This is a genomic window from Veillonella sp. ZSJB6, from assembly GCF_051549505.1.
GTDB lineage: Bacteria > Bacillota > Negativicutes > Veillonellales > Veillonellaceae > Veillonella.
In genome coordinates this window covers 1-57,671 of record NZ_JBPUGE010000006.1, presented here as the reverse complement: position 1 = coordinate 57,671, position 57,671 = coordinate 1, and the positions used below count along the sequence as shown (strand labels likewise).

Below are 57,671 nucleotides of genomic sequence, written 5' to 3'. Positions count from 1 at the left end.
TATTAGCTCTCCTTAAGCTGTGCTTTCAAAGCGTCAATTTCTTTTTGTAATTGTTTTACAGTTTTCACCATATCTGGCAAACGATTTTCATAAGCAGCCAATTTTAACCATTCTTTATGAGGTCTCATTGGATAGCCTGCCATAATAGAGTTGGATGGTACATTACCTGTAATACCAGTTTTACCAGCAAATTGTACATTATCACCAATCGTAATATGACCAGTACAACCAGTTTGTCCAGCAAAGATAACATGATTACCACATTTAGTACTTCCGGCAATACCAACCTGAGCGATTAGGAAGCAATCTTCACCAATCTCAACATTGTGACCAAGATGAACAAGATTGTCAATCTTCGTACCACGACGTACTAAAGTAGAGCCCATTGTAGCATTGTCGATAGTTGTACAAGAACCAACTTCAACATCATCTTCAAGAATAACATTACCAACTTGTGGTATATGTGTATGTACACCATTTTCTGTAGCAAAACCGAAGCCTTCGCCACCAATTACTGCTTTAGCACGTAATACAACGCGTTTGCCTAAAATACAATTTTCATGAACAATAGCACCAGCGTAAATATCAGAACCTTCACCAATACGCACATTATGTCCAATATAAACATATGGACGTATTGTTACATCATCACCAATGACTGCATTATCATTAATTACACAATAGGCACCAATAGCTACATTTTTGCCTATTGTTACATTTTTACCAATAATAGCTGTGCTATGCACTTCTCTAGGAACAACAACAGGTGGATGGAAGAGTTCTAACACTTGTGCAAATGCTGCTTTTGCATTATCGACTACGATTTGTGCCATCGGTGCATCTTTCACTTCAGATTCAACGATCACAGCACCCGCTTGGCATAACGCAATATGTTCAACATATTCACCTACTGCAAAAGTTATGGATTGTTTTACTGCTTGTTCAAAGCTACGTGTTTCAGTAATAACAATAGAGCCATCACCTACAACACGACCGCCTACTAATGTTGCGAGTTCCTGTAAAGTTTTTTCCAAGGTAAACTCCTCCCCCTGTGATAATTCTTAATTATTGTGCACTTTCTTCAGTATTAACTGCTGTAGCTTGACCAGATTGTTGAGCATTTTGTTGCGCATCTTGTTGTTCTTGCGCTTTAGCTGCATTTTCAGCTTCCTTGATTTGGTCATCAGAAGCTTTACCCATTTTAGCGATCAAGTCGTCAGTTACATCAGAACCGCCACCTACAACAGCACCTTTTTCAATAACTACATCAAGTTTTTTCTCTTTTACAAGTTCACCAACTTTTTGTTCTTGATATTGACGATATTCTTGAGCTTTTGCATTTGCAAAGGCATTTAATTCTTGATTAGCTTGGTTAAATACATTTTGTTTAGATGCTTCATCAGCAGCAGCAATTTTAGCATCTAGTTCAGCTTTTTTAGCGTTAATTTCTTTAGTAATTTCAATACCTTTTTCAGTACTATTTGCTACTTTCACGCTATCAACGTAACCAACATTATTAGAACCACAACCACCTAAAATAGCCATGGAAGCTACTAAAGATGCACCTAATACTAAAGATTTAATACGTTTATTCATAATATAACTCCTTATTGAACTCGATAGGACGCCTTCACTGCATCAGTAATATCAAGCCCCTTAATATTACCACCATCATCGATGATGACTAAATCCAAATGTTGTTCCTCTGCAATAATTGCTACACGCATACGAACATCTTCTAAAATGGCTTCATGAAGTGCACTCACTTCAGCTTCCTTATCTGAAAGCTTTTTAGCCCAAGAATCATTCCAATCCTGTGCTACAGGTAAGTTATTATTAGCAATGATCGATTGTGCTTGTTGTTGAACCATAGTATCTCGTTTAGCCGCCAATTCCTTTTGTAAGGATGCAGCATATTGGTTAAGTTCTTCTTGACCTTTTTGTTGCATAGGCGCAAGTTCTGCCTGTACTTTAGCCTTAATAGAGTCTACATCAAGATTCGATGGTTTTCTCTTAGCTAATAATTCCTTTAATCGCTCCTCTTTCTTAGCCTTCTCTGCCATAACTGCTTGCTTTTGTGCATCATCAATATACACACGAGCATCATAAGCATATAAATCTAATTGGAGATTAACGATTTCAAGATCATATTCATTGGAACTAACCTTTAATTCCGACAAATATTTTTGAGTAAGTTCGTTTCGTTTTGCATTCAATTGCTGATTCAATTCATTTTCTTTTGTTGCAATACGAGTTTGCAATTCCACCGTAAGAGCATCTGACAAGGTTGAATCTAATGCAAGAGATTTCAACTGTTCCTCTTGTGTCTCTGACTTGGCATTTAAAGCTTGTTGTTCTAATTCATATTGACGTTGCAAAAGATCCAATTCATTTTTAGCTTGTTTATAATCCTCATAAGAAGGATTAAATTCTAATACATCATCAATACGTACAACACCTATTGATACCCCATCAGGACTCTGCTGACGATTTGTCACAAATCCATAGGCCCAAACCATAGCACATAATGCAACAACGAGAAATATGGCAAATCCGATATATCGTTTTTTCCCGTTCATTGTCGTTCTCCCTTACATAGAACTACAGTTTATTTTTTTGCATCAGTAGCTAGTTTTTTTAATACTTGATCTGTAATATCAACGCCACCGTATAGTACTGTGTCTTTAGTCATAACAACGCTAAGACCTTTAGCGTCGCCCACTGCTTTTGCAGCTTCCATAGCTTTATCTTGAACAGATTTAGCAATTTCTTGATCTTTTTTTGCTAAGTTTTGACGTGCTTCTTCAGCGAGCTTTTGTTTAGTCGCATCATCTTGTGCTGCATCAATTTTAGCTTGTGTTTCTTGTTGTAATTGGCTTTGATAGCTCATGTATTCCTGAGCTGCAGAGATATAAATTGGATTATCTTGAGACATCATACGAGATGTATCGATAACACCAATTGTACTATTACCACTATTACCGCTTGGTGTAGCCATTTGTGTATACGCTAATGCGCCAATACCAATAATAAAAATAGCAGCAATGACGATGGAAAAGATTTTCACATTCGCCTTGTTGTTCATCATTCGCATCATAATAGAGTGCCCTCATTTCTTTAAATTACTGCATCAAAGGATGCCATATAGAGATATTGGTGAAAGCCTCTTTAGAAAAGAGGCCTCCACCATATACATTTACTATATTAGAATTGTGTGCCGAAGCTGAAGTGGAATTTATTTTTATGTTTACCCACGCCATAATCAAGTTTAACTGGGCCAATTGGTGTAGTAATACGAACACCAGCACCAACGCCATAGTTAAATGTTTTCTTGCTGTTGTACCAAGATACATTTGGTGCATCCCATGCATCACCGATATCAGTGAACAATACACCACTAACCTTTTTAACGATTGGGAAGCGGAATTCCAATGTAGCATTGTACATATACTTGCCACGGAATTGATCATCTTCGTAACCACGTAAGGAGTCTGCACCACCCAATGTGAACAATTGGCTATAAGGAGCATCACCTTGGATAAAACCACCACGCGCGCGGAATGCCAATACATTCTTAGCACCTAGTTTTTTATACATACGTGCTTCAGCTGTGAATTTGTAGAAGTCGAAGTCACCGCCTAAGCCATGACCAGCCCATTGTGCTGTATAAGAAATACGACGACCACGTGTAGGTTCATAAATATTATCACGGGAATCGTATACCTTTTGCCATGTAATGGAATTGATACGGCCAAAGTTTTTATCTACATATTTATCATTTGCAAAGTTGTAGGAACCATTATTCCAATTTTTACCTTTGCCCGCATTTTTATCATAACGGAAGCCGGAGCTGTCATCATCATCCCATTTATAAGAATCTTTACGGGATTCAAGAGTTAAGTAATCACGAGTATATTCCCCTGTTTGACGACCGAAGGAAATATTGAAACCACGAGATTTCTTGTTATATTCAGCTACTTCATTACCATCTTCGTTGTAATCAGTGTATTCATCTTCACGGTTGAAGAAGGAGAAGCCCAAGGATGTACCTTTGCTATCAATCCAAGGTTTCAAGTAAGAGATTTGGTAGTTTTTGTATTTTTTCTTACCACCGATTTCCCAGTGAACTTTGAATTTATCACCAGTACCGCGGAAGTTATCTTCACCAAATTCAATGATACCCATCAAACCATCAGATTTAGAGTAACCAGCACCTAATGTAATAGTACCTGTTTTATGTTCCAAAACATCGATTTCAATGATTACATTGTTAGGGTCTTGATCACCTGGCAACATGCGAACATTTACATCATCAAAGAAGCCTAGGTTGTATACGCGTTCTACAGAACGGCGTACCAAGAATTTATTGAAAGGTTTACCTTTCTTTTGAACGAATTCGCGAGTAATAACTTTATCGCGAGTTTTCTTGTTACCAGCAGGAACGATATCTTCAACAATACCTTCTACGATATGAACATGAAGCACGCCTTGGTCATCTACGCGAATACCATCAACGTGTGCCAACATGTAGCCATCACGAGCGTATGCTGCGTTGATACCTTGAACCTTTTGGCCTACGTATACAGAGTTAAGAACTTGACCTGGTTGAAGATCCATGAATTTAGTCAATACTTCAGAAGTATAAACTGTATTACCTTCGAATGCCACGCCAGTAGTAATCGGATTTACTGTAACAGCAAAGTCCAATTTAACGCCTTCAGGTACTGTTGTAAATACAGGGTTTACTTCAGAGAAGTAACCAGTATTACCAAGGTTAGTTACGTCTTTAAATACGCCATCAACAGATACAGCATCGCCGATTTTTTCTGTCAAGATAGGCAATAATTGTGCTTGTTGTTCAGCTGTTACACCAGAGATAGATAAACCAGTAATCAATTTACCTACATATGGATTAATAGACTCAGCATTAGCAGATGTAACATATTGAGCTTCTACAGTTGTAACAGCTTGAGTTTGGCCATTTTCAGCAGCCTTATCAAGGTCAGTACCACCAGTAGTTTTAGACACCATTTTTACTTGTTTGTCATCTGTTTTCAAAGCAGCATTATTGACTGTAACCGTTCCGTCAGAACCTCTAACTACAGTACCATCGCTAGATACAGTTGTATCACCACGAGCTGCTAAGATAGCTGCATCAGTTTCATCTTGTGTTGTTGCAGGTGTAGCTGCATCAGCATTGTAAACAGCTTGTGTAGTAGTAGCATCATTAGTAGTTGCTGCACTAGTTGTTGTTGTGTTATTTAAATCTGGAGTATAGCCAGCTTGTACCTCTGCAGCAAATACACTGCCTGTCCCCATGACAGCAGTCAACACAGATGCTGCAAGCATACTTTTATAGGCTTTTGGTTTAAACATAAATTCCTCCTAGAACTCATCCCCATAAAAAGTTTACATCTTGTTTTATAAAGACTAATAAATCTTTATTATTATAGCATAAAATACTGGGAATGAGTACTATATTAAACAAATTTTATGAAATTAATATGACTAGAATGTGCATACCCATGGGATTTGCACACTCTAGCCATAAACTTAGAAGCTTCTTGTCCAACGACCACCTAAATAATTGTTTCCTTGCGATGTACGCCATGCAGTAAACTTGAGGTTTCGTTTTACAGAATACTCAACACCATATTTATTTTGTTTATTATTGATACCTTGTGAATAAGTAAGCATTACCTTTGGCACAATATACTTGCCAATTTCAATATTATAATTACCTGCCGTTTCCCTATTAGTTGGTTCATCAGGGTCAATGGAACCTGTCGTAATATTAATCCGATCTAAACCTAATGTATTTTGTAATGCATCTTGCACATAGCCAAAGGCAAACATTTGTAAGCCTGCTGTAGCAACAGCATTCACATCATCATTTGTCAATGTACTACTATTAGAATCGGCACCACGACCAAAGGTTAACATGGAAATAATTTGCTTTCTAGACAAACTAGGATTAGACGACAAAGTAAGATCCATATGGTCTACAGTCCCTTTTACACCAAGCATAATATTGTAGTTGCTTACATTCGTTTCAGCCTCTAATTGTAAGTTTGGTAAATAAGAGCCACCTACAAAGTGTGCATTCCCCTTCGTAATATTAAATACATGACTTAAGTATTTGAACGTACCAGATTTAACATCGAACTGGCCACTAGCAGTTGGGTTTTGTAATGTGCCACCGAAATGAACATCACCACCGATAAACATGTTATATAGAGTTCGATCATATAAGCGTACGCCCTTGCCAGCATGAATATTAACATCTACGCCCATGTTGGTGCTACTTTCACTAGACTGCAAGGAAAGAGGAATCTTAAATTGGATGTTTTCTAGGTCCAAATTCCCTATCAAGGTAGGTAATCCATCACGTTCCGCAATGTAAAGTTCACCATTTAATGGACCTCTCACATATTCACTACGAACATCGAGTCCATCAAGTTGAACGGCAGCCTTATAGTTGGTAAGCTCATGACCAGACCAATTTACCTTAGCAGCTAAACCAGCACTACCTTTCCCCATATTGATACGAGATTGGAAATCCCCTTGTTGTCCAGAGAAGATTAAGTCTCCGTCAATGCCTGTAATTTCATTATCTACATTGGCCAATTTCATAGTACCATTACGTACAGATACTGTGCCGTATGCCTCAGGTTGGTCTATAGTCCCCGTAAGCCTAATTGCACCCTTTAACGGCCCCGTTGCATCTTTAACCCTAGTAGTAACAAGAGGAATAACAGCCATATCAGCTTCGTTAAAGTCAATTGTTACATCCATAGATTTAGCATCACTAGCTTCTAAATAACCAGATGTATAAAGAGCCGCCAATGGAATTTTGCCATAAATACTGAGTTTATAACCACTCTTAGCACCTTGAATACGCTGAATTTGAATGACATGATCTTGCATTGTAGCTAACGCAAAGCCTTCATCAATGCCAATTCCATTAAACGAACCGGACTCTACGGCACCGGATAATTCAACCTTAGGATTTTTCGTTTCTCCAGTAACATTCACAACACCTGTTACCCAGCCTGTTGCTTGAATATCCTTACCTACGAGTGGTAGGAATGGCACTATGTCGACATCCTTTAAAGCTACTTGTAAATCAGCTTGCCCATCAAGATCCAAAGTACCACCCATTGCAATGAGTCCTTCACCAACAGGTAGTTTTAAGGTAGTAATTTTAAATTTACGATTTGCAAGACTCGCATCAATTGTTGCATCCCCTACTACCTTATCATCAATGCTAACATCGTTAATTTTACCATTTACAATAACACTTGGATTGTCCTTCGTACCTCCAAGTTCAACGGAACCATTCAATTGACCATCGAGGTGCTCATCGGCTCGATCTAGTAATGCCAACAAATTCTTTACACTACCATTGGTAACATCTAAAACGCCAAATAATTGTTTGCTATCGTCAAGCTTCATGCCACCTTTAGCAACATAACGACCACCATTCGATTCAGCAAACGAAAAATCTTGTACATTTACAACAGACTTATCGGCATAAACATGGCCATGAATATCCGTCAATAGCTGTCCATTAATGGATAAAGCATCTGATAAAATATAGCCATTAAACTGAGGGTTATCCATGGAACCCGTTATAGTACCACGGCCTGCTAGTAAACCATCCACCTTATAATCGGTATTGATGAGCAATCTACCCATATCGATTTTCTTACCTTCAAAATCAATATTAATAGCTTCTTTTGATACAGTACCGCCACCAGTAATGGTCGCACCATAACCTTCAATATCAAAGCGATAAAATTCTAATCTTTCATTTTTATAGTTATACTTTGCAAAAGCGTTAGTTATAAGTTTGCCATATGCAGACCCATCCCATAAATGAGCTCGGCCTTCTACAATAGGATTGGCTACAGTCCCAGTTATATGGTTATCAGTTTCAAACCATCCTGTAATAGGAATATCGGTTACAGGACGAATTAGATTTTCAATACGTACAGCACGAGCTTTAGCATTTAAATCTAGGGCGTCAGTATTGATATTATACCAACCGGTAATATCATAGCCACCACTACCGTCACCAATATGACCATTTGTAATTGTTAGAACATGATTGTCTAAAGTAATATCACTATGAATATCATTAAAATGAGCACCCTTATAGAGAACCTCTTGCCCCCATACAGTACCAGTCACATTAGGATTATCTAAGGCGCCTTTTACATTAATAGATGTGCTAACAGTACCAGCAACATCGTCACCTATGATTGAACTAAGTGATGTTAACGGTAACGCATTACCAGAAATTGTGGCATCCACTTGACCATTTTGAATAGAGCCATATCCACTAAAGGATCCAGTTCCCATATTTCCAACCATAGTTATATTGGTAAGATTGTCACTATGGGTTAGATCCGCTTTTACAGAATCCAACACTATACCACGGACCCCAATCTGATGGCCCTGAACAGCGCCTACAAGATCTGTAACTTGATTATTCTTACCCAAAACGTGGATTTCTCCATCAATAGTTCCCGTAATAGGCATCGTCAAATCTTGTGTGAAAGTATCCAACGATAAGGTATGAACATTAGCAACAGCGTCAAAATCACCTGTATCTACGACGTATTGACCTTTAACTTTAGCATTACCAGAGCCAATAGATAATTGAGCATCATCGATGCGAACCAATCCATTATCGTATACTACATTTCCCTGCACGCGGTCCACATGGTACCCTTTATAAGAAATACCATCACTACCTATGGTGGCATCCACCCGCGGCGCTACAGTAGTGCCTCCAATATGAGCACGACCACCGACAATACCAGTAACCCCCACATCGGTAATGGCTTCTAGATTCACCTTATCCGCTACAACATTAAGGTTGAGATATTCTTCGTCTTTCCCCAGTGTAATAAGACCATTAAGCTTCGCCGCTTGATCATTGATTCGCCAAGAGCTATGGCTAATAACAATTTGGTCATGATTGAGCATAATACGACCTTCACCATCAGTAATGGTATACATCGTATTGCCTCGCTTAAAAGTGCCTGTTAAACCTTTAAAGCCTACATTGCCACTCATAACATATTGTCCATCTTCACTTTTAATATTGAGATGTAAATCTTGTAATTTCCCCTTCGTTACAACAAGATCTTTGCGCAACGGAACAAAGCTCATAATACCAGCAGTATCAATTTCATCAGCTTGTACAAACACATCAAAATTAGACACATCATCCATATCTATTTTGCCATTTACAAGGACAGATGAACCATCTACATCAGCAGTAAAAGCCCCTTTGGACATACCACTCATATTAAGAGCAACGGTACCATCAAGGTTTTCAACATTGCGTTTAATGCCATCTTTAGTACGTAGCGCTACATGGCCATTATTAATGGTAATATCACCATCAAAACCACCCGATTTATTCGGATCAGATGGTTTTACTAATTTTTCTATACTCCAAGATCCATCGTTCAATTGCCATATATGAAGATCAGGTGCCTCTACAGTAACAGTCGATATAGCTGTTGCCCCTGATATATTACCCCCAATTATACTTGGTAATGCAGATAGTTTAACCCCAACGGCTACATCTTGTGCCGTCCCTACTAAGTGACCATCCCGATCTTTAATCACCACATCTGATAAAACTACATCACCATTCCAATTGATACGAAGAGAATCATAGTCCACAGATCCGTTTATGGCATTATTTACTTGTTCTTTAACCATAGGTGCTACATAGGTCTGAGCTATAGGGTTTATACTAGCACCAACTGCAGATAAGCCTAAAATTGCAGCCCCTATGAGACACCACTTTTTACGGGTCATAATGATCTCCCATACACATTATGAATAATATAAATATATATACTAATCTTACCACACACAAAGTAATAACTATAGTATTTTAAGGGTAAATTTTATAAAACTAATATATTTTTTTACTAATCATTTTCTGCAATAACTACAGATAAAATTATTTTAAACATTACCATAACATAAAAATGAAAATATACAATGAATTTACGCTTTATAAATCTATAACAAAAAAAAGACGACCGAAGTCGTCTTTTTTAGTATTCTATTATTGATTGCCACCAAGTTGTGCTAATTGTTCAGCTGCACCACTGTTTGCAATAATTTCTGCACCTTGTCCAACTGGAGTATTCAATGGAACACCTGTCAATTGTTCAAGAGCTGCAATGCTAATATTGTAATTATAAAGAGCTTGTACATAGTTATTACGAGCATCTGTTAATTTAGTTTCCGCATCGAGTACATCAAGGTTTGTACCAACACCAGCACGATAGCGAAGTGTAGCAATACGGAAGCTTTCTTGACCTTGAGCAACTGCAGTTTGAGTGCTTTGGATTGTTTGCTCTGCAGAACGCAAATTCAAGTATGCTTTTTGTACTGCTAATAATACAGCATCAACAGTAGCTAAATTAGCCTCTTTCGCTTGTTCAAGTTGTGCATTTGCTTTTTTAATAGCATTTTGTGTTGCACCGCCATCCCATAAGCTCCAAGATGCAGTAGCACCTACACTCCAGGATTTTGTACTTGTTCCAAAGTAACCATCTGGATCGGCATAACCACGACCAGCTTTTACAGCTATAGTTGGCAAGTAGCCAGATTTAGCAGATTTTACAGCCTCTTCTGCAGATTTTACATCGAGAGCAGATTTTACAAGGGCAGAACGGTGAAGCAAAGCATATGCTTTAGCTTGTTCCAACGTAATATTGTAAGGTTTATATTGTAAGTCATGTTCTGCTGTATTAATAGCTGTTTGTGCAGGATATGCAATGACTTGATTCAAGCTAGCCTCTGCTAAATTTGCAGAATTTTGCGCTTTTACAAGATTTGTTTCAGAATCAGCAAGATTTGTTTTAGCAGCCAATACATCAGAACTTGCTACCAAACCAACATTATATTGAGCTTGCACATTTGTTACATGACCTTGGTAATCTTTAACAGCTTGTTGAGCCACATCAACAAGATTACGGTTCATGATCAATGTATAGTAGCCACTAATAGCATCATATTTTGCTTGTTGCAATGCTTCTTCATAGCTAGCGCCAGTGCCTTCACGAGTATAACGTGCAGAATCAATACTTGCATCGAGTTGAGGATTAAATACAGGAGCACTAATGGAGAAGTTATGACTACCAGATTTACCACGGCCAGTGTCACCGCCTGTTTTTTGAGCAGACCAACCATAGCTTACACTAGGGTTCTTGCCTGCTGCTACTTGACTCACTGCAGATTTAGCAGCTTCATAGCCCCATTTAGTTTGTTTTGCTGTACGGTTATTCGCCAACGCCAACTCTATGGTACGAGTCTCATCGAGGTCCAATTTGCTCTCATATGTTTTACTATCTTGAACAGATTTTTCGGCTAATTGCTTTTGTGTTAATTGAATCGCTTCTTTTTGATATTTGCTTAATTGGTCTCCATTATTAACGGAAGTTGTAACTACATCAGCAGCCATTGCACCTGTAGTAGCTAAGGAGAGCATTACACCTAAGGATAAAACCTTTTTATTCATAATATGTACCTCCATACTCACCTAAAGTGAATGTATTAGTCTTTAAAATACTTGTTTGATACCAAAGTAGGTACCACCATTCGTGGAACCGAACGGTCTGGTCATTTGAATAACCCCATAAGTATCTTTATGTAAACGTATATCACTACGAATACGATATTTGCGATTGTTAAGGTCATATACCGCTGCGGATAATGAAACTGGACCACGTAAATTATAGTCAACGCCAAGTCCTAATTCACTTTCAAAAATACCGCCCCGTACTAGCCATTTAGAGCTAATGAATCGACCTGCATTTAAATCGAATTTAGTGCCATCGCCGATATTGGAAAGGCCAAGCTCAGCCATACCTTTATCATTATAAGCACGAACGCGACCATTGATGCGGAATTCATCATCTGTAGTGTTATATAACAAATCTACAGAAGGCTCAACTTTAGTAGATGACTTTTTTTCAACATTATTTCCATCTACTACATTTCCACTTGCATCAGTTTGATAGGCTTTACCCCCCATCAATTTGTTGATGCGAGCTGAAATTTGTGCCGTATTATGTAATGTTTCCTTAATATTTTCCTGTGCTTTAGGATCTGTTACAGTAGACTCCATAGAACGAGCCATATTATCTACACGATCCGTAGTTTGTTTTAAGTTAGTCAAAATAGCACGCATATCATTGCCTGCGTTACCATCTGCATTAAATTGTTGAGCAGCTTGATTTAGCTGTGCCGTTACATCAGCCATATTTTGTGTAATCGCTACAGCATTATCAGCCATCGTTGCCGTAGATTGCAAGGAATACTTAAGTGCATTTTGCGTTGCTGGATCACCAATAATATTATTAATAGATTGCAACATTTTTTCGGTGCCATCCATTAGTTTTTGAGCGCTTTGCATCGCTTTATCCATAGCGTCTGCACCTTCGCCCTTAACAGTGTCACCATCTTGTAAAAATACCTTAGATTGGCCTGGTGAAATTTGAATAAACTTATCACCTAAAAAACCATCTGATCCCAATGTGAACGTAGAGTCACTTGGAATTTGTGTTTTTTCATCAAGCTTCATTTTTACTACTACACCATGTGGTGTAATCTCTATATCAGAGACATTACCGATGGCCACACCTGAGTATTTAACTTGATTGCCATTTTTTAGGCCATTAACTTGAGCAAAATCACCGGTAATCGTCATTTGCGGTTTAGCCCATATATCAATGCGGCCTACAAACAGTATGCCCGCAATAAATAATGCTATACCTATTATCGTGAAAGCCCCTACCTTGGCCTCCGTTGTCCACTTCATTATACATCTCCCATCGCAGATACATTAATTGGTTCTGCTTCACCATGAATAAACTGTTGTACCTTTTTATTTGTAGAATTCTTAAAGTCTATTGTATCAGAAATTTCCACAAATTTCCCCTTATCAAGTAAGGCTATGCGATCAGCTACATAAAATGCAGATTGCATATCATGCGTTACTACAATAGAGGTACAACCAAGCCGTTGTTGCATTCCCTTAATGAGCATACTAATCGTACCGGATGTAATAGGATCCAAACCGGATGAAGGTTCATCATAGAGAATTAAGCTTGGATCTAGCGCTATGGCGCGAGCTAAACTAACGCGCTTTTTCATACCGCCAGACAATTCGTTAGGCATATAGGATTCATACCCTTTCAAACCGACCCAATCTAGTCGCTCTGCTACAATGCGTCGTATCTCATCATCCCCCAAGTCCGTATGCTGACGCAAACCAAAGGCCACGTTTTCGCCTACCGACATAGAATCAAACAGAGCAGAGTATTGGAATACCATCCCCATTTTTCTTCGTACTGTATTAAATTCATCTTCAGATAATGTTGTAATATCTGTGCCATCTACAATAATCTGTCCCGATGTAGGGCGCTGTAAGCCAATTAATAATCGAAGCAAGGTACTTTTACCACTGCCACTACCACCTAATATGACTAACGTCTCCCCATCATCAATGGTGAGATTAATGGAGTCTAAAATCACACGTGACTCATAGGCAACTACAACATCGCGTAGTTCTATCATAAATCCCTCTAGTGTATCTACTAATATAACAAGGTAGATAAAAAGTAATTTAATACAAATACTAAAATAATACTAGTCACAACAGAACTAGTTGTGGAGAAGCCTACAGCTTCTGCGCCCATTTTAGTTTCCATTCCTTTATAGGCCCCTACCAATGCAATAACAGCACCAAATACACTGGACTTAATTAGTCCAAGTGTAAAGTCTGAAATGGTGGAGAACATTTGAATAGAATCTAAATAGGTACTTGGTGCTAACCCTTTGATAGCGGTAGCTACAAAGTAACCGCCCGCAATCCCAATCACAACACCATAAAATGCCAAAATTGGCACCATAATCATACATGCCACTACACGAGGTACCACAAGATAACCTATAGGGTCGACAGCCATAACACGAAGCGCATCGATTTGTTCGGTTACCTTCATTGTACCAATCTCAGCCGTGATAGCAGCGCCAACACGGCCAGCTAATACTACCCCTACCAAGATGGGACCTAATTCACGTCCCATAGCAACAGCCATAAGACCACCTACAGTGCTTTGTGCACCATATGTAATCAATACATCTGTAATCTGTAAGGTCATAACCGCACCAGCAAATAGTAATGTTAAACTAATAATCGGCAATGAATCTACACCTAGGTGAGCCATCTGCTGAAATACATGCCACAGGTTAATCATTTTCAGTTGTCTTATTGTTTGCCACACTAATAATGTAGCACTACCCATCTGTGATAGGCCGTTCATTACAGCACGTCCTATCGATTCTAGCCAATTCAACAGTTTAGCCCTTTCCCCTTACATTTTCAGCTTATTCAGCTGCATTAGTATCATTTACTTTAGATTCATCCTTTTTATCAGGTGTTTTTTGGTCTTGTTTATCAGACTTTTTCACATCTTGTTTATCAGACTTTTTCACATCTTTTTTACTGGATTTATCCTTTTTGGATTGGTCTTCCAATTCTAATTTATGTTCCATCTTGCTTTGATTTTTAACTTCTTTTACGCGTTTAGCTAATGCTTTATCGCGATCGGCTGGTTTCATAACATGAATTGTAAATTGACCATCACCTTGAACGATGTATTCCGTATCAATAGCAGTTTTTTCTATTTGATTATCATCGTCCTTACTAGAACTCAAATCTTCTTGACCTGTTTTTTTCTTTACATCCCCTGGCATAGGTTTTGATTCCACATCTTTAAGTTTAGCTTTTTTAACAGATTGGGAACCATCTTCATCAACAAGACTAATGCCATCTTCTAAAAACTCTACAACGATTTGATTATTTGTATCAGTCTTTTGAATTTCATCATAAAGTTCATTAAAATCTTTATGAACTTTTAAGCGACGTAAAATTTCATCAGTTAAATTATATTTTTGCTTTTCTAATACATAAGGTAATGGGATTTCACCGCCCCCACGCACCTCTAAGGTATACTTGCCAACAGCTTGATCCTCAGGAACCTTAAAGAAGATTTGTTTAACGACCTTCTCACCGCGGAACGGCTCCAACGTTACATCTACAACGATTGTATCACCAGGGGAAACAATGGTTGAAGATGCAGAGGCATCAACAAGCTTAGCTGTTTTCTTATCTTGTGTCACCTCAGTTTCTACAGAGATGTCAGAAATTTCATAATTAATGAATCGGTTATTCATAAGAACGTCGATAACATTATAGAACTCATCAACAGCCTTCTCAGAGATAGAGTCAGAGCTATAGAACATATTAGTTCGCGTCAACGGTTTATGCTCTTTACCTCTTGGTGTAATCGTATAAGAAATGGTAGCCGTACCGGCGCCACTACGATCCAACGTTTTATTCAACATGTTATATAGAGATGTAGCCGCTAAAGTCGGTGTCATCTCACTATCTTCAATAACCTTAACAGAGCTAGTTTTATCACGCCCCATATCAAGGTCTTTCAAATGGAATCGCATAGGGATCCCTGGAGAAATCACACCAGAAACACCTGCAATACCAGCACCTCTATCTTCAGTTACAGAGCCAACTTCCTTGCCCATAGAGCCCAATTTGAAAGCAGCATCATAACTTTTAACTACTGTAAAGATGCTTGCATTATGCATGAAGTAGTTTGAGGAGCCATGTTTTAAGAATGGATGACCAAAGGCAACAATCTTTTCCCCATCTACATAGGTAACAGTACCAATGGCCCCCAGTTTTAGGTCACCATCAACTAGTAATGCTGCTACAGAACCACCGGCTTCTAGAGGTTTAGCAATTTCATCACCACTAGCACTAGCCGTATCATATGTTTCATATTTATATTGTGGCAACTTGGATTTGAAGTAATCCATGGATGCTGCATCAAAGCCATAAGCCATAAGTGGCGTGCCAAGAGGGATCAATTGTTTATCATCCCATGGTTTGGATAAGTTCTTCTCATATGGAATATTCCATAATTTCACCATATCCTCGATAGGGGTAATCATCCCAATCGTACCATCTGCAAAGCCCCAGCCATAAGCAACAGCACCAACGAGCTTACCATTTATATATACAGGACTACCACTCATGCCATGAGCGATGCCGCCTGTTTTTTCCATAACAGGACCAGAGAACTTCGCTAAAATAAGATGACCAGATGGTCCCTTATCCTTCATGACACCAAGTACCTTTACATCAAAGGTAGAAATGGTATCTCCTACAATTACAGTTTTTGCAATGCCTTCCATACCTGTAGTTACATCATTGACAGGCATGAAATCAACAGCCTGTGCAGCTGTAAGTGAAGTACAGAAGAAAAGCGCCAGTATCGCTTTTCTATACCGACGCCAAGAATGAGAAAACTTCATTCCTTCTCTCCTTTATTTACTTTCTACTGTGACAACGATTTGATCACGAGAAACGTCTGAGCCCACTGTAACATTAACCGCCGTTACAGTACCAGTTACAGTAGATTTAGCAGCAGCCATAGGGCCAGCCAATGTCTCTACAGTTACCAATGTTTGACCTTCTGTTACAGCAGAGCCAACAGAAACTGTAGAAGCAACTTTACCTGTTAATACACTTTGGTATGATACAGGGGCCGCCATTACAGAGCTAACACTTAAAATGCCTAAAGCAGCTAATGCCAACACTACTCTTTTCATAACGATCCCTCCTTTTACAAAATTAGTTATGTATTTATAGTATACTAAATTATTACTAATATTTCAAACAAAATTGTATGCAACGAATTCATTTTATAATTACAATATCCTCATAGGTCGTAGGATTTGAAGTCGCTTTATGAACGTATGTATCATTGACTACTAAATCAACACTACCTTGATTCGATAATTCAGCACCATCCACGACGCCTAATTTGGATAATAGTTGAGCCCCTTCTTGTTGTGTAACCCCTACGGATTGAAGCCCAGCTTTATCAACAGTAAGAACCACCAAATTATGATCTTTAGTAGTTCCTATAAAACTACGAGCTTTATTATGGGTCCCATCAGCACCAACATAGTTACCATTTTTCAAAACCATAGTACCTGCTTGTAAAGCTGCTCCACCAGTGGTATTCACTTGTGCCAACTCCGGTCTATTTTGAATCGTAATCGGTGTGCCCACCTTTAATTTACGTAACGCATCCCTAGATTCTCCATGACCAGATAATACGTATTGGTTTTCTCCAATTTTAGAATTCCCTTTTTGACCACTAACCACCTTGCCATTAGCAACAGTCACTTCGTATCCAAAGTCATTAGTCTTTGTAGATGCCCCATACGCTGATGTATATAGAGTCAAAGCATTTTCTTTACGACTTGTATTAACAGAGGTAATCAGGAATGTATCCTTCTGTGTTTTAGCCTGTAGTAAAGGTCTTTTTTCTTCAATAAAATATCCACGATTTGGTGTATATCGCAAGGTGCCACGGTTAGAAATACGCTCTAAATCAATAGTTCCATCACTTGCTACCGAATAAGGGCGATCAAAACTACTACCTTTTACCTTTGCGCCAATTATAGCAGTATGCGATTGAACTACAGATGATAAGGGTTTACCTTCCGAAACATGAGCGACCACCATAGATGAATCATTGTCCACAGATAATGCAAAGGCTTGGATTTTTCCTTCTGCTACAGTGTTATTAATCTTGCTATACGTAACAGATTTATTTACATCCTTTGTTGTTTGTTGAGCATAGCTAGAAAACAAATCAACTACAATACGCGATGGCTTCTCCAATGTAAATTCATGATGTTGTACATCCTTGTTAGCCGTCAATGTTACTTGCAAAGATCCATTAACAGGTTGTAAGCCAATGCCTTTTAAAACACCTGTTTTTGTATTATTTTGCGCTATAGGACCCGTCAATCCATTTGTAGTACCACCAAGGTTAAGTGTAAGGGCATGTGTGGACTCATTATAAGACTTAGTCCAAGATACAGGCATTTCAGATACATCCAATACAATTCGACTTGTGCCTTCATGATTAGATACACGTACGCCTGTTAAATTCCCAGCCTCAGCATAAGGTATGGTACTGCCTAGAAAACCTAAAACAGCAAAAGTCATATATAAATATCGTTTCATATACAATTCCTCTATAGCGACAAACCATATTAATAAGGTTTATTTTTATACATCAATTTTATGCAATATACTTTTACTATAGTATACATCATAAAGATGAAAATTACAAAAAGAGGGCACTAAAAAACGAAGTTACTATCTACAGTTATTCCAATCATCAATGGCCTAACTATAAATAGCAACTTCGTCAATTTACATAGTATGTCAATACAATATTTTATTGTAATTCATCCAAGGTATCACGCAATTGTGACATTTCATCAAGAGCTTTAGCAACCCCTTTGATAACAGCATATCGTGGAGACTCTACCAAATACGATGCAATACCTACAGAACGTGTAATAACACGATCTAACCCATCGATGAGAGCACCGCCACCGGTAAGAATGATGCCGTGATCATTAATAGCCGCTACAAGTTCTGGTGGCGTTTTTTCTAAAATAGATTTAATTCCTTCTAGAATATTCATCACTTGCGCCTCTAAGGCACGTTGAATTTCTAAGGAATTAACAGCAACCATCTTAGGTAGTCCAGAGCTTGCATCACGCCCTCTAACCTCTATAGTTCGCTCCTTAGCACGACGATCTACAGTCCCGACAGAAATCTTAATCTTTTCTGCTGTTAAAGGTCCAATAACAAGTCTCTTCTTACGACGGATGTAACGGATAATAGATTCATTGAAGGAATCTCCCCCAATGCGAAGGGATTCACTTACAACAACACCCGTATCACAAAGAACTGCAATATCCGTAGTACCGCCACCAACATCGACAACCATGGCCCCAACTTGGTCTGCATCATTGAGACCTGTCCCCATAGCTGCCGCCAATGGTTCCTCTATCAAGACAGTCTTCTTGGCCCCAGTTCTAAGCAAAGCTTCTAAAATGGCCCGTTTTTCAACAGGTGTAATCCCAGATGGTACACATACGATAATACGCGTTTTCATCAATCTAGAAGCAGGCACGACTGAACGAATAAAATACTTTAACATAAATTCGGTCATATCATAATCTGCAATAACACCTGCTTGAACAGGGCGAATAACAGATATGCCTTTAGGTGTACGTCCTATCATAGTACGTGCAGCTTCGCCTAAGGCAAGAATATCCCCTGTTTTATCATCTTTCGCAATATAAGCTGGCTCATCTAAGACTAAGCCCTTACCTTTAGCGAAAATAAGAATATTCGCAGTTCCTAAGTCGATGCCCAAGTCAAAGTTTAATGAACGATTTAATCGTCCCATTAAATCGCCCACCTGCTCAGGACGAACTAGGCGCTTCAAGGTCATAGCTGGTGTAGTTTTTGCAATAGCTACAGTCTCACGATTACGACGTTCCACACGGCGCATCTTCGTGACTCTAACCATGGCTTCACGCATATTGGAAGCTAAATGGCTAGCTTGCTTTGCTACGCCCTCAGAAAGCTTTGTGGACTTGCGTTTTGTCCTACGCAATGGCTTTCGATTAGTGCTAGTTTTAGCATTTTCAACCTTAGCAGCACCTAAGTTTTGTTGCTCGTTGTATAAAGCCGGCCCTTTTGAGCGCCGGCTTCGTTTCTTTTTATTCTGTTTTGGCTCTGTACTTTTATTCGTCAACCCGAACAATATCAGCACCTAACCTTTGCAATTTACCTACGAAATCATCATAACCACGATCGATATGATGTAAACGACCAACTTCTGTTCTACCTTCTGCAGTCAACGCAGCACAAACAAGAGCCGCACCTGCACGCAAGTCTGTAGCATTAACTACAGCACCATGTAAGCGTGGCATACCTTCTACAATCGCTTGACGATTGTCGATATCGATATGAGCACCCATTTTGCGAAGTTCAGCAACATGCATAAAGCGGTTTTCAAATACAGTCTCTGTTACTGTACTTGTGCCTTCAGCGATTGTAGTAAGCGCCATAAATTGAGCTTGCATATCTGTTGGGAAGCCTGGGTATGGTAACGTTTTGATATCAACAGCTTTGATACCTTTACCAGTACTGATAACGCGAATGCCATCAATTTCTTCCTCTACAGTAACGCCAGCTTCTTTTAATTTAGCTACTACTGGTTTTAAATGTTCAGGCAATGCATTTTCTACAAATACGTCACCACCAGCCATAGCAGCTGCAATCAAGTATGTACCAGCTTCGATACGGTCAGGAATAACCGTATGAATTGCACCATGTAATTGAGGCACACCTTCAATGCGAATTACATTAGTACCAGCACCGCGGATATTAGCGCCCATTGCATTTAAGAATGTCGCTAAATCAACGATTTCAGGTTCTTCCGCAGCATTTTCGATAACAGTTTTACCTTCCGCCATAGAAGCGGCCATAATTACATTTTCTGTAGCCCCTACACTTGGGAAATCCAAGTAGATTTGAGTGCCTTTAAGGCCTTCTGGAGCATGTGCATATACATAATCTTCAGTAATTTCAATTTTAGCACCTAACGCTTCGAAAGCTTTTAGGTGAAGATCAATAGGACGTGCACCAATAGCACAACCACCTGGCATGGAGATTTTAGCCTCCCCTTTACGCGCCAAAAGTGGACCCATTACAAGGAAAGATGCACGCATTTTGCGTACAAGCTCATAAGGAGCTTCCGTAGCAGTCAATGTAGATGCATCGAAGATAATTTCATCATCTGCTTTATTACGAGTAATTTTAACCCCCAAAGACTCGATAACTTGGCAAATTGTACCTACATCTTCCAAATTTGGAATTTCAAGTAATTTACTAGGCGTTGATGCTAGCAAAGTACCGGCAATAATAGGGAGTACCGCATTTTTAGCGCTACTAACACGTACACGGCCTTCCAACCGGTTGCCACCTTGAATGATTAGCTTTTCCAACAGAATTCCTCCTACACTTTTATATCGATCATCTTGTATGAACTACAAGACGTTGTATTTATAACGTCATATACTAAATGTTATTATACTATTTTTCGATATATCTCATCAAGAGAATGTGAGAAAATACTGAGAAAAAAAGCCCCTCAATTTGAGGGGCTTAATTCTTATTTTGCTTTTAAGGATTTTAGCTTTTCATCCATATGTACTGTGTCTAAGAAACGAACAGTACCAGTTTTAGAACGCATTACGATAGTATGTGTACGCGCACCACCTGGGAAGTATTGAATAGCATTCAATAAGTTACCGCGAGTAATAGCAGTAGCCGCAAAGATAACATCATCTGTACGAACGAGATCATCCAATGTAAGCACTTGATTTACATCGGTAATACCCATTTCATGACAACGACGAATTTCTTCTTCTGTTTCTGGTTTCAAGCGGGCTTGCATATCGCCACCTACGCATTTCAAAGCAGCTGCAGCCAATACGCCTTCTGGTGCACCACCAGTACCAACAACCATGTGTACCCCAGAACCTTCAATACAACATTCCATAGCTGGGTTAACATCACCATCAGAAATTAACATAATACGTGCACCAAGATCACGCGCTTCTTTCATCAAGCCATGATGACGTTCACGATCAAGCATAACAAGTGTAATTTCATCGACATTGCGATTCATTTTTGCCGCTACATTTTTGATATTTTCAGTTAAAGATTTAGTAATATCGATAGCACCTGCACCACGAGGACCAACGCAAAGTTTTTCCATGTACATATCTGGTGCATGTAACAAGCCACCTTTTTCAGCAATAGCCATAACTGCAATCGCACCATTTTGGCCTTTTGCAATCAAGTTTGTGCCTTCAATTGGGTCAACTGCGATATCTACTTCTGGGCCACCAGCACCTACATGTTCACCAATGTAAAGCATAGGCGCTTCATCAATTTCGCCTTCGCCGATAACTACTGTACCAGAAATACGAACAGAGTCAAATGCTTGACGCATTGCATCTACAGCAAGACCATCCGCTGCATCCTTTTGACCGCGACCAAGTAAACGACCACTGCGTAAAGCAGCCGCTTCAACGACACGAGCAAATTCCAAAGATAATGTACGATCCATAATAGGCCTCCTTATAAGTCCTGTGTGTATTGTAATATGACTCTTACATTGAGCCGAATACTTAACTTATTGATTAGCTTGTTTCCAATCTGCCATAAATTTTTCAAGCCCTGCATCCGTCAATGGATGTTTCATAGCTTGCATAAGTACTTTGAATGGCACTGTTGCAATATGAGCACCAGCTTTAGCACATTGAATGATATGCAATGGCGTTCTCACACTAGCTGCAATAATTTCAGTTTCAATGCCATGAATAGCAAATATATCTGCAATATCTTGAATCAATGTAAGACCGTCCATGCTGATATCATCAATACGACCCACAAATGGGCTCACATATGTAGCGCCAGCACGAGCTGCTAACAAGGCTTGATTGGCAGAGAAGATTAACGTTACATTAGTTTTAATACCTTCTTTGCTCAAAACCGCAACAGCTTTAAGACCTTCTGGAGTCATAGGCACTTTAATAACTACATTGGAGCCTAATTTTACAAGCTCATGAGCTTCAGCGATCATGCCTTTTACATCAGAAGCAATAACCTCTGCACTTACAGGACCGTCTACAAGATTTGCAATTTCAGAAATAACTTGTTTTAAATCGCGTTTAGCTTTCACGATAAGGGATGGGTTAGTAGTAACACCATCGATAAAGCCAAAAGCATACGCTTCTTTAATCTCATCAAATTCTGCGGTATCAATAAAGAACTTCATCAAATGCCCCCTCTTATTTCGCTGCCTTGATTACTTCTACGCCGCCCATGTAAGGTACAAGCACCTTAGGAATCACAACAGAACCATCAGCTTGTTGATAATTTTCCAAGATAGCTGCTACTGTACGGCCTACAGCAAGACCAGAGCCATTTAATGTATGAAGGAATTCTGGTTTACCTTTAGGTCCACGACGGAATTTAATATTTGCACGACGAGCTTGGAAATCAGTCATATTGGAGCAAGAGGAGATTTCTCTGTACTTACCTTGAGCTGGCATCCATACCTCTACGTCATATGTTTTAGCAGAACCAAAGCCAATATCACCTGTACAAAGTGTAATGACACGGAATGGTAATTCCAATAAACGCAATACTTCTTCTGCATTATCAGTTAACTTTTCTAATTCTGCGTAAGAATCTTCAGGCTTAGCTAATTTAACCATTTCAACTTTGTTGAATTGATGTTGACGGATAAGACCACGTGTATCACGACCTGCAGAACCAGCTTCAGCACGGAAGCACGCTGTAAATGCAGTATAGTATTTTGGCAATTCCTCTTCGCTCAAGATTTCACCGCTATGATAATTAGTCAATGTAACCTCTGCTGTAGGGATCAAGAAGTATTCAGTATCCTCTACATGGTACATATCTTCAGCAAACTTAGGCAATTGGCCAGTACCTGTCAATGTCTCACGAGTTACCATATATGGAGTCATCATTTCAGTGTAGCCTTGTTTATCTACATGAAGATCAACCATGAAGTTAATAAGAGCACGTTCCAAACGAGCACCTAAACCTTTATATACTGTGAAACGAGCACCACTCATTTTACCAGCGCGATTGAAATCAAGAATATCAAGATTTTCACCTAAATCCCAATGAGCTTGTACATCAAAGTCAAATTGACGTGGTTCGCCCCATTTACGTTGTTCCACATTTTCATCTTCATCAGCACCAACAGGAACAGATGCATCGCACATATTTGGCAACATCAAAGCCGCATCACGTAATTTAGCTTCTACGTCGCGGATACGATTATCAAGCTCTGCAATATCATCGCCTACTTTTTTCATTTCTGCGATTTTATCATCCGCATTTTCTTTATTGCGTTTTAATTGGCTAATTTCTTCAGTTACGGAATTACGAAGAGCTTTTAACTCCTCTACTTTACCAATCAACTGACGACGTTCATCATAAGCGGATACAAAGGTTTCTAAATCGCCATTCGTGTGACGATTATCTAAGTTTTGTTGCACTAAATCAATATTTTCACGGACAAATTTCAAGTCTAACATACTATAAACCTCATCTTCCAACTATGCTACGAACAATATATTCAATACGTTTAAGTATACCATATATTGGTGTATTTATCATTAAATTATAAGCTATCTACTAGATTTCTAATTAATTTTTATGCTATTCATCATCATCTTCTTCTAGTAAATAATCTTTAGCCATCCATTTTCGGGTACCTGTGAAAGAAATGGTTACCCATTTTTCCGTTGGGTTCCCTCCGATTTCTTGGTCAATTTCATTGCGAATTGCATCGATTTCAGCAATCGTTTGATATGGGAAGTTCTTGCGAACTAAAATATCAATTTCAATAATTCGAGTATTCCCATATACTTGTACACTAGAAACGTAATCTTTGAAATTGTACTTTTCCATAAAGCGATCCATAATTTCTTGCACTTCATTATGTAATGAAGTTGGTGCCCATCCCAATACTTGTTTTACGGATGGGATAATAATGCGGAACGCGGATGGTATCATTTGTACGGCCAATACAATGAGAACAATCGGGTCAATATAAGCGGCCCAATCAGCATATTCAGTTCCTTCTAACATAATAGCCACTACAAAGCTGATTAAGATAGCTGCTTCCAGTAAAGCATCAACATACCAACTCACATTATCAAATTTAATTAAATTAGACTGTAAGCTTTTATTAATCCGTCGTACATATAAGTAATAGATTGTGTCAGCGACGGTGAAGAAGATGGCATAATAAATAGCTGGTCCAAAATCTACATGGCGGCCACCCGATATAAGATCTGTAATGCCACTAGATAGAGCGTAAATTACAATTAGTAATATAAAGAAGCCTTCTACGGCAAGTACCAAAGGTTCGAACTGCCAATAGCCAAATTGAAAGCGCTTACTCGTTTCACGGGCTATTAACTTGGCCGTCATGAGCATCATGATTTTAATTACAACATCGACAAAGGAAAATACCCCATCTAATAAGACCGCGCTAGATCCTGTAACAATCCCCATTATAGTGCCACTTACTGCTACAAGGGCCATTAATCCTACGGATTGCATAAGTAACTTCTGTTCTATAGAGCGCCTTGCCCCTAATATATCCATCAAGTACCCCACTTTCTTAATTTATATATCTTTTTATTATACACCACGGGCATTGAAGCGCAACACGAGGTCAAAATAAAACAGGTAGCTTGCATGATATACAAACTACCTGTACTGGCTATTATTTAAATTTTGTTCCTCTTTTTAGCGTTATCAGAACTGAAATATCAACCTTGGGGATTAGGTAATACGCGGCCCGCTACATAGCGCTCAACGATATGTCGATCATCACCAACATATAACCAACGCTCTAATCGCTCCTCTAAGGTGCGCTCATTTGGGTCAAATAGTGATGTATCATCAATAATAAGAGCATCTAGTTCACAACCTTTTTCAAAGCTCCCCACCTTACCAAAGAACTTGCCTCCACCCTTCGTAGCCATGTAGAAAGCTTCACTTAATGTGAGAGGCGCATAATTTGAATCTACTTCCACCCATTTCATTTTAGATAATCCAATGGCTTCTGTAAGAACCTTTGCCATTGATACAATATGACCACCAGATATATCAGAGCCTAAACCAATTGGTATATTCCGTTTCATTAGCTTGCGAATTGGTGCAATGCCACTTGATAGGTTTACATTTGAAAATGGACAATGAGATACCATAGTTTGTGTTTCTGCCATACGATCCATTTCTACGTCACTTAAATGAATGCAATGAGCCATTACCGTTGGCGTCCGCCCCATCAATTTATGTTCATAATACACATCTGTATAATTTGGTGACTCAGGATGTAATGCTGCTACCCAATCAATTTCACCGTGATTTTCAGATAAATGGGATTGAACTGGGACCTTGTACTCTTCTGATAATGTACCAAGGCCATCCATTAACTCGCTCGTGCAAGATGGTACAAAACGAGGGGTAATAATAGGTTTTACCAATGGACCAAATTGAGCCGATGCCTCTAACCAGTCTTTCGTATCCGCTAAAGATTGACTTGTTTCTTCAATCAAGAAATTTGGGCTATTGCGGTCCATATTGACCTTGCCTACATAGGCAGATAATCCAGCTTTTTGTAAAAGTTCCATCAACACTAATGTGCTCTCTTTATGGATAGTGCCAAACAGTATACTTCTAGTAGTCCCATTGCGCCATAAGTCTTGTACAAAGGCGCCATATACTAGCCGTGCATAATCTAGATCACTAAACTTTGCCTCTTCAGGAAATGTATAGGTTTCTAACCAAGGTAAGAGTTCTTTATCCATCCCAAGGCCACGATTACAATACTGTGGAGCATGTGCATGTGTATCTACAAATCCTGGAATAATGAGATTATCACCATAATCAGTAACCTCACAATCTGCATAGGCTGGTGGAATACTTTCACCACAATATACAACTACACCATCTACGGCAATAATATAGCCATGTTGAATGGATATAAATTCTGAAGGACGCGGTGTATATAAGATATTTCCTTTTAAAATAACTGTCGAATTCATATAACCTCCTCGCGTAATTAGAGCCCTAAAATGCTAAGCTCATATAACACGCTAGTTTTTTCTTTAATAGACTATGCTATATGATTCATAGTATATGCTATTTAAATAGCAAAGTGAATGATGAACGCCACAGTCATGATGTACATAATAGGATGAATTTCACGACGACGGCCAGTTGTCAGTTTAATCAATGTATAAGAAATTTTAGTAAATTCCTACAGTCCTTGTATAAAATCGTATAAATTTACATTTTATATTCTTTTTTCAATACATAACCATATGCTTGTTTATAGCCATTTGATTGTTCAGTAATGTATACACCTTGTATTTCTGGAGCAAAGCCAGGTAGTTGATTAATGCCTTCCTCTAAAGCCAAGAAATAGTCACAAGCAGTCTTAGACCAACGTTCTCCTGGTTGCACACACAATACACCAGGTGGGTACGGAAGAGCGCCCTCAAGAGCAATACGCCCTTCTGCTTCGCGTAGCGGCACTAATTCTCCCTTGTTACGTTGAAACTCAAAATTTGCCTCTTGTGGATTCATGACATAGTCTGGGAAATATTCACGAGAAAATAGCCGTTGTTGTAAGAGGCTTACATTTCTAGACTTATAAAAATCATGCATTTCTTGACATAGCTGACGAATACTATAACCTTTATATTTCTCTATATGACTATAGTAAATAGATGGCAACACTTCTTTCATCGGTGCATCTCGGTCTATGAGATTTTCAAAGCGAACGAGTTCCTCCACGAGTGCATCCATCTTATGCTTAGATTCTGCTGGTGTCATAAGAAATAAAATCGTATTTAAATCACATTTTTCAGGAATGATTCGATTTTCCCTTAAGTAGTTAGCAAGAATATTAGCAGGAATACCAAACGCTTCATATTCTCCGGTCTCTACGTTAATTCCTGGTGTAATCAGTTGGAACTTACAAGGATCAATAAAATACTGACCCTTGCCATAGCCTTTAAATGAATGCCACTTCGCTTCTGGTTCAAAGGCAAAGTAATTTACATCTTCTGCCATAACTCGTGTATTTCCGTCTTCCCATTTTTTGCCATGCACTATCGGTGGTACTAACGGACGGAGATATTTGCATTGCTTCAATACGGCTTTACGAGCATCAATAGCAACTTCAACACAGTCACGCCACAGTTTTTGTCCCAACTCACCTTCATGGATTTTAGCATTTACATCGAGAGAGGCAAATAAGGGGTAAAATGGCGAGGTTGACGCGTGCATCATAAAGGAGTTGTTAAAACGTTTATGATCTACATAACGGTCTTGCCCCTTTATATGACTATCCTTCTTATGAATTTGAGAGGTTTGAGAAAAACCAGCTTGTTGCTTATGTACTGACTGGGTTACTAAAATCCCAGGATCATTGGGCCCTAACTCTAATAATAGGGGACTACAATCTTTCATCATAGGAATAAACTGTTCATATCCAACCCATGCAGAGTCAAAGAAAATATAGTCACAAAGATGTCCTATTTTATCTACTACTTGACGAGCATTATAAATCGTACCATCATAGGTGCCTAATTGAATGACTGCTAGCCGAATAGGACGTTTAGCTCGAGCCTTTTCAGGGAATTTTTCTGCAATCAAAGATCGAATATAACTTTCATCAAAACAATGATCTAAAATACCGCCAATGGAGCCAAATGGATTGCGCGCCGTCTCAAGATATATAGGGGTAGCGCCAGACATAACAAGACCACCATGGCAGATAGATTTATGATTATTACGATCATATAAAATAATATCGCCCGGTGTTAAAAGAGCATTAAGTACTACCTTATTCGCTGAAGATGTACCATTTAATACAAAATAGGTCTTGTCAGCATTATAGACTTTCGCAGCATGCGCTTGCGCATCATAAGCATAACCTTCATGAATTAAAAGATCTCCTAATTTTACATCTGCATTACAAAGGTCTGCTCTAAATATATTCTCCCCAAAGAAATTGTAGAAGGCGCGACCTGTAGGATGTTTATAGAAGAACTGACCACCTTGATGGCCTGGACAATCGAACTGTGAATTTCGTTCTCCCACATAATCGGATAAAGCACTGAAAAATGGTGGTAAAATAGAGGATTCATAATTTACAACTAATTTTTCAATCTCTAATTTGCAGTAGTCCAAACTTGTAGATGAAAACTCTATAATGGATGCTATGTGCTCCTTATATAAAGATAAATCGCTAGTTTCATCAAATCTTAGGACAATAACAGGTATACCAAAGGTATGAATTTGATTATTATTGATAAGCTCTAAATCACAATCACCAATGACAACGGCACCAACATCTATAAAATCTGTATCACAGACAGGAACACATATACGACCCTCTATAGAGCTAATTTGGGATTGTACGGAATCAGATAAAGCAACCTTTAAATGTTTCACAGCCTCCTCCTTTCATAACTACGTATTATTCATATACTACATCAACATATATAGAATAAAATAGGCTCCCTACTCAAAGAATAGGGAGCCTTTTAGTTTTAGATTATTCAGCTGCTTCTTCTTCAGCTTCAATATGCTTAGGAGCTTCTGGTTTCATCAATGGGAACAACAATACATCGCGGATGGATGCAGAGTCTGTTAAGAACATAACAAGACGGTCGATACCAACACCTAAACCAGCTGTTGGAGGTAAACCGTATTCAAGAGCTGTAACGAAGTCTTCATCCATACGGTGAGCTTCATCATCGCCAGCTTCACGTTCTTTCAATTGATCCAAGAAACGTTGTTTTTGATCGATTGGGTCATTTAACTCGGAGAAGCCATTTGCCAATTCACGGCCATAAATGAATGCTTCAAAACGTTCTGTAGCCAATGGGTTTTCACGACTTGCTTTAGCAAGTGGAGAAATTTCTTTTGGATGACCATATACGATAGTTGGTTGAATCAAGTTTTCTTCTACATAATCTTCGAAGCAAAGATTTAAGATTTTACCAATACCATCATTTTCTGTGTATTCTACATTTAAGCGATCTGCAATAGCACGAGCTTCTTCTACAGTTGTGACTGCATCAAAGTCTTCGCCAGTGTATTTTTTTACACCTTCCGCCATTGTGATACGATTCCAAGGTGGAGTCAAATTGATTTCAGTACCTTGGTATGTAATTTCTTGTGTACCGAGAACTTCTTGAGCACAGTAAGATACAAGGTTTTCTGTTAAACGAATTGCATCTTCTACATCGCCATAAGCTTGGTAGGATTCAATAGTAGTGAATTCTGGATTATGACGGTTGTCGATACCTTCGTTACGGAAGCAACGGTTCATTTCGAATACGCGGTCCATACCACCAACGATTAAGCGTTTGAGGTACAATTCTGGTGCAATACGCATGTAAATATCGATATCAAGCGCATTGTGATGAGTAATGAATGGACGAGCCGCAGCACCACCAGGGATAGCATGCATCATTGGTGTTTCTACTTCCATAAAGCCATCACGCATCATATATTCGCGAATTTTTGCAACGATTTGGGAGCGTTTTACAAATGTATCACGCACTTCAGGATTTACAATTAAATCAACATAACGTTGACGGTAACGAAGTTCTGTATCCTTTAAACCATGCCATTTTTCTGGTAATGGACGTAAAGATTTGGATAACAAAGTTAATTTGTTAACTTTAATTGTAACTTCCCCTGTATGAGTTTTAAATACGTGACCTTCAACACCGATAATATCACCGATATCAAGCATTTTTACGTATTTATAAGCATCTTCACCCAATACATCTTTGCGGAAATATACTTGAATATCGCCGGATTTATCACGCATATTCGCAAATGCTGTTTTACCATGGGAACGGATTGTCATCAAACGGCCTGCAATAACTACAGGTTGACCGTCGTATTTCAAGAAGAAGTCATCTTTAATGTCTTTTGCATTATCTTTTACAACAAAACGTTGACCAAATGGATAGATACCATCCGCTTCGTATTCAGCCAATTTGTCGCGGCGAATTTGCATTTGCTCATTCAGCTCTTCTTGTACATTTTTAATTTCTTCACTCATGTTATCGCCTCTTCGTCAGTAAATGTAAATTATTGGATTGCTAACACTTTGAATGTAACAGGACCATCTGGTGTGGAAACTTCTACTTCATCACCTTTACGTTTGCCCAAAATAGCTTTACCTACAGGAGATTCGTTAGAGATACGATTGTTAAATGGATCCGCTTCAGAGGAACCAACGATAACATATTCTAATTCATCATTGTACATTGTATCTAATACAGTTACTTTGCTACCTACGGATACAACATCACCTTTTACGGATTCGTCGATGATTTTCGCAGTGTTAATTTTATTTTCAAGCTCTACAATATGACCTTCGATGAAAGCTTGTTCATTTTTTGCATCATCATATTCAGAGTTTTCACTGATATCGCCATATTCAATAGCAGTCTTAATACGTTCAGACACTTCAATACGACGTACAGATTTATAATACGTTAATTCTTCTTCTAATTTCTTTAAACCTTCGGCGGTAAGTAATGTTTCTTTTACGTCTGCCATGGGTACCCCACTCTTTCTACATATAAATAAAATAAGAAAAAAGTGCCATAGTAAGATGACACCTTATCTTTTATTTCTAAATTATCTCAACCATTATATAAAAATACTGTACATTTGTCAATCTGACTACATTTCAGACAGTATTTTACGATATGATTCTAGCTCATTGTGAAAGCTTGTTACGGTATGAATTGTATTCACACGATTGCGCCAATATGCAGATTCAGGGAGTCCCTTCATATACCAGCCTGCATGAGTTCGTATTTCCTTAACAGCCATACTCTCCCCCTTATATTGACACAATAGATCAAAATGCTTTAACAACATATCGAGACGTTCAATATCAGTTGGCGCCGGTAACACTTCACCAGTCTCTAAATAATGGTGAATGCGACCGAAGATCCAAGGATTACCCTGTGCACCACGACCTACCATTACAGCATCACACCCCGTTTCATCGAGCATGCGCTTCGCGTCCTCTGGCTCCACGATATCCCCATTGCCAATTACAGGCACGGATACTGCCTCTTTTACGGCCTTAATATAGGACCAGTCCGCATGACCACTGTACATTTGTTCCTTTGTACGGCCATGTACAGCAATAGCTGCGACCCCCGTGGATTCGATGCGCTTTGCAAAGTCTACTACATTGATAGATTCACTATCCCAACCAATGCGCATTTTCACCGTTACAGGTACATCGACAGCCTTAACTGCCGCTTCTGCTACGCGTGCCGCCAAATCAGGATTCTTCATAAGTGCAGAGCCATCCCCTGAGGAAACAACTTTTTTAACAGGACAACCCATATTGATATCTACAATATCTGCCCCCGCATCAGCTACAACCTTTGCTCCGATGGCAATCGCCTCTGGATTAGAACCGAAGATTTGCATAGAAACAGGCCGTTCCACATCTTCAAGGCGCAACAATTCATGGGTGCGTTCATTTTTATATTTAATGCCCATAGCGCTTACCATTTCGGTACATACCAAGGCGGCGCCATGCTCTTTAGCAAGTAAACGATAGGCAATGTCGCTAACCCCAGCCATTGGCGCTAATATGGCTTGTCCATCAATTTTGACGGATCCTATTTGCCATTGTTTATTGTTCATATAATTCTATATCCCCTAACAAAAAGGGTACAGCATAAGCTGTACCCAAATGTACACTACTTCGTTACATATACGTAACTATATTATAGTAGCATTATTTATTTCTTTCGTAAATAAGACGTAAGCCTTCTAATGTAAGCATAGGCTCTACATGGTCAATGCAGTCTGTAGCGCTGCTGATAAGCTGTGCTAAACCGCCTGTAGCCACTACAGTTACTTGACCGCCCATTTCAGCTTTCATACGAGATACGAGACCTTCTACTTGGCCTACGTAGCCATAGAACATACCAGATTGCATAGAAGATACGGTGTTGCGACAAATCACTTGACCAGGATCTCTTACATCGATACGTGGTAATTTAGCTGCTCGTTGGAATAAAGCCTCCGCAGAAATTGTAACGCCTGGAGTAATTACACCGCCCATATAATCGCCATTACCTTGAACCGCACAATAGGTTGTAGCCGTACCAAAGTCGATAATGATTAAATCACCTTTATATTGTTCATGTGCAGCCACAGCATTTACGATACGGTCAGCCCCTACTTCACGAGGATTATCATACTTAATAGCAATACCAGTCTTAGTACCAGGTCCAACAATGAGAGGATTTACATTAAAATAACGTAAACATACCCGTTCTAATGTAGGCATCAACGGTGGCACAACTGAGGAAATGATAATATCCTTAATATCTTTCACATTAACCTTGCAATCGTGGAAGAATAAGTTCATCATCAACATGCCATATTCATCGGTGGTCCGAACGCGATCCGTGGAAATACGCCAGTGACCTACAAGCTCTGTCTTGTCGTATACACCGAGAACAATATTGGTGTTCCCCACATCAATTACTAATAACATGAATGCCTCCTATTTGCGCGGACGAATTGACACGTCCCCTGCCACAATACGTTTAACTGTCCCATCAGGGATTCTTACTAATAAGTTACCATCTTCATCAATATCTGTAGCTACCCCTTCATAGGTATTTCCTGGTGCTCTCACTTCAATTTCCTCACCGAGAGTCACCGATAATTGGCGCCATTCATTTAATGTTTCCTCAAAGCCACTATCGAGGACTTCATAATATTGATGTTCTAAGGATTCCAAAATAATTTTAAAAGCTTCTGTCCGTTCAATATCAATGCCTTCCATTGTTAATGACGTAGCAATTAACTTCAATTCTTCTGGTAGTTCTTCTTGTTTAGTCTTAACATTGACACCTATGCCCATAACAATATAGGAAATTTCCTCCATAGAGCCGGACATTTCTGTCAAAATACCAACTAATTTACGACCATTTACAAGGATATCATTTGGCCATTTAATACCCGCATCTGTAAGGCCCATTTTATGAAAAGCCTTTGTTAATGCTACGGCTGCCATCAATGTACACTTCGGTGCTTCTACTGGTGCAAAGTCAGGGCGTAAAATGAGACTAAACCATAGACCTTTTCCGAATGGAGAATACCAGCCCCGCGATAAACGACCGCGGCCAGCAGCCTGTTCCTCTGTAACAACAACAGTGCCTTCTTCTGCACCTTGTTGTGCTAAACGACGAGCTTCAAGGTTTGTAGATTCGGTAGTGTCCATATAGACATACCGTTTGCCAAATACATCTGTTTTTAAGATTTGCTTCATTGCTAATGGACTCAACAAATCAGGTTCCTCCAATAATCGATACCCCCTCTTGGTATAAGATTCTATTTTGTAGCCTTTTTGACGTAATGCTTTGATATGCTTCCAAATAGCTGTGCGCGAAACATGACACGCTTCCGACATATCTTGTCCCGATACGAAACTACCTTGGTTTTGTCTCAAGAATTCTAATACTTCATCACGCATAGTTTAGAGCCCCTTTCTTTGTCAACCTAGGTTTACAATTCGATTGTACAAGTGTACCCTATAAAATGCAAGGATTATTTAAAATAATTAATGGTATAATACATGTAGTATTAAGTTATACCTTATGTAAAAGATAACAATAGTATGGTCTATCATTATCTGGGGAGATATATGCAACAATTTACATTAGAAGAAAAAAATGAAGTTCTAGAGAACCCATTTATCCATATTCACAGAAAACTTGATGTTCTATTAAACATAGGTAAGTTACTTATGGAATGTGGTGCAGATACAAATCGAATCATTGAAGAGATGTTAAAAGCCGCCACTTTTATGGGGATACCTCATAATTATTTAAATATTCATATTTCATATACCACCATCATGGTGAATCTATTGCATAAAGAGCGTTCCATAACAGTTTTTAGAAAAACACCAGTTCATGTTCCCAATATGGCCATGATCAATGCCGTATCTAAACTCACATGGCGCGCCTTCGAACGACATTACTCGCTCACAACCTATGAGCAACTCATTTCAAAATTAGATTCTACTATACCTGTATATCCTGATTGGATAAAGGGTATTGCATGTGCACTAGGTTCTGCAGGGCTCGCCTTTCTATATAGTGGTGATATGATAGCTTTTATAGTAACAATTATTTGTTCTCTAATCGGCTATTTCACACGTACTCTATCCGTGCGTTTAGGCTGTAATGAGTATGTAGGTATTGCATTAGGTGGATTTGCCGCTATGGTTTCTGCCTACGGTTTCTATTCACATATTGAACAGGATTCATTAGTTTATGTTCTTGTATGCTGTACCTTATTTATGATTCCAGGGGTACCTCTTATTAATGCCGTCATTGATACAATAAACAATCATATCTTATCGGGTATTACACGAGCCATTAGAACAATTCTCATCGTAGGTAGTATGACCTTAGGTATGGCCATGGCCTTATACTTTAATCCAATGCCTGCATTTAGTTTTGTAGACATTAAACCTCATGTACTATCCATTGAACAGATTATAGGTTCTTTTATGGCCGCTGCGTCATTCGCTGTTTTATTTAATGCTCCTGTACGCCTCTTGCTCTCAATCGGTATTGGCGGTGTATTATGTGTCTTTATTCGCAATTTACTAGCTGTTGAATTGGGATTCTCTATTGCTGGGGCCACCTTTGTAGGGGCCGCCGTGATGAGCATTATTTATGTAAAAGTTTCTACCTGGCTTAAAACATCTAGTACGATCATTATCGTGCCGTCCGCTATCGCATTAATGCCAGGGATTCTATATTATCGTTTTCTATTCGATATTCTTCACATCAATGCACTCAATGAATCCGGCCTTGTACATATGGTACAAAATGGTGTAACAGGTATTTTAACCATCGTTGGCATCGCCGTCGGTGTGGCCATACCGCATGTATTAGCACAGAAATACTTAAAATCACTTAAGGAACGTCGCATACAAGAATATTTAGCAACCCGTCACATCCATGATGGACAATAAAAAAGAGCTGGTCTCCAAGGAGATCAGCTCTTTTTATTTGGACAGTATCCATTATTTAATTTCGTTAGAAGGTGTTTCACTAGGCGCTTCCACTGTAGAAGTGTGCTCATTAGCATCTACAACCTCTGGCACTACAATACCTGCCGCTTCTAACGTAGCTTTAGGTTCCTCTGTTTCAGGGGCCTTTGTTGTACCATATTTGTAAAGATTTGCCACTGCTTTCGCATCGATTGTTTCTTCCTCTAATAGAGCATTTGCCATATCATGTAAGAATTTTTCGTTATCGCTAAGAAGTTTTGTTACATCTTTATAAGCATCTTCAACGATACGATGAATTTCAGTATCGATTTTTGCAGCAATTTCTTCACTGTAGTTGCGTTCATGGCCAAGGTTTTTCCCCAAGAATACTTGTTCTTGTTGTTCACCAAATACGATAGGACCAAGCTCATCGCTCATGCCCCAACGCGTTACCATGGCGCGCGCTGTATTCGTTACACTTTGAAGGTCACCAGAAGCACCTGTACTGATTTCATCCAAAATCAAAGCCTCTGCCACACGACCGCCAAGGGCTACGCGAATATCCGCTAATAATTGAGATTTTGTTTTGTAGTTTTGTTCCTCTGTAGGAAGCATCATAGTGTAACCACCTGCTGCACCACGAGGAATGATTGTTACCTTATGAACAGGATCTGCATGAGGCAACAAATGTGCCACAATAGCATGACCAGATTCATGGTACGCTGTTAACTTGCGATCCTTATCACTCACAATGTGACTGCGGCGTTCAGGACCCATGCTAACCTTTTCACTAGCTTCTTCAACTTCAGCCATAGTGATTACTTTTTTGTTAAGACGAGCCGCTAATAAAGCCGCTTCATTTAACAAGTTACTTAAGTCGGCACCAGTAAAGCCTGGTGTTTTCTTCGCAATTGTTTTCAAGTCTACATCGTCAGCCAACGGCTTGTTACGAGCGTGAACTTTTAAGATTGCTTCACGACCGCGTAAGTCTGGACGACCTACGATAACTTGACGGTCAAAACGACCTGGACGCAAGAGCGCTGGGTCAAGAATATCTGGGCGGTTTGTAGCTGCGATAGTAATAATACCTTCGTTAGCACCGAAGCCATCCATTTCAACGAGCAATTGGTTCAATGTTTGTTCACGTTCATCGTGACCACCACCAAGACCTGCGCCACGTTGGCGACCAACCGCATCAATTTCGTCGATGAAGATGATACATGGCGCATTCTTTTTCGCTTGTGTGAAAAGATCACGTACACGAGATGCACCAACACCTACGAACATTTCTACGAAGTCAGAACCAGAAATCGTAAAGAATGGTACCCCTGCTTCACCAGCAACGGCTTTAGCAAGCAATGTTTTACCTGTACCTGGAGGTCCCGCTAACAATACGCCTTTCGGAATTTTAGCACCGATAGCTGTAAATTTGCCTGGGTCCTTCAAGAATTCTACTACTTCTTCTAATTCTTGTTTTGCTTCTTCCGCACCTGCTACATCTTTGAAGCTAACCTTAACATTACCTTCACCCATCAATTTAGCACGGCTTTTACCGAAGTTCATCACTCGGCCACCGCCACCTTGTGTTTGTTGCATAATGAAGAAGAACAACACTACCAAGATGATAATAGGAATAGCAGACCCTAAAAGGCTCATCCACCAAGCTGGTTGCTCAGGTGGAGCTGCTGTAATTTCAACGCCATTATCTTGTAATGTTTTAATTAATGTTTCATCAGTTGGCGCATAAGAATTGAATTCTGTTCCATTTTTTAGTTTACCTTTAATACCATGATCATTGGTAATCGTTACGGACTCAACCTTTTTCTGTTGTACTTGTTGAATAAATCCTGTGTAACTTAATTCAGATTTATTCGCACTTTGACCAGAGAAAGCGTCAATGGCGATAACGAAAGCGGCAATGATAAGTAAATAAAGGACGATATTTTTTGTAAATCGACCCAAAAGATTACCCCTTTCAATAATAATTTTTAGTTGTATAAACGAATTGAGTACATCTCATTGAGAGATGCACTCATATATTATATCATATTTTTAATTTTGATACATTTCTTCCTTCAAAATACCAATATATGGTAAATGACGATATTTTTCAGCGTAGTCTAAACCATAACCGATAACAAAGTAATCAGGAATAATAAAGCCTACATAGTCAACATTTACATCCATCTTACGGCGATCTGGTTTATTCAACAACGCTGCAAGGCGTACGCTTTTAGCACCACGAGCATGTAAATTTTCTAATAAATAATGTAATGTTGTACCAGTATCTACGATATCTTCAACAACAAGTACATGCTTACCCTCTACAGAGCGATCTAAATCTTTTAAAATTCGTACTACCCCTGTACTTGTTGTGCCGCTACCATAGCTAGAGCAAGAAATAAAGTCAAAACTTACATCTACACTATCATCAATAGCGCGTGCTAAGTCTGTAAAGAAAACGACAGCTCCCTTTAATACCCCTACAAGCACGACAGATTCATTTTTATAGTCTTCGCTAATTGCTTTACCCAACTCTGCTACACGAGCTTGTAATTGTTCCGCTGTATATAAAATCTCTTTTGCATCTTGATGCATCTATATGACCTCCACGATTCATATTAATGTTCGCAATATACTTTTATTGTATCACATTGAGCGGTTACTTTTATACTTTTAATAGTGAAAGTTTTCTCTTCCCCGGTATTAACAATATCGAGTAATTGATCTTGATGAGCTGATGTCAGCGTTATATCTGAGTCCACAGCACTCACTAAGCGCTGCCATAAGCGCCGTTGTATTGCCAAAGATTCTTGTCGTAAGGCACGGCGAGATAAGCTCACCCCATCAGCACCTACAGTCACAAGTTTTTCAAAAGCTTGCTCCGTTAAATCAGACATAACTAGTAAATCTTCATGTACGGAATTTCCCAATCTAGCAATAGCATCTACTACATTAGGGTTAATAGCTTCTAACTCAGGTATAATACGATGCCGAATCCTATTTCGTTGGTATCGCACATCTTCATTCGTACAATCAACACAATAGGAAATCCCCTTCACCTCTAAATAAGCCAGTAAGGTTTCTTTTGTAACCTCTAACAGCGGTCTAATTACAGGAGTAGCATATTCAGAGCTTACTACAGACATGCCGGCCAAACCATTTAATCCCGAACCTCTGATGATATGTGCTAGAATCGACTCTGCTTGATCATCCTTGTGATGAGCCACCGCAATATAATCATAGTTTTCAGACTTTGCAACCTCTGTAAGCCATTGATACCGTACTTGACGCCCCATAGTTTCTTCAGACATTTTTTGTTCCTTGCTCAAGCGAGGCACATCAAATGTAGCAGAATAAAATGGTAGTCCTAAATCGTCTACTTGATGTTGGAGCCACAAAACCTCTTCCTTGCTTTCAGGACGAATGCAGTGATCTACGATAGCCACACCTAATTCATACGTTGTATGTCGATGTATGGCAATGTCTTTCAACAAATGCAATAGAGCCATTGAATCAGGTCCACCGGAGCATGCCACTAAGATTCGACTATTTTCGGGAAATAGATTATGCGATTTTAAGGTGTGATTAACGGTTCGAACGAGTGCTTTCACATTCACGGGCCATCGCCTCCATACCATCTTGATCGCTCACAAATACATGAGGAACCTCATAGGCATCCATAAAGGACGTCAAAATTTCTGCACCAGCTACAATGATATCAGCACGGCCTGCAGGTAAACCTTTTACCTGTAATCTCTCGTCGCGACTCATGTAACGCAAGTTTAGAATAATGCCCTCTACTGTTTCACGACTTAATTTATGACCTTGCACCTTTGTACCATCATAATTTTCAAGGCCTAAATCTATAGCAGCTAGCGTCGTTAATGTACCACCGATGCCAATAAATTCACCAAATTCGCCTTGAATCATCATTGGGTCCCAAAGGAATCGAGTTTCTTCCCATACCCGTTGAGGCCCTTCGTCAGACATAGATTGTAAACGCACCGCTCCCACTGGATAGGAACGACTCCAATATACGCCGTCTTTATTTCCTAAAGCGAGTTCTGTACTACCGCCACCAATATCGATAGTCGTATAATGACGACCATCATTCAACTGGTCTCCCAAGGCACCATTAAATCCATAAATTGCTTCTTCATCACCTGATAAAATTCGCCATTCCATAGGGCAGTATTCGGTGATTCGTTCCATAAATTCAAGCCCATTTTGAGCCTCACGAACAGCGCTGGTAGCAAAACCAAAGCAATAGTCCGCACCATATTGGTCTGCCAATTTTTTAATATCCTTAAAGGCCTGATAGGATGACTCCATCGATTCAGATCGCAATGTGCCATCTGCATTTCGTTGTCCCAACCGAGTAGTCCATAACTGTTTTGGCTCATAGTGCCATATATTATTTTCATAGGTAGCCAATAATAAGCGCACTGAATTAGATCCAATATCGATAATAGCTAACTTCATAATCGCTCCTTACATAATTAGTATTCTTCTAACACTATTATACTGTTAAAGCCTATACATAAGTAAAGAGATGGCTCAATGCCATCTCTCACTATTAATCTCGACGACCGCCTCGGCCTCCGCGTTTACCTTCTGTATTGCGTTTTAAATCATGCAATCGTTCATTGCTATCGCGCAAGAATGATTTCATTTTGGCTTCAAAAGCCTCTGTGCTTTGTTTAGATTGAACACGACGAGGACGTCGTTCTTCATTGACTGTCTCTTTAGGTTGTGTTTGACGAATAGAAAGGCCAATTTTATTACCTTCAATAGATAAAACCTTAACCTTTACTGGATCTTCAACCTTTAATACGGCATTAATGTCTTCGACATATCCATGAGCTACTTCAGAAATATGAACTAGACCCGTTTGTTTCTCTCCTAAATCAACAAATACGCCGAACTTTGTAATACCGGATACGGTACCATCAATAATGTTACCAACTTCGATTGCCATGCAACCTCCTAATTCATGCGGAAACCTCAAACTACAAACTAATGCGAATCTAAATTACTAAAGTCAACCTATTTTACATAAGGTACTTCACCAGGTTTAACAAGGCCTAACTCCTCTCGAGCCACCCCCTCGATGGTCTTTGGATCTTGCAACTTTGCCTTTTCCTGTTCTAGTTCTTCATTTCGCTGTTTTAATTCTTGCAATTGTTGCTCAATATGTTGTTTTTCTTGATATACAGCCACCAAGCGATAGGCTTGCCCTAACAATAGCAGCACCATAATCCCTATACCAATTCGCTTGATCCACATGAGGATAATACGTTGATCCTGCGCTTTGCGATTAGGGCGAACCCGTTTGCGCGGCCTTTTTGGACGTTGTACTTCCATAGTGTCTTGACTCATAATGTCCCCCAAAAATATTCATCATCTGTATACTGTCATTTTTTAATTATATCATAGAACCTTGTTAGGGACTAAATAAAATTATCTATAGTTTCCTTTAAGTCTATATATTATCTCTATATATAGATATTTATTATCAGCACTAGATCAGCATTAGACTTATATAACAGATACGAGCCTTATAAAGACTCTGCTTTATGAGCGTATTCACGAATAACAGCGCAAGACTTTTTAAACAAAGCCAATTCCTCTTCGGTAAGCTTTAATTCAAATACATCTTCAATGCCATCTTTACCAATAACTGCTGGTGTAGATGCAAAGATACCTTCTTCACCATATTGTCCATCTAGATAGCAAGAACATGGCAATACTTTCTTTTCATCATGGAATACAGCGCGAATTAATTCTGTAGTTGCACTGGCAATGCCAAATTCTGTGGAACCTTTACCGGCTAATACATGATAACCACCAATTTTAACATCATCTAGCACTTGCGTATAGTCAAGTGTAGGGAATCTATGAGGCAATTCTTGTTGTAATTCTACAAGAGGTTTTCCTTGTACATATACATGAGACCATGGCACCATAGCACTGCCGCCATGTTCACCTAAGCAATATGCTGTAATTGTACGATTACTGATATTAAAAATGCGAGCCAATTCTTTTTGTAACCGTGCAGAATCTAAGGCTGTACCACTGGAAATAATGCGTTTTGGATTCCAATTTAAATGTTTACATAAATATGTAGCTACAACGTCAGCAGGATTAGAGATAGAAATAATAAACCCATCAAAACCAGACTTTTTAATTCGAGGGATGACATCCTTTAGAACCTCAACGGTATCACCAAGACTTTCTAAGCGATCTTGGTATAAATTTGGTAAAGGACCTGCACTAAATACGAGAACATCGCAATCCCCACATTCTTCAATTGGGCCAGCAGTAGCTGTCACTTTGTGAGGAATGTAGCTAACCGCATCATTGATATCCATGGCTTGTGCTTTAGCTTTTTTCTCGTCAATATCCATCATATACAATTCATCTACTTCACCTTGTAGAGCAAGGGAAAATGCTACATGAGAACCTACATGTCCAGTGCCAATAATACCTACTTTACGTAACTTCATAAGGGCCTCCTACCTGTAGTACTAAAAGATATCTATCCTCTAATACGCTTCCACTTAAATCAACGGTTACAAATATATGAACCGATAACCTTAAGCTATATTAATATACCTTAAATTTAAAATACATAAACTATTATATACCTATTTTCTCATAGGTATATAGGAAAATGGATATAAAGCGATAAAAAAAGACCAGTATAGGAAATCCTATACTAGTCCTTACCTTATATAATTAATCTCGTCCAGTAAAGAAGCTGACTACAGCAATCACGATAACTGCACCAACGATGGACGGAATCAATGCCATGCCCGCAAGGCTTGGACCCCATGTACCAAGCAACGCTTGGCCTACGGAAGCACCAACTAAGCCAGCAATAACATGAAGAATAATCCCCATACTTTGCGCTTTTTTAGTAATGCGACCAGCTACAAAACCAATGAAACCGCCTACAATAATTGACCAAAGCATAATATACCTCCTATAAAGTCATCTCATCAAGATTAAGAGGGAATAAATCCTTGTTCTCCATCACTTGTGGTGACTTTTCTAAATATTGCTTTCGCATTGACCATAAAATCTCTAAATCCTTTGGATCTAACTTGGACAATGCATATATCATCGTGAAATCTGAACCATAATGGCCACGCAAGCTATCAGGTACACCTTTAGGTCCTTCCCCACCGAGACGATTATTAAAGAACCCTTGTATACGTCGATTATCTAAATCAATGATAATGAACCCTGACGCATCATATACATATAATGTATGATTCACACGTTTCAAGGCACGTACCGTATTCGTTATAAAATACTGGTCCTTCATGTCGATGAGGGATGACTCATAACCAGAATGGTAAAAGTCACCATAGTAATGAGCCCCTCTATCAGTAGATTCCAATAAATCCTTAAGTATGGATTGTTCTTGACTACTAAAATCAGAGAAAGTTTTTACCGTAGTAATCTCTCGTAAACCACGTTGGTAATTCTCTGTCTTCGGTGGCTCTATATGTTGACCACGGAAGCTAACGGGCATCAACCGAAGTGTATTATCAGATAGATTATAAATACCGTAGCCTTCATAACCTAAAAAATAAACTTTTGAATCCATAGACTTCATCGCTAATATTCGTTTTGAAATAATGGCATCACTAGAATTTACTAGTGTATGCTCTTCTGGATCTATGCGTACTGTTTTGCTGTCATAATTACCACCTACGGCAAGCCAATAGGACAGGCCCATTACAATCAACGCTAGTACACACAGCCCAATACGTTTTATATTCATGTATACTCCCTATGAATCCCCAAGCATAAAACGTAATAATATATTGTGCTTACAGGATGTACCTATTCATATAATCCCTATTCATAGGTACAACTGCAGCCTTAATGTTTACTATTTTGTAAATGTCTACGATAAGCTTAACTGAGTCAATCTCTCGCCAATGGTCATTCCTTTATATATAAAAGTTGGTAACAACTCATGTAAAGGTTCTAAGACAAAGGTACGATCCCAAAAGTAAGGATGTGGTACTGTAAGACTTTCATCACATATGGAAATCATAGTCCCGTCTTCATCAAAAGCTAAAATAATATCTAAATCCAATGTACGTGGGCCCCAATGAATGAGTCGTTCACGTCCAGCCCCCTGTTCTAAGGACTGTAATAAACTTAACATTTGATGAGGGGCTAAAGAGCTTTCACAAAGCCACATACCATTAACAAAGATATCCTGCTCCGTATATCCCCAAGGTTCGGTTTCGATTAAGGGCGAACTAATGACCTTTGAAACCGCATCATGATCCTGTAATGATTGAAGGGCCAAATTAATGTGCCCCCGTTTATCACCGATATTTGAACCTACACTGATGTAATAGGTATACATCAAATTTGACCTCGTGTAGTGACAACCTCAACATAATCTAGAATACCTGCAATCGGTACAGATGGTTTGCGCACCGTTACAGATAAGCCAACAATGCCTTGATAATGTTGGTATAAAGAATCGGCGATAAGTGCACCCAACCGTTCTAACAAATTATGTTTTTCTCCAGTCATAACAGATTCTACAATGTCATATACCTCTACATAATTGATAGAATCCTCTAACTGGTCACTTTGACCGGCCTTTGTAAGATCCGTAGTAATTTCAACATCTACAAAGAATCGTTGTCCCTGTTCTTGTTCAGATACCAAATTCCCATGAAATCCGTAAAATGCCATATTCTTTAAAACGATTTTATCCATTATTCACCTCGTAATAGGCCATCGGCTACAGCCAAGGCACGTTTGTGCATTTTCACATTATGAACACGCACCATATCAACACCTTGGAATACGCCCGTAATACAAGCAGCTACCGTACCTTCATCACGATCTTCTGGTGGTAAACCACCCAACATAGAACCGATGAAACGCTTGCGGCTAGGAGCAAGTAAAATAGGATATTCATAAGCCGTTAACTCACCTAAACGTTGCATAACTTCAATATTTTGTTCTTCTGTTTTACCAAATCCAATACCTGGATCAAGCCAAATTTGTTGTGGTGTTACACCAACCTTTAAGGCTTTATCTACAGCAAAGAAAAAGTATGCCTTCATATCTTCAATGATATCACCATAATTTGTGTCATTGCTATTGTGCATAATGATTACTGGCACCTTATATTTTGCTGCTACTGCTGCCATATCAGGGTCATAATGTAATCCCCATACATCATTTAAAATATGGGCCCCTTTAGAAAAAGCATAATCTGCAGTTTTAGCATGGTATGTATCGATAGATACAGGAACTGTAGATGCATTAAGTACAGGATCTATCAATTGAGATAAGCGTTCAATTTCTTCTTCTGCTGTCAACGGTGTGCAGCCTGGACGCGTAGATTCAACGCCTAAATCGATAATATCAGCGCCATCTTCAATCATTTGTGTTACATGCGCTGCTGCTGCCTCTGGGGTGTTGAATTTACCACCATCAGAGAAAGAGTCAGGCGTACCATTGAGTATCCCCATGATAAGGGTACGATCGCACAAAGATAAACTTTTGCCATCATTCCATGTATAATTTCTACGTTTAAACATTTGCCTGTCCTCCACCTAACATTGCTAACGCTTCATCACGTAACGTACCTGTCTCTGCTAGCACGCCACGGCTTTCTAATGTAATCACCTTTGAATCTTGCTGCATAGTTCCTTTGATGAGCATACATAACTGTGTTGATGTAATGCGCACAAATACACCATGAGCAGATAAATCATTCATAATGGCATCTGCTAATTCCGACGCCAACCGCTCTTGTAGTTGCGGCCTCCGACTAAGGATATTAACAATATCTTGAAACTTGCTAAGACCTGCCACACAGCCATCCTTCGGTTGATACACAATATCAACGGTCCCAAAGAATGGTAACAAGTGGTGCTCACACATGGAATAAAACGGAATGCCTGTAACCGCTACAAGCCCCTTGTAATCAGTACTAAATGTTTCACCCCATGCAGATTTTGTATCTAGGCCTACGCCACTGAATAATTCACTATATAATTCTGTTACACGACTTGGTGTTTTCTCTAGCTCTGGTGCCTTTGTATCAACAGATAAAGCTTCTAAGAATTGCTTTATCCCGTCCTTTGCACGTTGATTCATCGGTCCTCCTAAACGATCTTTGTCGTCCAATCTTCAATATTCCAAATATCCGTAACCCAATCTTTATAAAATTCAGGTTCATGACTTACCAAAACGATGGTTCCTTTGAACTCACGTAATGCACGGCTCAACTCTTCCTTCGCATAGATATCTAAGTGATTTGTCGGTTCGTCTAATACGAGTACATTGTACTTATTCTGCATCAACTTGCACAAGCGAACCTTTGCATTTTCACCACCGGATAAGACGCGCATTTGAGATGTAATATGCTCGTTAGTAAGGCCACAACGAGCAAGTGCTGCACGTACTTCTGCATTAGTCATTGCTGGATACTCGTTCCAAATATAGTCTAGAGCAGTTTCAGAATTGGATGGTGTATCTTCTTGAGCAAAATAGCCAATTTGTAAGAAATCACCTTTTACCAATTCCCCACTTACCGGCTTTAACAAACCTAATATTGTTTTCAACAATGTCGTTTTACCTAGACCATTAACACCACGAATGGCAATTTTTTTATTTCTTTCAATTTGAAAGTCTACTGGTCTAGTCAACGGTTCATCATAGCCTAATTCCAAGCCAAAAGCTTCTACGATAAAACGACTTGGTGTACGGCCTTCTTTAAAGCCAAAGCTTGGCTTAATGTATTCTTTAGGTTTTTCCAAGATTTCCATTTTCTCTAAACGTTTAGCTCGAGAATTTGCCATACCACGCGTTGCTACACGAGCTTTATTACGCTGAATAAAATCTTCCATGCGCTCAATCTCTTGTTGTTGACGTTCATAAGCCTTAGCTGCTTGTGCTTTTTTAACTTCATAGGCAGCTTGGAATTGATGATAATCACCAGTATAACGTGTAAGTACGGCCTGTTCGATATGATAAATTACATTAACTACAGAATTTAAAAATTCCATATCATGAGAAATTAAGATAAAGGCATTTTCATAATTTTGCAAATAATTTTGCAACCATTGAATATGCTCTACATCAAGATAATTTGTCGGTTCGTCCAAGAGTAAGATTGTTGGTTTTTCTAGTAACAGTTTTGTAAGTAAAACCTTTGTACGTTGGCCACCGCTAAGCTCCGTAACATCCCGGTCTAAGCCAATATCCATAAGGCCTAAGCCTGCAGCTGTACGCTCAATAACCGCATCAATTTCATAGAAGCCACGTTGCTCTAGAATTTCTTGCCATTCCCCAACTTGTTCGAGCAGTTTATTCATCTCATCTTCGGATACATCACCCATACGATTATAAGCGTCATTAATCTTTTGTTCCATGACGAATAAATCATCAAAGGCGCGTTGCAATACATCGCGGATGGTCATCCCTTTTTCGAGGACTGCATGTTGATCCAGGTACCCAACAGTGACTTGGTTGGACCATTCAATTTTACCTTCATCAGGAGGAATTTTACCTGTAATGATATTTAGGAATGTAGACTTGCCTTCGCCATTGGCACCAATGAGGCCTACATGTTCGCCTTTTAATAGGCGGAATGATGCATCATCTAAAATTTGTCGCGCTCCAAAACCATGGGTTACATTTGAAACGGTTAAAACACTCATATCTATCTCCACCGGAATAAAAGCCGTCTTGTTGAAGACGGCTTATTTCATACTTACTTAAATATTATATCTATTGTACCTTTTTGACCTCTATATGTCAAAAATTGAACATCACTTACACATCGCATAACGCAAGGCTACTACAGCCATAATCTTAGCACCCTTAATCGCTTGCTCCACTCCATAGTCGGAACCTGCAGCACAAGTGAACTCTGGTGTATGAGCCTCTAAACCTAATCCAATTTGCAAAGTAGGCTGTGCTGTTGGTACTTCATAAGATACATTTCCCACATCAGTACTACCATCAGCCTCATCATCAGGCAATATACGAGGCGTTTCACCAAACTCAGTCATCACATCTTTAAAGAGATCTAATAGCTGTTTATCTTGACGCATATCCTTAAAGAGAGGCTCATAGTGATGCATTTCAACTTGAGCACCGTAGAAAACTGCAATCTCTTGAGCAGCCTCTTTAATGGCAGGCAAAATAATACCTTCTAAATCATCTACTGCACTGCCGCGAACAGTCATACGAATCGTCGCCTTAGGAGTTACCACGTTTGGCGCCGTACCAGCTTCAGTAAAGATGGCACCTACAATAGCCCCTTTAGGGAATGTTTTCTTTAACTCTTTGATTCTTTGATATAAATCTACAGCACAATCTAGTGCATTAATACCGGAATCAGTAAGTGATGCGATATGACAGGATCGACCGTGGAAGGTTACCTCTAAGGGATGCGTCGCTAACGATGTGCCGCCCACCTCATTTTCACCGCCTGGATGAATGATGAGTGCTGCCTCATAGCCTTTAAATAGCCCTGCCTCCGCCATATATACCTTACCACCAATGGTTTCCTCTGCTGGACATCCAAAGAAGGTCGTTCCCCATGTTTCTGATGCACATTGACTAAAAGCAACCGCAGCGCCTAAACTCATCATCGCAATGAGATTATGTCCACAACCATGACCGAGCTCAGGTAAAGCATCATACTCTCCTAAAAAGGCCATTTTATGATGTGCCTTACAATTATAGTCGCCCCGTAATGCCGTTTGTAACTCTGGCAGATCAGTTAAACCAACTTGAGATGAAAAATTATGGTTCTCTAAAAATTGATTAATTACGTTAACTGCTTTATGCTCTTCTAACCCCAATTCTGGATTATCGTGTAAATATAATGAAAGCTTACGCAACTCATGTGCCATATCATCTATAATGGCACAAGCTTGCGCTTCTCGTTCTTGTAATGTCATAACTCCCCTTTATAATATCTAGTCTATACTGTCTATGAAATATTCTATCTATAGTGTTTACTATGTATTCTATTTATTATGTATTCTATCTAAGAAGAATCCGTCTATTTCGAATAGGTATGAACAATGATAGTGTTTGAAATATATCTAAAGTTAATCGTTGCACCTAATGGTAGTGTTTGATGCGGCGTTCCATGCCCCGTAGGCACATAGCATACAAAGGGCTCTGGTAATTCAGGATTCCTATTGTCCTCCATGTAGCGCAGTGCTTCATAGCCTAAATCGTAATCACGTTCATCTTCATCACCTTCACAGTCTGTAAAAGTACCAATAACTAAACCTTTTATACGACTCAACAGACCACTTAAACGCCACTGTTGTAACATGCGATCAAGCTTGTACGGTGCTTCCCCTACATCTTCAATGAATAGTAAGGTATCCTCCCAAGATTCGGCCTCTAAAAAATAAGGTGTTCCGCACAACATTGATAGCATCGTCATATTGCCGCCCCGTAAAATCCCTTCCCCTAGCTCAGTACCAATGGCACCACGCGGCGGTTCAGGTAATGGTTCTATGACTTGTAATTTACCTTCTACAGCTACAAACAATGCGTCTATGTCTGCCTTACGTTCTTCTTTAAAGTCTACGCCCATCGGCCCGTGATACGTAATAAGTCGGCTATATCGATTAATAGCCATGTGAAGAGCCGTGCAGTCACTATACCCTATAAAAGCCTTACGATATTTACGAATGGCCTTATAATCTAACAAATCTAGATATCGCATTGTTCCATAACCACCGCGCAAAGCTAGTACCGCATCACAAGGTGCGGTGGTCATCATATATTGAAACTCGTGAGCTTGCTCCTCTGGTGTACCACCATAAAGTCCTTTACGATGTGCACTTTCACCAAAGAGCACATTATACCCTCTTGCGTTACAAATGTCTTCTATTCTATGTAAATCTTCATCGCTTGCACTAGCAGGAGCCATAATGCCTATGGTCATGCCCGGTGCTAAACGCTTTGGTTCAATCCAGTTCATATATCCTCGTAAAATACAACAAAAGACGTACACAATGTGTACGTCTTAAGTGTATCTTATTTGTATGCTTTTTTAAAGTCAACAAGGCCTAATGTAGTCCAGAAATAATTTTGAATACTTCCGTTTGTTACATATGGTTGTGTTGTAAAGTATAATGGCATTACTAGAGCTTCATCAAAAATCATCTTTTCTGCTTGATGCATCAATGCATCGCGTTCAGCCCCATTTGGTGTCGTACGAATACGAGCGATTAACTCATTATAGTCTTCACTATGGTACTGACTATCGTTGTCTTCTGCAGAGAATACTTCTAAGAAGTTTTGTGGATCACTGTAATCCGCAACCCAAGAAGCACGAGCTACTTGGTATTTACCAGCTTCGCGATCAGCTAAGAATACCTTTGTCTCTTGATTTTGTAATCGCACATCTGCACCAAATGCATTTACCCATGCATCCTGTACAGCTTCAGCAATCGCTTTATGTAATTCGCTTGTGTTATACAAAATCGTAATTGGAGGCAATGGATGATTCTTATCATAGCCAGCTTGTTTCAAGATTTCTTTCGCTTGCTCTACATCTTCGTAAACGAGATAGCTACCAGCTTCACGGAAGTCTTCACGACCGTTGCTTTCAAGCATACCGTATGGAACAAATGCATAAGCAGCCTCTTTACCTCCACGAACAATATTGTTAACGATATTAGCACGGTTGATAACCATGGAGAATGCTTTACGTACTTCAGGGTCTGTGAAAGGTTCTGCTTTCACATTAAATACGTAATAATAGTTACCAAGCATAGGTCCAATATGTAATAGACCAGCCTCTTCTAAGCGTTTTTGATCCGCTACAGGAGGCTCAACAGTCATATCTGCTTCGCCACCTTCAACCAATGTAAGGCGTGTGCTTTGGGATTCACTGATAGGCCAATTCATCTTCTCTGTTTTCACAGAATCCGCATCCCAGTAATCTGGATTCTTAATGAAATCCATTTCCCCATTATGTTTCCAAGATAATAAGCGGTATGGACCATTAGACACGAATGTATCTGCATTAGCAGCCCAGTTTTCATGAGCTTCTACAGCCTTTTGACTTACTGGATAGTAACTATGAGATGCTAATAATTTTAAGAAATAAGCTGTTGGATTTTCTAAGGTAACCACCAATGTATCATCATCGATGGCCTTAACACCAACGTCTTCAGCTTTGGCATCACCATTATTAAAGGCTTCGCCATTTTTTAATACATATAACATATATGCATTGTCCGCATGGACTTCAGGGTCTAATACGCGTTTCCAAGCGTATTCAAAGTCATGAGCCGTCAAAGGCTCTCCATTGGACCATTTTAAATCTGGTCGTAAATGGAAGGCATACTCGCGACCATCATCAGAAATATCCCAGCTTTTAGCAAGTGCTGCCTCTGGTTCACTTTCATCATTTAAACGAACTAAACCGTCAAATAATTGGAGTTGAACCGTTGCCTCCGGAGAGGTAGTAGACTTTGCTGGATCCAATGTGGATGGTTCCTGCTCAATAACATATCGGATTGTATGCTCATCAATTGGTTGTTCCCCGCGAGGATAACCAAATACAAACAAGAGCACACTCACCCCAAGAGCAAGGACCATGAGTTTTAACAAATTTCGTTTATCCATCATGGCAATGCTTCCTCTACAAATTCTTTCATGATACGCCCTACTCGAGCGCCTAACTCTTTACCTCGGTCATTATCGATGTCGCTCATCAAAAGGATAAAGCAGAAATGACCTCTAAACGTTTCCAATATGCCCCCATCATGCTCTACGCAATCAAGGGATCCTGTTTTATGGTGAAAGCGTACATCTTCTCCCCAATAAAATGGCAAAATATCACGGAATTGTTGGCGACCTAAAATGTTCCACATTTCTCGGCCATAAAAATCTCTATCGCGACATTCAAAAATATGTTTATAGAGACGAGCTAACGCCATAGCAGTCATACGATTATCACGGCCTTCGGCGAGAGCTTCAAAGTCCATCATCATGCGATTTAGTTCTATCTCATCTACACCTAGCTGTTCTGCACGAGCATTGATATTTTCCATTCCAAGAACTGTAATGAGCAAATTTGTCGCAATATTATCGCTGAGAACCATCATAAGACGGCATAACTCAAGATAGGTAAAGCTATGCTTTGCTACTAATTCTTGTAAAGCACCACCACCTTCAACACGAGGTGTTCTAGATAGTGGAACTGTGTCATTAAGGTCTAACTGTTCAGTACGAGCTAAATGGAACACATACTCCATGATAAGTACCTTTATCAAACTTGCACTAGAATGTACCGTATCCTCCCCTTTAGAAGCGATAATAGTCGGTTCCTCTTCATCGTCAAATTGAAGTACTACATAAGATATATTTCCTTTTGGTGCTAATTCTTTAATAACTGTATCGAGTTGATGCTCCAAGGACTTGCCAACAAGTAACTTTTCCATACTATTCTCCCATTATATGTGCCAGCATGCGATGCGGCGATCTGCCCAATCACGAAGAGGTGGACGTTCTGCAAAGCAACGACCCTCTGCTTCTGGACATCGACCACTAAACAAACAACCCTTCGGTGGATCTAGTGGATTTGGTGGGTCCCCTTTAAGAGGTGCTCCAATTGGAGCATGTGGTATAACAGGACCATTTAAGGCGGTCAATGCACGAGTGTAAGGATGTTGTGGGAATTCGTATAAATCCAATGCTGGACCTTCTTCCATAACAGCCCCTAAATACATAACTACCATGCGATGACTGATGTAGCGCACCATGTTTAAATCATGAGAAATAAAGAGGTACGAAATACCATGTTGTTCTTGTAAACGTTCAAGCAATGTCATAATTTGTACTTGAATCGATACATCTAGTGCTGAAATCGGTTCATCACAGATGATGCACTGCGGCTGCATGATAAGAGCCCGTGCAATACCGATACGTTGACGTTGACCACCAGACAATTCATGAGCATAACGCTCACCAAAGGACATGTTCAAACCAACTTGATCAAGCACTTCTTTTACGCGAATAACACGATCACGGGGCGTATACTTTGGATCCAGCTCCAAAGGTTCTTCTAGAATCGCATTAACCGTAAGACGTGGATTAAGTGATGCATAAGGGTTTTGGAATACCATTTGCATCACAGGATGAACGGCTTTGCGATCCACATAAGGATCAATTTGGCGCCCATTCATATAAATAGAACCTGATGTAGCTTGATGCAAGCCCATCAAGGTGTAGCCAAATGTGGATTTACCACAACCTGACTCACCTACGATACCGAGGGTTTCCCCTGGCGATTGATATAGGCTCACGCCTTGTACAGCGTGTACCGTGTGTTTTGGCTTAAATAAGCCACCTGACAGAGTGAACTCTTTAACGAGATTGTCAGTTTCCCATACGTAACTCATTAAAGTCCCTCCAACTTAGCTAACCAACATGTAAATTGGTGACCTTCACCAACATTTGTAACCATAGGAATACGATTACCACAGATACGCATAGCCCACTTACACCGTGGATTAAATGCACAACCTCGTGGTAAATCAAATAGATCTGGCGGTTGACCTTCAACGGCTTTTAATTCACCATGCCATTTACCTTGTGGTAAAGCGAGTAACAAGCCCAATGTATACGGATGACGAGGTTCATTAAAGATACCTTCTACCGAAGCAGATTCAACACATTTACCAGCGTACATAACCATAACACGGTCGCAGATTTGAGCGATAACACGTAGGTTATGAGAAATAAAGATAATGCCAATACCAGCTTCTACAGCTAAAGTTTGCATAAGGCGCAAGATTTGAGCCTCTGTTGTAATATCTAGAGCCGTTGTCGGTTCATCACAAATCAAAACCTTTGGACGACCTGCTACAGCCATGGCGATACATACGCGTTGACGCATACCACCGCTCAACTCATGAGGATATTGAGATAATCGTCTTTCCGGTGTTGAAAGGCCCATCTTCTTTAACAAATCGATAGCGATAGCTCGTTCGTCATAATCCTCACCATATGCATTGGTACGATGGATAACCTCATACATTTGCTCCCCAATCGTCATGATTGGATTCAAAGATGTCATAGGATCTTGGAATACCATGGCAACAGTAGTACCGCGGAGTTCATTCCAATCATCTTCAGTGAATTCGAGGCAATCATTGCCATCAATCATAAATGTATCGGCTTTAATTTTTGTTTTACCATATGGTAGCAATCCCATTAAAGAATTAACTAGCACAGATTTACCACAACCTGATTCACCAACAATACCTAAAATCTCACCTGGTTGTAAGGAGATATCTTGATTGCGAATCACCCGTAAAGGGCCTTGGAAGGTATCGATGGTAATGGACACATTGCGCACATCAACAATTGCGTTATTCATTATCTATCTCCTTCCTTAGGGTCTAACACATTACGTAAGCCATCGCCAAGGAATGCGAAACCAAGCATGGTAACGCTAATGGCAACAGCAGGGAAAATCAATTGGAATGGATAAGAGCGCATGCTGCTAATCCCTTCAGAAGCGAGTACACCCCAGCTTGCCATAGGTGCATTAACACCTAAACCGATGAAACTAAGGAATGCTTCTGTAAAAATAGCCTCTGGGATGGCCAATGTCAATGTAATGATGATTGGTCCCACGCAGTTTGGCAAAATATGACGCAATAAAATGCGATATTTCGGAATCCCCATCGCTTCAGCAGCGATGATGTATTCTTCATTTTTAACTTTCAAAATTTGGCTACGTACGATACGGGCCATATTGAGCCAGTACGCAATGCCCAATGCTACGAAAATAGATGTTAAGCCAGGGCCTAGTACAACCATCAACAAAATTACATACAGTAAAAGTGGAATGCCGTACAAAACATCTACAAGGCCCATCATGATGCGGTCAACCTTGCCACCAAGATAACCTGCAATACCACCATAAGTAACGCCGATAACAAGATTGATAAACGCCGCTACAAAACCGATAGTTAAGGAAATACGAGCGCCGTACATAACGCGCGTATAAATATCGCGACCCAATGTATCTGTGCCGAACCAATGACTAAAGCTCGGACTTTGGTTCGCATCGATTAGGGATTGGTCCGCATAGGTATACGGCGAAATTAGGGGTCCTAAAATTGCAAGTACAATCATCACTAAGATGATAGTAGCCCCTACTACAGCCAAGCGATTCACCTTAAATCTCGCCCATTTACTAGGACGTTTTATAAAGCTTGTAATTTCTTCTTGAGGAGTTCGTTCAATAGGTAAAAAATCTTCCTTATTCATCTGTCCCCTCCTCTGTCGTAACACGTGGATCAATTAACGGATAAATCATATCCACCAAAATATTAAGAAATACTACAAGCGCACTATAGAAAATCGTAATGCCCAGGATAACCGTATAGTCACGGTTATAAATGGAAGTTACGAAATACTGTCCAAGGCCCGGAATGGCAAAGATTGTTTCTACGATAAAGCTACCTGTCAAAAGGCTAGCAGCCAACGGTCCCAAGTACGTAATAACTGGCAAAATAGCATTGCCTAATGCATGACGTGTCAAAATAGTCCAAGAGCCCAAGCCTTTGGCGCGAGCTGTACGGATATATTCTTGTTGGTACACATCAAGCAACCCACTGCGCGTTAAGCGTGCAATGAATGCCATAGGTTGTGCTGCTAACGTCAACACTGGTAGAACCATATAAGATGGACCACGCCATAAGGCTACGGGGAACCATCCTAGTTCAAAGCCCACCACATATACAAGAACGGCACCAATAATAAATGTAGGCACGGAAATACCAATGGTAGATAATACGGTAACCGCATAATCAACGATACCATTAGGGCGCATAGCACTAATAGCACCCGCTGCAATACCACCTACTACAGCCACCATTAATGATAATAAACCAAGCTGCGCAGAAATTGGGAATGCATCACTGATAATATCGTTCACACTACGACCTTCATACTTATATGATGGTCCCAAATCGCCGGTAATAACACCACCTAAATAATCACCATACTGTTTCCATACAGGATCATCAAGATGATACTTTGCTTCAATACTTGCTTTTACCTGAGGTGGTAATTTTTTTTCACTTGTAAAAGGTCCCCCCGGTATTGCATGCATTAATGCAAACGTTACGGTAATGATGACCCATAAGATTATGATTGCGCCACCTAGGCGTCGAAATACATACCTTGTCATTGTCACTATCCTCCATAAAAAGTCTATCTGTTTTATTATACTACATTATGAAGTTAATTTCATGAATAACATCATTACATTTACAGAACGCCCTACATAACGTAAAATAAAATATATAGTATTTTGGAGGTGTCTATGACAGAAGTACCTAGAGTCTTAACAATTCAAGACATGAGCTCCATCGGCCGTTGTGCCCTAACCGTTATGATTCCAATCATCAGCGCTATGCGTTGCCAAGCGGTTCCATTGGCAACAGCTGTATTGAGTAATCACTTAGAATATCCACACTACGAGTTCGTAGATTTATCGGCACATATGAGAGATTTTATGGACTGCTGGGATAAAAACGAAATCGACTTTCACGCTATTGTAAGTGGTTTCTTGGCATCCCCAGAACAAATTCATCTCGTGGAAGAAGCCATCGATCGTTTCGGTAATAAGGGACAAATGATTATCGTCGATCCTGCTATGGCCGATGATGGTCGCCTCTACTCTATCTATACACCTGATATGGTAGTAGCAATGCGCCAACTTGTTTCCAAAGCGCACATTGTAAAGCCTAATTACACAGAGGCTTGTTTCTTATTAGACATTCCATTCTCTACAGATCCTATTAGTGATGATGAATTGCGTGATCGTTGCAAGCGATTACATCAAATGGGTCCTGATATGGTTATCATGACTAGCGTACCATCCGAAACACACGCGGTCATCGCCGTCTATGATGGGCCAACGGATTATTTAAAAACATATGATATTCCTCTTATTCCTGTAAAAGCTACAGGAACTGGGGATATCTTTACCGCTGTATTATCCGGTGCAGTAATGAGGGGATATTCACCGTATGATGCGGCAGAGCTGGCAATGAATTTTACTACTAAAGCGATTCAAGCCACAGTAGATACTGTAAAATCTATGAAACAAGGTGTAGCATTTGAGCTAGTCTTGCCAGAATTAACTCAACTATAAGCTATAAATAAAGGGGAACTTATGGATTTACTCTATGTTGTATTACGAACACTGCTCATATGTACTGTAGGTTTGCTCATCGCATTCCAAGGTCGACGTATGGGCCTATCGATTTTTAATCTAACGGGACGATTAAATCGACTTCAATTTATCATATGCTTTATCGTGCTAATGATTTTATTCCACATCGTTCATTACATCGATGATCTATTCTTAGACTTTGTTGTATCCTTACCGGCTTATTGGTTTACACGGGTCATCATATGGATTTTATTAGCAACACTCTTCCCATTGTCCTGCATCTTATTTGGCCGTCGTATTCACGATATCGGCTTTAATGCATGGGCCGGGATTCTCTGGTCAGTAATTATTATTTTCATCAATACTTACTCTGCTGTATCTCCATTCAATTACTTACTGGAGCTTTTCGTATGGCTCATCGGCTTCCTCTTCTGGGTATTGCCGGGACAACCGGAACCAAACCAATACGGAAATCCTCCTTTTATGCCTGTCAATCGACCAACTTACGAGTCAATGCAACAACCAGGATCTGAATCAGAACGAGAAATTAGAAAAACCGTTCGAAAACGTCGTAAAAAACGGTAAAACATAAAACAAACATAATAAAAAACGTATCTCTATTAAGAGATACGTTTTTTAGGGCTATAGGACAAAAAGTGTTGCTGTTAATGCCGATGGAACTAGCTAAATACTAGCTCCATCGGCATTTTATCTTT

General features: G+C 39.5%; 51 protein-coding genes. 3 read left to right on the top strand and 48 right to left on the bottom strand.

Translation table 11 applies throughout. The annotated features are described in order from the left end of the window. Window positions 1–2 precede the first annotated feature (2 nt). The 26 genes from lpxD to ACSV5T_RS07650 all read right to left on the bottom strand — a co-directional run bounded on the left by lpxD (window position 3) and on the right by ACSV5T_RS07650 (window position 34,184). On the bottom strand, window positions 3–1,034 hold the full coding sequence (gene lpxD / locus ACSV5T_RS07775) for a UDP-3-O-(3-hydroxymyristoyl)glucosamine N-acyltransferase (RefSeq protein WP_295823820.1): 1,032 nt from the start codon (window positions 1,032–1,034) through the stop codon (window positions 3–5). A gap of 31 nt (window positions 1,035–1,065) precedes the next feature. After that, window positions 1,066–1,596 carry an OmpH family outer membrane protein gene (locus tag ACSV5T_RS07770; protein ID WP_005387264.1) on the bottom strand — a complete coding sequence of 177 codons (531 nt, stop codon included), beginning with the start codon at window positions 1,594–1,596 and terminating at the stop codon, window positions 1,066–1,068. Window positions 1,597–1,607: 11 nt separating this feature from the next. Then, window positions 1,608–2,579, bottom strand: a complete 972-nt coding sequence (locus tag ACSV5T_RS07765; protein WP_438320722.1) for a hypothetical protein — start codon at window positions 2,577–2,579, stop codon at window positions 1,608–1,610. Between the two features lie 29 nt (window positions 2,580–2,608). Next, window positions 2,609–3,097, bottom strand: a complete 489-nt coding sequence (locus ACSV5T_RS07760; protein WP_295232335.1) for an OmpH family outer membrane protein — start codon at window positions 3,095–3,097, stop codon at window positions 2,609–2,611. 107 nt (window positions 3,098–3,204) lie between these two features. Then, window positions 3,205–5,376 (bottom strand): BamA/OMP85 family outer membrane protein, encoded by a 2,172-nt coding sequence (locus ACSV5T_RS07755; RefSeq protein ID WP_005387260.1) that lies wholly within the window; start codon window positions 5,374–5,376, stop codon window positions 3,205–3,207. A 177-nt stretch (window positions 5,377–5,553) separates the two neighbouring features. Beyond that, entirely contained in the window at window positions 5,554–9,840 is a 4,287-nt protein-coding gene (locus ACSV5T_RS07750) for a translocation/assembly module TamB domain-containing protein (RefSeq protein WP_438320721.1), read from the bottom strand. A 256-nt stretch (window positions 9,841–10,096) separates the two neighbouring features. After that, on the bottom strand, window positions 10,097–11,557 hold the full coding sequence (locus ACSV5T_RS07745) for a TolC family protein (RefSeq protein ID WP_438320720.1): 1,461 nt from the start codon (window positions 11,555–11,557) through the stop codon (window positions 10,097–10,099). A gap of 42 nt (window positions 11,558–11,599) precedes the next feature. Continuing rightward, window positions 11,600–12,859: an MlaD family protein gene (locus tag ACSV5T_RS07740; protein ID WP_438320719.1), complete on the bottom strand. Its 1,260-nt coding sequence runs from the start codon at window positions 12,857–12,859 to the stop codon at window positions 11,600–11,602. After that, the gene (locus ACSV5T_RS07735) at window positions 12,859–13,617 is read right to left on the bottom strand and encodes an ABC transporter ATP-binding protein (RefSeq protein WP_295781359.1); all 759 of its coding nucleotides are present in this window, start codon (window positions 13,615–13,617) and stop codon (window positions 12,859–12,861) included. The genes ACSV5T_RS07740 and ACSV5T_RS07735 overlap by 1 nt, the downstream gene beginning before the upstream one ends. 20 nt (window positions 13,618–13,637) lie before the next feature. After that, complete coding sequence (locus ACSV5T_RS07730) at window positions 13,638–14,399, bottom strand: MlaE family ABC transporter permease (RefSeq protein WP_295204836.1); 762 nt, start codon at window positions 14,397–14,399, stop codon at window positions 13,638–13,640. Window positions 14,400–14,430: 31 nt separating this feature from the next. Further along, window positions 14,431–16,437 carry a SpoIVB peptidase S55 domain-containing protein gene (locus ACSV5T_RS07725; RefSeq protein WP_005387254.1) on the bottom strand — a complete coding sequence of 669 codons (2,007 nt, stop codon included), beginning with the start codon at window positions 16,435–16,437 and terminating at the stop codon, window positions 14,431–14,433. Window positions 16,438–16,449: 12 nt separating this feature from the next. After that, window positions 16,450–16,734, bottom strand: a complete 285-nt coding sequence (locus ACSV5T_RS07720) for a biotin/lipoyl-containing protein (protein ID WP_005387253.1) — start codon at window positions 16,732–16,734, stop codon at window positions 16,450–16,452. 88 nt (window positions 16,735–16,822) lie between these two features. Beyond that, complete coding sequence (locus ACSV5T_RS07715; protein ID WP_295823815.1) at window positions 16,823–18,166, bottom strand: phosphodiester glycosidase family protein; 1,344 nt, start codon at window positions 18,164–18,166, stop codon at window positions 16,823–16,825. A gap of 217 nt (window positions 18,167–18,383) precedes the next feature. Further along, the gene (locus tag ACSV5T_RS07710; protein ID WP_227720993.1) at window positions 18,384–19,769 is read right to left on the bottom strand and encodes a rod shape-determining protein; all 1,386 of its coding nucleotides are present in this window, start codon (window positions 19,767–19,769) and stop codon (window positions 18,384–18,386) included. Further along, complete coding sequence (gene murA, locus ACSV5T_RS07705; RefSeq protein WP_105086170.1) at window positions 19,750–21,015, bottom strand: UDP-N-acetylglucosamine 1-carboxyvinyltransferase; 1,266 nt, start codon at window positions 21,013–21,015, stop codon at window positions 19,750–19,752. Before murA ends, ACSV5T_RS07710 begins: the two co-directional genes overlap by 20 nt. A gap of 167 nt (window positions 21,016–21,182) precedes the next feature. Next, window positions 21,183–22,145, bottom strand: coding sequence for a class II fructose-bisphosphatase (glpX, locus tag ACSV5T_RS07700; RefSeq protein ID WP_005387249.1), 963 nt, complete (start codon window positions 22,143–22,145; stop codon window positions 21,183–21,185). 66 nt (window positions 22,146–22,211) lie between these two features. After that, entirely contained in the window at window positions 22,212–22,856 is a 645-nt protein-coding gene (gene fsa / locus ACSV5T_RS07695) for a fructose-6-phosphate aldolase (protein WP_438320717.1), read from the bottom strand. Window positions 22,857–22,869: 13 nt separating this feature from the next. Beyond that, window positions 22,870–24,150, bottom strand: coding sequence for a serine--tRNA ligase (gene serS / locus ACSV5T_RS07690; protein ID WP_438320715.1), 1,281 nt, complete (start codon window positions 24,148–24,150; stop codon window positions 22,870–22,872). Between the two features lie 124 nt (window positions 24,151–24,274). Beyond that, entirely contained in the window at window positions 24,275–25,228 is a 954-nt protein-coding gene (locus ACSV5T_RS07685; RefSeq protein WP_119206308.1) for a cation diffusion facilitator family transporter, read from the bottom strand. Between the two features lie 167 nt (window positions 25,229–25,395). Beyond that, a complete protein-coding gene (gene guaD, locus ACSV5T_RS07680; protein WP_295823807.1) occupies window positions 25,396–26,676 on the bottom strand; it encodes a guanine deaminase in 1,281 nt (426 codons plus the stop codon). A 244-nt stretch (window positions 26,677–26,920) separates the two neighbouring features. After that, entirely contained in the window at window positions 26,921–29,095 is a 2,175-nt protein-coding gene (gene speC, locus ACSV5T_RS07675; RefSeq protein ID WP_438320714.1) for an ornithine decarboxylase, read from the bottom strand. A gap of 103 nt (window positions 29,096–29,198) precedes the next feature. Continuing rightward, window positions 29,199–30,722 (bottom strand): lysine--tRNA ligase, encoded by a 1,524-nt coding sequence (lysS, locus tag ACSV5T_RS07670; protein ID WP_295204856.1) that lies wholly within the window; start codon window positions 30,720–30,722, stop codon window positions 29,199–29,201. Window positions 30,723–30,751: 29 nt separating this feature from the next. Continuing rightward, the gene (gene greA / locus ACSV5T_RS07665) at window positions 30,752–31,225 is read right to left on the bottom strand and encodes a transcription elongation factor GreA (RefSeq protein WP_105086162.1); all 474 of its coding nucleotides are present in this window, start codon (window positions 31,223–31,225) and stop codon (window positions 30,752–30,754) included. Between the two features lie 126 nt (window positions 31,226–31,351). Continuing rightward, window positions 31,352–32,338 (bottom strand): tRNA dihydrouridine synthase DusB, encoded by a 987-nt coding sequence (gene dusB / locus ACSV5T_RS07660; RefSeq protein WP_325192399.1) that lies wholly within the window; start codon window positions 32,336–32,338, stop codon window positions 31,352–31,354. Between the two features lie 94 nt (window positions 32,339–32,432). Further along, a complete protein-coding gene (locus ACSV5T_RS07655) occupies window positions 32,433–33,200 on the bottom strand; it encodes a type III pantothenate kinase (protein WP_438320712.1) in 768 nt (255 codons plus the stop codon). 9 nt (window positions 33,201–33,209) lie between these two features. Next, entirely contained in the window at window positions 33,210–34,184 is a 975-nt protein-coding gene (locus ACSV5T_RS07650) for a biotin--[acetyl-CoA-carboxylase] ligase (protein ID WP_227721003.1), read from the bottom strand. A gap of 171 nt (window positions 34,185–34,355) precedes the next feature. On the opposite strand from ACSV5T_RS07650, the gene ACSV5T_RS07645 reads away from it, so the two are divergent. Beyond that, entirely contained in the window at window positions 34,356–35,699 is a 1,344-nt protein-coding gene (locus ACSV5T_RS07645) for a threonine/serine ThrE exporter family protein (RefSeq protein ID WP_105090285.1), read from the top strand. A 51-nt stretch (window positions 35,700–35,750) separates the two neighbouring features. Here the strand turns inward: ACSV5T_RS07645 and ftsH are convergent, their stop codons facing one another. The 22 genes from ftsH to ACSV5T_RS07535 form a co-directional block, all read right to left on the bottom strand. Next, window positions 35,751–37,679, bottom strand: coding sequence for an ATP-dependent zinc metalloprotease FtsH (gene ftsH, locus ACSV5T_RS07640; RefSeq protein ID WP_438320709.1), 1,929 nt, complete (start codon window positions 37,677–37,679; stop codon window positions 35,751–35,753). A gap of 90 nt (window positions 37,680–37,769) precedes the next feature. After that, window positions 37,770–38,315 carry a hypoxanthine phosphoribosyltransferase gene (hpt, locus tag ACSV5T_RS07635; protein ID WP_105090283.1) on the bottom strand — a complete coding sequence of 182 codons (546 nt, stop codon included), beginning with the start codon at window positions 38,313–38,315 and terminating at the stop codon, window positions 37,770–37,772. 23 nt (window positions 38,316–38,338) lie between these two features. Then, window positions 38,339–39,337: a tRNA lysidine(34) synthetase TilS gene (gene tilS / locus ACSV5T_RS07630; protein ID WP_438320708.1), complete on the bottom strand. Its 999-nt coding sequence runs from the start codon at window positions 39,335–39,337 to the stop codon at window positions 38,339–38,341. Then, a complete protein-coding gene (locus ACSV5T_RS07625) occupies window positions 39,306–40,202 on the bottom strand; it encodes a Ppx/GppA phosphatase family protein (protein WP_325192397.1) in 897 nt (298 codons plus the stop codon). Before ACSV5T_RS07625 ends, tilS begins: the two co-directional genes overlap by 32 nt. A 94-nt stretch (window positions 40,203–40,296) precedes the next feature. After that, entirely contained in the window at window positions 40,297–40,698 is a 402-nt protein-coding gene (locus ACSV5T_RS07620; protein ID WP_285365418.1) for a S1 RNA-binding domain-containing protein, read from the bottom strand. 68 nt (window positions 40,699–40,766) lie between these two features. Beyond that, window positions 40,767–41,099 (bottom strand): FtsB family cell division protein, encoded by a 333-nt coding sequence (locus ACSV5T_RS07615; protein WP_105090279.1) that lies wholly within the window; start codon window positions 41,097–41,099, stop codon window positions 40,767–40,769. A 179-nt stretch (window positions 41,100–41,278) separates the two neighbouring features. Then, window positions 41,279–42,226 carry an L-lactate dehydrogenase gene (locus tag ACSV5T_RS07610; protein ID WP_287533814.1) on the bottom strand — a complete coding sequence of 316 codons (948 nt, stop codon included), beginning with the start codon at window positions 42,224–42,226 and terminating at the stop codon, window positions 41,279–41,281. Window positions 42,227–42,458: 232 nt separating this feature from the next. After that, window positions 42,459–42,695 (bottom strand): GlsB/YeaQ/YmgE family stress response membrane protein, encoded by a 237-nt coding sequence (locus tag ACSV5T_RS07605; protein ID WP_438320707.1) that lies wholly within the window; start codon window positions 42,693–42,695, stop codon window positions 42,459–42,461. Window positions 42,696–42,705: 10 nt separating this feature from the next. Beyond that, complete coding sequence (locus tag ACSV5T_RS07600; RefSeq protein ID WP_285365415.1) at window positions 42,706–43,512, bottom strand: hypothetical protein; 807 nt, start codon at window positions 43,510–43,512, stop codon at window positions 42,706–42,708. A gap of 126 nt (window positions 43,513–43,638) precedes the next feature. Continuing rightward, window positions 43,639–44,112, bottom strand: coding sequence for a 2-amino-4-hydroxy-6-hydroxymethyldihydropteridine diphosphokinase (gene folK / locus ACSV5T_RS07595; protein ID WP_438320705.1), 474 nt, complete (start codon window positions 44,110–44,112; stop codon window positions 43,639–43,641). Next, the gene (folB, locus tag ACSV5T_RS07590) at window positions 44,112–44,474 is read right to left on the bottom strand and encodes a dihydroneopterin aldolase (RefSeq protein WP_438320703.1); all 363 of its coding nucleotides are present in this window, start codon (window positions 44,472–44,474) and stop codon (window positions 44,112–44,114) included. Before folB ends, folK begins: the two co-directional genes overlap by 1 nt. Next, a complete protein-coding gene (gene folP, locus ACSV5T_RS07585; RefSeq protein WP_296008623.1) occupies window positions 44,474–45,307 on the bottom strand; it encodes a dihydropteroate synthase in 834 nt (277 codons plus the stop codon). The genes folB and folP overlap by 1 nt, the downstream gene beginning before the upstream one ends. Continuing rightward, window positions 45,300–45,869: a GTP cyclohydrolase I gene (gene folE, locus ACSV5T_RS07580; RefSeq protein WP_298632899.1), complete on the bottom strand. Its 570-nt coding sequence runs from the start codon at window positions 45,867–45,869 to the stop codon at window positions 45,300–45,302. The genes folP and folE overlap by 8 nt, the downstream gene beginning before the upstream one ends. A gap of 8 nt (window positions 45,870–45,877) precedes the next feature. Then, window positions 45,878–47,434, bottom strand: a complete 1,557-nt coding sequence (locus ACSV5T_RS07575) for an ABC-F family ATP-binding cassette domain-containing protein (RefSeq protein ID WP_438320702.1) — start codon at window positions 47,432–47,434, stop codon at window positions 45,878–45,880. 111 nt (window positions 47,435–47,545) lie between these two features. Beyond that, window positions 47,546–48,685 carry an amidohydrolase gene (locus ACSV5T_RS07570; RefSeq protein ID WP_438320701.1) on the bottom strand — a complete coding sequence of 380 codons (1,140 nt, stop codon included), beginning with the start codon at window positions 48,683–48,685 and terminating at the stop codon, window positions 47,546–47,548. A gap of 104 nt (window positions 48,686–48,789) precedes the next feature. After that, window positions 48,790–49,728 carry a S66 peptidase family protein gene (locus ACSV5T_RS07565; RefSeq protein WP_438320700.1) on the bottom strand — a complete coding sequence of 313 codons (939 nt, stop codon included), beginning with the start codon at window positions 49,726–49,728 and terminating at the stop codon, window positions 48,790–48,792. Window positions 49,729–49,784: 56 nt separating this feature from the next. Next, the gene (locus ACSV5T_RS07560) at window positions 49,785–51,386 is read right to left on the bottom strand and encodes a peptide ABC transporter substrate-binding protein (RefSeq protein ID WP_438320699.1); all 1,602 of its coding nucleotides are present in this window, start codon (window positions 51,384–51,386) and stop codon (window positions 49,785–49,787) included. Further along, complete coding sequence (locus ACSV5T_RS07555) at window positions 51,383–52,201, bottom strand: serine hydrolase (protein WP_438320698.1); 819 nt, start codon at window positions 52,199–52,201, stop codon at window positions 51,383–51,385. The genes ACSV5T_RS07560 and ACSV5T_RS07555 overlap by 4 nt, the downstream gene beginning before the upstream one ends. Before the next feature lie 12 nt (window positions 52,202–52,213). Then, on the bottom strand, window positions 52,214–53,161 hold the full coding sequence (locus ACSV5T_RS07550; protein ID WP_005387207.1) for an ABC transporter ATP-binding protein: 948 nt from the start codon (window positions 53,159–53,161) through the stop codon (window positions 52,214–52,216). Beyond that, entirely contained in the window at window positions 53,161–54,141 is a 981-nt protein-coding gene (locus ACSV5T_RS07545; RefSeq protein WP_325192388.1) for an ABC transporter ATP-binding protein, read from the bottom strand. The genes ACSV5T_RS07550 and ACSV5T_RS07545 overlap by 1 nt, the downstream gene beginning before the upstream one ends. After that, complete coding sequence (locus tag ACSV5T_RS07540; RefSeq protein ID WP_024066371.1) at window positions 54,141–55,040, bottom strand: ABC transporter permease; 900 nt, start codon at window positions 55,038–55,040, stop codon at window positions 54,141–54,143. The genes ACSV5T_RS07545 and ACSV5T_RS07540 overlap by 1 nt, the downstream gene beginning before the upstream one ends. Next, window positions 55,033–55,965 (bottom strand): ABC transporter permease, encoded by a 933-nt coding sequence (locus ACSV5T_RS07535; RefSeq protein WP_295792914.1) that lies wholly within the window; start codon window positions 55,963–55,965, stop codon window positions 55,033–55,035. Before ACSV5T_RS07535 ends, ACSV5T_RS07540 begins: the two co-directional genes overlap by 8 nt. Window positions 55,966–56,100: 135 nt before the next feature. Between ACSV5T_RS07535 and ACSV5T_RS07530 the strand changes: the two genes are divergently transcribed. Beyond that, window positions 56,101–56,934, top strand: coding sequence for a pyridoxamine kinase (locus ACSV5T_RS07530; protein WP_156719810.1), 834 nt, complete (start codon window positions 56,101–56,103; stop codon window positions 56,932–56,934). A 21-nt stretch (window positions 56,935–56,955) separates the two neighbouring features. After that, window positions 56,956–57,540: a DUF805 domain-containing protein gene (locus ACSV5T_RS07525; protein ID WP_105090270.1), complete on the top strand. Its 585-nt coding sequence runs from the start codon at window positions 56,956–56,958 to the stop codon at window positions 57,538–57,540. The last annotated feature ends 131 nt before the right edge of the window (window positions 57,541–57,671 follow it).

Coding starts and splice junctions, on each gene's coding strand:
- ACSV5T_RS07770 (WP_005387264.1), bottom strand. CDS start 1,596: ATGAATAAACGTATTAAATCTTTAGTATTAGGTGCATCTTTAGTAGCT.
- ACSV5T_RS07605 (WP_438320707.1), bottom strand. CDS start 42,695: ATGCTTTGGTCAATTATTGTAGGCGGTTTCATTGGTTTTGTAGCTGGT.
- ACSV5T_RS07715 (WP_295823815.1), bottom strand. CDS start 18,166: ATGAAACGATATTTATATATGACTTTTGCTGTTTTAGGTTTTCTAGGC.
- ACSV5T_RS07545 (WP_325192388.1), bottom strand. CDS start 54,141: ATGAATAACGCAATTGTTGATGTGCGCAATGTGTCCATTACCATCGAT.
- ACSV5T_RS07625 (WP_325192397.1), bottom strand. CDS start 40,202: ATGAAGTTAGCTATTATCGATATTGGATCTAATTCAGTGCGCTTATTA.
- ACSV5T_RS07535 (WP_295792914.1), bottom strand. CDS start 55,965: ATGACAAGGTATGTATTTCGACGCCTAGGTGGCGCAATCATAATCTTA.
- ACSV5T_RS07610 (WP_287533814.1), bottom strand. CDS start 42,226: ATGAAGTTACGTAAAGTAGGTATTATTGGCACTGGACATGTAGGTTCT.
- ACSV5T_RS07600 (WP_285365415.1), bottom strand. CDS start 43,512: ATGAATATAAAACGTATTGGGCTGTGTGTACTAGCGTTGATTGTAATG.
- dusB (WP_325192399.1), bottom strand. CDS start 32,338: ATGAACAATAAACAATGGCAAATAGGATCCGTCAAAATTGATGGACAA.
- hpt (WP_105090283.1), bottom strand. CDS start 38,315: ATGCATCAAGATGCAAAAGAGATTTTATATACAGCGGAACAATTACAA.
- ACSV5T_RS07750 (WP_438320721.1), bottom strand. CDS start 9,840: ATGACCCGTAAAAAGTGGTGTCTCATAGGGGCTGCAATTTTAGGCTTA.
- ACSV5T_RS07615 (WP_105090279.1), bottom strand. CDS start 41,099: ATGAGTCAAGACACTATGGAAGTACAACGTCCAAAAAGGCCGCGCAAA.
- serS (WP_438320715.1), bottom strand. CDS start 24,150: ATGTTAGACTTGAAATTTGTCCGTGAAAATATTGATTTAGTGCAACAA.
- ACSV5T_RS07525 (WP_105090270.1), top strand. CDS start 56,956: ATGGATTTACTCTATGTTGTATTACGAACACTGCTCATATGTACTGTA.
- ACSV5T_RS07655 (WP_438320712.1), bottom strand. CDS start 33,200: ATGTTATTAGTAATTGATGTGGGGAACACCAATATTGTTCTCGGTGTA.
- fsa (WP_438320717.1), bottom strand. CDS start 22,856: ATGAAGTTCTTTATTGATACCGCAGAATTTGATGAGATTAAAGAAGCG.
- greA (WP_105086162.1), bottom strand. CDS start 31,225: ATGGCAGACGTAAAAGAAACATTACTTACCGCCGAAGGTTTAAAGAAA.
- ACSV5T_RS07735 (WP_295781359.1), bottom strand. CDS start 13,617: ATGATAGAACTACGCGATGTTGTAGTTGCCTATGAGTCACGTGTGATT.
- folK (WP_438320705.1), bottom strand. CDS start 44,112: ATGTATACCTATTACATCAGTGTAGGTTCAAATATCGGTGATAAACGG.
- ACSV5T_RS07720 (WP_005387253.1), bottom strand. CDS start 16,734: ATGAAAAGAGTAGTGTTGGCATTAGCTGCTTTAGGCATTTTAAGTGTT.
- ACSV5T_RS07570 (WP_438320701.1), bottom strand. CDS start 48,685: ATGACATTACAAGAACGAGAAGCGCAAGCTTGTGCCATTATAGATGAT.
- ACSV5T_RS07565 (WP_438320700.1), bottom strand. CDS start 49,728: ATGAACTGGATTGAACCAAAGCGTTTAGCACCGGGCATGACCATAGGC.
- ACSV5T_RS07540 (WP_024066371.1), bottom strand. CDS start 55,040: ATGAATAAGGAAGATTTTTTACCTATTGAACGAACTCCTCAAGAAGAA.
- ACSV5T_RS07555 (WP_438320698.1), bottom strand. CDS start 52,201: ATGGAAAAGTTACTTGTTGGCAAGTCCTTGGAGCATCAACTCGATACA.
- ACSV5T_RS07725 (WP_005387254.1), bottom strand. CDS start 16,437: ATGAAGTTTTCTCATTCTTGGCGTCGGTATAGAAAAGCGATACTGGCG.
- folE (WP_298632899.1), bottom strand. CDS start 45,869: ATGAATCAACGTGCAAAGGACGGGATAAAGCAATTCTTAGAAGCTTTA.
- glpX (WP_005387249.1), bottom strand. CDS start 22,145: ATGGATCGTACATTATCTTTGGAATTTGCTCGTGTCGTTGAAGCGGCT.
- ACSV5T_RS07620 (WP_285365418.1), bottom strand. CDS start 40,698: ATGGCAATCGAAGTTGGTAACATTATTGATGGTACCGTATCCGGTATT.
- ACSV5T_RS07755 (WP_005387260.1), bottom strand. CDS start 5,376: ATGTTTAAACCAAAAGCCTATAAAAGTATGCTTGCAGCATCTGTGTTG.
- ACSV5T_RS07650 (WP_227721003.1), bottom strand. CDS start 34,184: ATGCGTGATGAAGTATTAGAATTCTTGAGACAAAACCAAGGTAGTTTC.
- guaD (WP_295823807.1), bottom strand. CDS start 26,676: ATGAATTCGACAGTTATTTTAAAAGGAAATATCTTATATACACCGCGT.
- ACSV5T_RS07760 (WP_295232335.1), bottom strand. CDS start 3,097: ATGATGCGAATGATGAACAACAAGGCGAATGTGAAAATCTTTTCCATC.
- folB (WP_438320703.1), bottom strand. CDS start 44,474: ATGGATAAAATCGTTTTAAAGAATATGGCATTTTACGGATTTCATGGG.
- ACSV5T_RS07645 (WP_105090285.1), top strand. CDS start 34,356: ATGCAACAATTTACATTAGAAGAAAAAAATGAAGTTCTAGAGAACCCA.
- ACSV5T_RS07740 (WP_438320719.1), bottom strand. CDS start 12,859: ATGAAGTGGACAACGGAGGCCAAGGTAGGGGCTTTCACGATAATAGGT.
- ACSV5T_RS07530 (WP_156719810.1), top strand. CDS start 56,101: ATGACAGAAGTACCTAGAGTCTTAACAATTCAAGACATGAGCTCCATC.
- ACSV5T_RS07745 (WP_438320720.1), bottom strand. CDS start 11,557: ATGAATAAAAAGGTTTTATCCTTAGGTGTAATGCTCTCCTTAGCTACT.
- ACSV5T_RS07550 (WP_005387207.1), bottom strand. CDS start 53,161: ATGAGTTACGTATGGGAAACTGACAATCTCGTTAAAGAGTTCACTCTG.
- lysS (WP_295204856.1), bottom strand. CDS start 30,722: ATGAGTGAAGAAATTAAAAATGTACAAGAAGAGCTGAATGAGCAAATG.
- ACSV5T_RS07575 (WP_438320702.1), bottom strand. CDS start 47,434: ATGAGTGTTTTAACCGTTTCAAATGTAACCCATGGTTTTGGAGCGCGA.
- folP (WP_296008623.1), bottom strand. CDS start 45,307: ATGTTTAAACGTAGAAATTATACATGGAATGATGGCAAAAGTTTATCT.
- ACSV5T_RS07765 (WP_438320722.1), bottom strand. CDS start 2,579: ATGAACGGGAAAAAACGATATATCGGATTTGCCATATTTCTCGTTGTT.
- ACSV5T_RS07685 (WP_119206308.1), bottom strand. CDS start 25,228: ATGGATATATTAGGGGCAAGGCGCTCTATAGAACAGAAGTTACTTATG.
- ACSV5T_RS07560 (WP_438320699.1), bottom strand. CDS start 51,386: ATGATGGATAAACGAAATTTGTTAAAACTCATGGTCCTTGCTCTTGGG.